This is a genomic window from Aureimonas psammosilenae, from assembly GCF_009176975.1.
GTDB classification, from domain to species: domain Bacteria; phylum Pseudomonadota; class Alphaproteobacteria; order Rhizobiales; family Rhizobiaceae; genus Plantimonas; species Plantimonas psammosilenae.
The window spans coordinates 1-55750 of record NZ_WEZG01000006.1 but is presented as its reverse complement, the minus strand read 5'-3'; the positions used below and the strand labels follow the sequence as shown (position 1 = coordinate 55750).

55 protein-coding genes and 4 pseudogenes (1 of these 59 cut by a window edge) are annotated in these 55750 nt (G+C 64.7%); 35 read left to right on the top strand and 24 right to left on the bottom strand.

Annotation, left to right across the window (positions count from 1 at the left end; genetic code table 11):
- The 5 genes from pheS to F9929_RS12500 form a co-directional block, all read left to right on the top strand.
- Window positions 1-630 carry the 3' portion of a phenylalanine--tRNA ligase subunit alpha gene (gene pheS, locus F9929_RS12520; protein WP_152046924.1) on the top strand. It extends 453 nt beyond the left edge of the window, so only the last 630 of its 1083 coding nucleotides appear in the window; the start codon falls outside the window, past its left edge; its stop codon occupies window positions 628-630.
- A gap of 232 nt (window positions 631-862) precedes the next feature.
- Window positions 863-2695, top strand: a complete 1833-nt coding sequence (locus F9929_RS12515; RefSeq protein WP_235919247.1) for a putative bifunctional diguanylate cyclase/phosphodiesterase — start codon at window positions 863-865, stop codon at window positions 2693-2695.
- A 51-nt stretch (window positions 2696-2746) separates the two neighbouring features.
- Window positions 2747-3166: a hypothetical protein gene (locus tag F9929_RS12510; RefSeq protein ID WP_152046923.1), complete on the top strand. Its 420-nt coding sequence runs from the start codon at window positions 2747-2749 to the stop codon at window positions 3164-3166.
- 98 nt (window positions 3167-3264) lie between these two features.
- Window positions 3265-5679: a phenylalanine--tRNA ligase subunit beta gene (pheT, locus tag F9929_RS12505; protein ID WP_152046922.1), complete on the top strand. Its 2415-nt coding sequence runs from the start codon at window positions 3265-3267 to the stop codon at window positions 5677-5679.
- 98 nt (window positions 5680-5777) lie between these two features.
- Entirely contained in the window at window positions 5778-6563 is a 786-nt protein-coding gene (locus F9929_RS12500) for a substrate-binding domain-containing protein (protein WP_210251337.1), read from the top strand.
- A 9-nt stretch (window positions 6564-6572) separates the two neighbouring features.
- Here F9929_RS12500 and F9929_RS12495 read toward each other — a convergent pair whose 3' ends face one another.
- Window positions 6573-8357 (bottom strand): ABC transporter ATP-binding protein, encoded by a 1785-nt coding sequence (locus tag F9929_RS12495; protein ID WP_152046920.1) that lies wholly within the window; start codon window positions 8355-8357, stop codon window positions 6573-6575.
- Window positions 8358-8550: 193 nt separating this feature from the next.
- Between F9929_RS12495 and F9929_RS12490 the strand changes: the two are divergent.
- The 9 genes and pseudogenes from F9929_RS12490 to F9929_RS12455 all read left to right on the top strand — a co-directional run.
- Window positions 8551-9606: pseudogene (locus F9929_RS12490) on the top strand (glycosyltransferase family 4 protein).
- 64 nt (window positions 9607-9670) lie between these two features.
- Window positions 9671-10771, top strand: a complete 1101-nt coding sequence (gene mepA, locus F9929_RS12485) for a penicillin-insensitive murein endopeptidase (RefSeq protein WP_235919246.1) — start codon at window positions 9671-9673, stop codon at window positions 10769-10771.
- An 85-nt stretch (window positions 10772-10856) separates the two neighbouring features.
- Window positions 10857-11882, top strand: a complete 1026-nt coding sequence (locus F9929_RS12480; protein WP_152046918.1) for a glucokinase — start codon at window positions 10857-10859, stop codon at window positions 11880-11882.
- A 37-nt stretch (window positions 11883-11919) separates the two neighbouring features.
- A complete protein-coding gene (locus tag F9929_RS12475; protein ID WP_235919244.1) occupies window positions 11920-13746 on the top strand; it encodes an ABC transporter ATP-binding protein in 1827 nt (608 codons plus the stop codon).
- A 10-nt stretch (window positions 13747-13756) separates the two neighbouring features.
- Complete coding sequence (gene dapB / locus F9929_RS12470) at window positions 13757-14560, top strand: 4-hydroxy-tetrahydrodipicolinate reductase (RefSeq protein ID WP_152046916.1); 804 nt, start codon at window positions 13757-13759, stop codon at window positions 14558-14560.
- Window positions 14561-14638: 78 nt separating this feature from the next.
- Window positions 14639-15259: a 2,3-bisphosphoglycerate-dependent phosphoglycerate mutase gene (locus F9929_RS12465; protein ID WP_152046915.1), complete on the top strand. Its 621-nt coding sequence runs from the start codon at window positions 14639-14641 to the stop codon at window positions 15257-15259.
- Between the two features lie 173 nt (window positions 15260-15432).
- Entirely contained in the window at window positions 15433-18192 is a 2760-nt protein-coding gene (locus F9929_RS12460; RefSeq protein ID WP_152046914.1) for a PAS domain-containing protein, read from the top strand.
- Window positions 18189-18320, top strand: a complete 132-nt coding sequence (locus tag F9929_RS24690) for a hypothetical protein (RefSeq protein WP_268915652.1) — start codon at window positions 18189-18191, stop codon at window positions 18318-18320. Before F9929_RS12460 ends, F9929_RS24690 begins: the two co-directional genes overlap by 4 nt.
- A gap of 12 nt (window positions 18321-18332) precedes the next feature.
- A pseudogene (locus F9929_RS12455) lies at window positions 18333-18548 on the top strand (tautomerase family protein); the annotation flags it as partial.
- A gap of 142 nt (window positions 18549-18690) precedes the next feature.
- Here F9929_RS12455 and F9929_RS12450 read toward each other — a convergent pair.
- Both F9929_RS12450 and F9929_RS24445 read right to left on the bottom strand, forming a co-directional pair.
- Complete coding sequence (locus tag F9929_RS12450; protein ID WP_152046912.1) at window positions 18691-19647, bottom strand: NAD-dependent epimerase/dehydratase family protein; 957 nt, start codon at window positions 19645-19647, stop codon at window positions 18691-18693.
- Between the two features lie 75 nt (window positions 19648-19722).
- A pseudogene (locus tag F9929_RS24445) lies at window positions 19723-19896 on the bottom strand (TetA family tetracycline resistance MFS efflux pump); the annotation flags it as partial.
- Between the two features lie 240 nt (window positions 19897-20136).
- On the opposite strand from F9929_RS24445, the gene F9929_RS12440 reads away from it, so the two are divergent.
- Both F9929_RS12440 and F9929_RS12435 read left to right on the top strand, forming a co-directional pair.
- Window positions 20137-20520 (top strand): mannose-binding lectin, encoded by a 384-nt coding sequence (locus F9929_RS12440; RefSeq protein ID WP_152046910.1) that lies wholly within the window; start codon window positions 20137-20139, stop codon window positions 20518-20520.
- Between the two features lie 177 nt (window positions 20521-20697).
- The gene (locus tag F9929_RS12435) at window positions 20698-21126 is read left to right on the top strand and encodes a lysozyme inhibitor LprI family protein (protein ID WP_152046909.1); all 429 of its coding nucleotides are present in this window, start codon (window positions 20698-20700) and stop codon (window positions 21124-21126) included.
- Between the two features lie 73 nt (window positions 21127-21199).
- Here F9929_RS12435 and F9929_RS12430 read toward each other — a convergent pair whose 3' ends face one another.
- The gene (locus F9929_RS12430; protein WP_152046908.1) at window positions 21200-22051 is read right to left on the bottom strand and encodes a LysR family transcriptional regulator; all 852 of its coding nucleotides are present in this window, start codon (window positions 22049-22051) and stop codon (window positions 21200-21202) included.
- A gap of 295 nt (window positions 22052-22346) precedes the next feature.
- Between F9929_RS12430 and F9929_RS12425 the strand changes: the two genes are divergently transcribed.
- The 8 genes from F9929_RS12425 (at window position 22347) to F9929_RS12390 (ending at window position 29604) form a co-directional block, all read left to right on the top strand.
- Window positions 22347-22709, top strand: coding sequence for a hypothetical protein (locus F9929_RS12425; RefSeq protein WP_152046907.1), 363 nt, complete (start codon window positions 22347-22349; stop codon window positions 22707-22709).
- Window positions 22684-22923 carry a hypothetical protein gene (locus F9929_RS12420; RefSeq protein WP_152046906.1) on the top strand — a complete coding sequence of 80 codons (240 nt, stop codon included), beginning with the start codon at window positions 22684-22686 and terminating at the stop codon, window positions 22921-22923. Before F9929_RS12425 ends, F9929_RS12420 begins: the two co-directional genes overlap by 26 nt.
- Before the next feature lie 275 nt (window positions 22924-23198).
- Window positions 23199-24110, top strand: a complete 912-nt coding sequence (locus F9929_RS12415; RefSeq protein ID WP_152046905.1) for a LysR substrate-binding domain-containing protein — start codon at window positions 23199-23201, stop codon at window positions 24108-24110.
- 104 nt (window positions 24111-24214) lie between these two features.
- Window positions 24215-25369 carry an ABC transporter substrate-binding protein gene (locus F9929_RS12410; RefSeq protein ID WP_152046904.1) on the top strand — a complete coding sequence of 385 codons (1155 nt, stop codon included), beginning with the start codon at window positions 24215-24217 and terminating at the stop codon, window positions 25367-25369.
- A 45-nt stretch (window positions 25370-25414) separates the two neighbouring features.
- Entirely contained in the window at window positions 25415-26422 is a 1008-nt protein-coding gene (locus F9929_RS12405) for an ABC transporter ATP-binding protein (RefSeq protein ID WP_152046903.1), read from the top strand.
- Entirely contained in the window at window positions 26419-27360 is a 942-nt protein-coding gene (locus tag F9929_RS12400) for an ABC transporter permease (RefSeq protein ID WP_152046902.1), read from the top strand. Before F9929_RS12405 ends, F9929_RS12400 begins: the two co-directional genes overlap by 4 nt.
- Window positions 27350-28156, top strand: a complete 807-nt coding sequence (locus tag F9929_RS12395) for an ABC transporter permease (RefSeq protein WP_152046901.1) — start codon at window positions 27350-27352, stop codon at window positions 28154-28156. Before F9929_RS12400 ends, F9929_RS12395 begins: the two co-directional genes overlap by 11 nt.
- A gap of 20 nt (window positions 28157-28176) precedes the next feature.
- A complete protein-coding gene (locus F9929_RS12390) occupies window positions 28177-29604 on the top strand; it encodes a gamma-aminobutyraldehyde dehydrogenase (RefSeq protein WP_152046900.1) in 1428 nt (475 codons plus the stop codon).
- Here the strand turns inward: F9929_RS12390 and F9929_RS12385 are convergent.
- Entirely contained in the window at window positions 29565-30785 is a 1221-nt protein-coding gene (locus F9929_RS12385; RefSeq protein ID WP_152046899.1) for an adenylate/guanylate cyclase domain-containing protein, read from the bottom strand. The genes F9929_RS12390 and F9929_RS12385 overlap by 40 nt on opposite strands.
- 122 nt (window positions 30786-30907) lie before the next feature.
- Window positions 30908-32383, bottom strand: a complete 1476-nt coding sequence (locus tag F9929_RS12380) for a protein adenylyltransferase SelO (RefSeq protein ID WP_152046898.1) — start codon at window positions 32381-32383, stop codon at window positions 30908-30910.
- A 62-nt stretch (window positions 32384-32445) separates the two neighbouring features.
- Here F9929_RS12380 and F9929_RS12375 point away from each other — a divergent pair, with 62 nt between their 5' ends.
- A complete protein-coding gene (locus F9929_RS12375) occupies window positions 32446-32844 on the top strand; it encodes an alpha/beta fold hydrolase (protein ID WP_210251336.1) in 399 nt (132 codons plus the stop codon).
- A gap of 199 nt (window positions 32845-33043) precedes the next feature.
- Window positions 33044-33154: pseudogene (locus tag F9929_RS24440) on the top strand (SDR family oxidoreductase); the annotation flags it as partial.
- A gap of 141 nt (window positions 33155-33295) precedes the next feature.
- Here the strand turns inward: F9929_RS24440 and F9929_RS12365 are convergent.
- Both F9929_RS12365 and F9929_RS12360 read right to left on the bottom strand, forming a co-directional pair.
- Complete coding sequence (locus F9929_RS12365; RefSeq protein ID WP_152046897.1) at window positions 33296-34231, bottom strand: hypothetical protein; 936 nt, start codon at window positions 34229-34231, stop codon at window positions 33296-33298.
- Between the two features lie 16 nt (window positions 34232-34247).
- Window positions 34248-34502: a hypothetical protein gene (locus tag F9929_RS12360; RefSeq protein ID WP_152046896.1), complete on the bottom strand. Its 255-nt coding sequence runs from the start codon at window positions 34500-34502 to the stop codon at window positions 34248-34250.
- Between the two features lie 139 nt (window positions 34503-34641).
- On the opposite strand from F9929_RS12360, the gene F9929_RS24005 reads away from it, so the two are divergent.
- A complete protein-coding gene (locus tag F9929_RS24005) occupies window positions 34642-34857 on the top strand; it encodes a hypothetical protein (protein ID WP_193227734.1) in 216 nt (71 codons plus the stop codon).
- Between the two features lie 6 nt (window positions 34858-34863).
- On the opposite strand, the gene F9929_RS12355 is transcribed toward F9929_RS24005, so the two are convergent.
- The 3 genes from F9929_RS12355 to F9929_RS12345 form a co-directional block, all read right to left on the bottom strand.
- Window positions 34864-35550 (bottom strand): endonuclease III domain-containing protein, encoded by a 687-nt coding sequence (locus F9929_RS12355; RefSeq protein WP_152046895.1) that lies wholly within the window; start codon window positions 35548-35550, stop codon window positions 34864-34866.
- A 66-nt stretch (window positions 35551-35616) separates the two neighbouring features.
- Window positions 35617-36501, bottom strand: a complete 885-nt coding sequence (locus tag F9929_RS12350; protein ID WP_193227756.1) for a methylated-DNA--[protein]-cysteine S-methyltransferase — start codon at window positions 36499-36501, stop codon at window positions 35617-35619.
- Between the two features lie 120 nt (window positions 36502-36621).
- Window positions 36622-37110, bottom strand: coding sequence for a DUF2244 domain-containing protein (locus F9929_RS12345; RefSeq protein WP_152046893.1), 489 nt, complete (start codon window positions 37108-37110; stop codon window positions 36622-36624).
- A gap of 44 nt (window positions 37111-37154) precedes the next feature.
- On the opposite strand from F9929_RS12345, the gene nth reads away from it, so the two are divergent.
- A complete protein-coding gene (gene nth / locus F9929_RS12340) occupies window positions 37155-38003 on the top strand; it encodes an endonuclease III (RefSeq protein WP_152046892.1) in 849 nt (282 codons plus the stop codon).
- Here the strand turns inward: nth and F9929_RS12335 are convergent.
- From F9929_RS12335 to F9929_RS12310, 6 genes are all read right to left on the bottom strand, one after another.
- Window positions 38000-38728, bottom strand: coding sequence for a sulfate transporter family protein (locus tag F9929_RS12335; protein WP_152046891.1), 729 nt, complete (start codon window positions 38726-38728; stop codon window positions 38000-38002). The two genes, nth and F9929_RS12335, sit on opposite strands and share 4 nt — an antisense overlap.
- Entirely contained in the window at window positions 38728-40020 is a 1293-nt protein-coding gene (locus F9929_RS12330; RefSeq protein ID WP_152046890.1) for an NAD(P)/FAD-dependent oxidoreductase, read from the bottom strand. Before F9929_RS12330 ends, F9929_RS12335 begins: the two co-directional genes overlap by 1 nt.
- A 51-nt stretch (window positions 40021-40071) precedes the next feature.
- Complete coding sequence (locus F9929_RS12325; protein WP_152046889.1) at window positions 40072-40215, bottom strand: DUF3096 domain-containing protein; 144 nt, start codon at window positions 40213-40215, stop codon at window positions 40072-40074.
- A 16-nt stretch (window positions 40216-40231) separates the two neighbouring features.
- Window positions 40232-41014: a 3-hydroxybutyrate dehydrogenase gene (locus tag F9929_RS12320; protein ID WP_152046888.1), complete on the bottom strand. Its 783-nt coding sequence runs from the start codon at window positions 41012-41014 to the stop codon at window positions 40232-40234.
- Window positions 41015-41157: 143 nt separating this feature from the next.
- Window positions 41158-43095, bottom strand: coding sequence for a methyl-accepting chemotaxis protein (locus F9929_RS12315; RefSeq protein ID WP_193227733.1), 1938 nt, complete (start codon window positions 43093-43095; stop codon window positions 41158-41160).
- A gap of 465 nt (window positions 43096-43560) precedes the next feature.
- Window positions 43561-43836: a hypothetical protein gene (locus tag F9929_RS12310; protein WP_152046886.1), complete on the bottom strand. Its 276-nt coding sequence runs from the start codon at window positions 43834-43836 to the stop codon at window positions 43561-43563.
- 169 nt (window positions 43837-44005) lie between these two features.
- Between F9929_RS12310 and F9929_RS12305 the strand changes: the two genes are divergently transcribed.
- The 3 genes from F9929_RS12305 to F9929_RS12295 all read left to right on the top strand — a co-directional run bounded on the left by F9929_RS12305 (window position 44006) and on the right by F9929_RS12295 (window position 45274).
- Entirely contained in the window at window positions 44006-44683 is a 678-nt protein-coding gene (locus tag F9929_RS12305) for a MarC family protein (protein WP_152046885.1), read from the top strand.
- Window positions 44684-44750: 67 nt separating this feature from the next.
- Window positions 44751-45101 carry a hypothetical protein gene (locus tag F9929_RS12300; RefSeq protein WP_152046884.1) on the top strand — a complete coding sequence of 117 codons (351 nt, stop codon included), beginning with the start codon at window positions 44751-44753 and terminating at the stop codon, window positions 45099-45101.
- Entirely contained in the window at window positions 45098-45274 is a 177-nt protein-coding gene (locus tag F9929_RS12295) for a hypothetical protein (protein WP_407922229.1), read from the top strand. Before F9929_RS12300 ends, F9929_RS12295 begins: the two co-directional genes overlap by 4 nt.
- Window positions 45275-45284: 10 nt before the next feature.
- Here F9929_RS12295 and F9929_RS24685 read toward each other — a convergent pair whose 3' ends face one another.
- Complete coding sequence (locus F9929_RS24685; RefSeq protein ID WP_268915651.1) at window positions 45285-45413, bottom strand: hypothetical protein; 129 nt, start codon at window positions 45411-45413, stop codon at window positions 45285-45287.
- A 102-nt stretch (window positions 45414-45515) separates the two neighbouring features.
- Window positions 45516-45794 (bottom strand): hypothetical protein, encoded by a 279-nt coding sequence (locus F9929_RS12290; RefSeq protein ID WP_152046882.1) that lies wholly within the window; start codon window positions 45792-45794, stop codon window positions 45516-45518.
- 403 nt (window positions 45795-46197) lie between these two features.
- Here F9929_RS12290 and F9929_RS12285 point away from each other — a divergent pair, with 403 nt between their 5' ends.
- From F9929_RS12285 to F9929_RS12275, 3 genes are all read left to right on the top strand, one after another.
- Window positions 46198-47214, top strand: a complete 1017-nt coding sequence (locus F9929_RS12285) for an SDR family oxidoreductase (protein ID WP_152046881.1) — start codon at window positions 46198-46200, stop codon at window positions 47212-47214.
- Window positions 47214-48209, top strand: coding sequence for a patatin-like phospholipase family protein (locus F9929_RS12280; RefSeq protein ID WP_193227732.1), 996 nt, complete (start codon window positions 47214-47216; stop codon window positions 48207-48209). Before F9929_RS12285 ends, F9929_RS12280 begins: the two co-directional genes overlap by 1 nt.
- A gap of 268 nt (window positions 48210-48477) precedes the next feature.
- A complete protein-coding gene (locus F9929_RS12275; protein WP_152046879.1) occupies window positions 48478-49704 on the top strand; it encodes a tyrosine-type recombinase/integrase in 1227 nt (408 codons plus the stop codon).
- A gap of 56 nt (window positions 49705-49760) precedes the next feature.
- On the opposite strand, the gene F9929_RS12270 is transcribed toward F9929_RS12275, so the two are convergent.
- The 5 genes from F9929_RS12270 to F9929_RS24435 form a co-directional block, all read right to left on the bottom strand.
- Window positions 49761-50270 carry a hypothetical protein gene (locus tag F9929_RS12270; protein ID WP_152046878.1) on the bottom strand — a complete coding sequence of 170 codons (510 nt, stop codon included), beginning with the start codon at window positions 50268-50270 and terminating at the stop codon, window positions 49761-49763.
- Between the two features lie 58 nt (window positions 50271-50328).
- Window positions 50329-51483 (bottom strand): hypothetical protein, encoded by a 1155-nt coding sequence (locus F9929_RS12265; protein WP_235919242.1) that lies wholly within the window; start codon window positions 51481-51483, stop codon window positions 50329-50331.
- Window positions 51484-51955: 472 nt separating this feature from the next.
- Complete coding sequence (locus F9929_RS12260) at window positions 51956-53881, bottom strand: methyl-accepting chemotaxis protein (RefSeq protein WP_235919241.1); 1926 nt, start codon at window positions 53879-53881, stop codon at window positions 51956-51958.
- Between the two features lie 442 nt (window positions 53882-54323).
- Window positions 54324-54665 (bottom strand): SMR family transporter, encoded by a 342-nt coding sequence (locus F9929_RS12255; RefSeq protein WP_210251335.1) that lies wholly within the window; start codon window positions 54663-54665, stop codon window positions 54324-54326.
- On the bottom strand, window positions 54662-54925 hold the full coding sequence (locus tag F9929_RS24435) for a transcriptional regulator (RefSeq protein ID WP_152046877.1): 264 nt from the start codon (window positions 54923-54925) through the stop codon (window positions 54662-54664). The genes F9929_RS12255 and F9929_RS24435 overlap by 4 nt, the downstream gene beginning before the upstream one ends.
- Before the next feature lie 80 nt (window positions 54926-55005).
- Between F9929_RS24435 and F9929_RS12245 the strand changes: the two genes are divergently transcribed.
- Window positions 55006-55750: hypothetical protein (locus F9929_RS12245; RefSeq protein ID WP_152046876.1), on the top strand; the 745-nt coding region annotated here is incomplete at its 3' end.

Sequence of the window (55750 nt, the reverse complement as noted above, 5' to 3'; positions counted from 1 at the left end):
CCGGCGCGCGAGATGCACGACACCTTCTTCCTGCCGTCGAATGCAGCCGGCGAGCGCAAGGTTCTGCGCACCCACACCTCGCCCGTGCAGATCCGCACCATGGAAGCGCAGAAGCCGCCGATCCGCATCGTCATCCCCGGCAAGACCTACCGGCAGGATTCGGATGCGACCCACACGCCGATGTTCCATCAGGTGGAAGGGCTCGTGATCGACAAGACGGCGACGGTCGCCAACATGAAGTGGGTGCTGACGGAGTTCTGCAAGGCCTTCTTCGAGGTCTCGAACGTCAACATGCGCTTCCGGCCGAGCTTCTTCCCCTTCACCGAGCCCTCGATGGAGGTCGACATCCAGTGCGACCGCTCCGGCGCGGAAGTGCGCTTCGGCGAGGGCACGGACTGGATGGAGATCCTCGGCTGCGGCATGGTGCACCCGAACGTCCTTCGCGGCGTCGGCCTCGATCCGGACGAGTATCAGGGTTTCGCCTGGGGCATGGGCATCGACCGCATCGCCATGCTGAAATACGGCATGCCGGACCTGCGCGACTTCTTCGAAGCGGACCTGCGCTGGATCGAGCATTACGGTTTCCGCCCGCTCGACATGCCGACGCTGTTCGGCGGCTTGAGTTCCTAAGGCCGAGTCGACGTTCTTCGGGTGCGATGGAGCAACTTTCGCTGCCCGTCGACCGAGCAGGTTGCCGATATAATAGACACCTAAAGGAAGCCGTAACCCTCTCGAGGAATAGCGAAAATCCCGGCGAGTCCCAACGCGTCGGGTTCACTGCACTTTAAACGTGTGGCCCGTAATCGTTGGTCGGCTACCCGCAGCGCGGGTGGCTGAATGGTCAATCGACGGGACGATGCGGATGGACTGCATTGACGAACACCGCTCGGAGCGGAAGGCGACGTCTTCGCCGGCCGAGCGTCAGTCGGCTTTCTCGACCGCGGATGCGGCACGCCTCGAGCCCGCGCTGGCCGATGCGACGCTGACCGAACAACTGCGTCGGTTCGAGGCTGCGCTTGAGAACATGAGCCAGGGCCTTTGCATGTTCGACGAGCAGTCCCGTCTCGTCGTCTGCAACAAGCGCTATCACGACCTTTTCCGGCTGCCCCCCGGCACAATCGCGCTTGGGATGAAGCAGAACGAGATCTGCGCCCTTTTGATCGAGCGCGGGACCTATCACGGCACGCTGAGGCTGGAGAACATCGCGGAGGATACGCGGCTCGCGCTTCAAAGCGATAACGGCCTGCCGGTGCTGCGCGAACTTGCCGACGGCCGGGTGATCTCGGTTCTCTACCGGACCATGGAAGGCGGCGGCTGGGTCTCGACCTTCGAGGACATCACGGAGCAGAAGCGGAGCGAGGCTCGTATCCGCCATCTGGCGCGCCATGACGGCCTGACCGATCTCCCCAACGCGCGCACGCTGCGGGCCGAATGCATCGACACCCTGGCGAGGGCGCGGGCGGAAGGCAGCATGTTCGCCATCAGCTATCTCGATCTCGACCGCTTCAAGTTCGTGAACGACACCTATGGCCACGACATCGGCGACGAACTGCTTCGGGCCATGGCGGAGCGTATCCGTCAAACGATCGACGGACACGCGATGATCGGTCGCCTCGGCGGCGACGAATTCGCCGTCGCCGCGATCGTTTCGAACAAGGCGAGCGCCTTGCGGGCGGCGGAAGACCTGAGAAGCCGTTTGTCGTTGCCCTATCGCCTTTCGAGCGGCCGGATCGAGGTGGGCGTCAGTATCGGCGTCGCGATCGATGGAAATGGCGACGAGGATGCGGAGGAACTGCTTCGGGACGCCGATCTCGCCCTCCGGCATGCCAAGGAAGCCGGACGGGGGATGGTTTGCGTCTTCGATCCCGACATGGCCGAAACGGCGCGGATGCGCCGGCTTCTCGAGGCCGATCTCCACGCCGCGTTGGAGAAAGCGCAGTTCGAGCTTCATTATCAGCCGCTCGTCGAAATCGACGCCCATCGCACGGTCGGCGTGGAGGCGCTTCTGCGCTGGCGCCATCCTGAAAAGGGTATCGTGCCGCCGGCGACCTTCATTCCGGTGGCCGAGGAGATCGGGCTGATCGTGCCTTTGGGGCAATGGGTGATGCGACAGGCCTGCCGCGACGCCGCCGGGTGGCCCGAGCACGTCACCGTCGCCGTGAACGTGTCCGGCATCCAGATGCGCCAGAGCGCTTTCACCGACATGGTCTTGGAAGCCCTGAGCGAGGGCGGGCTGCCGGCCGGGCGGCTGGAAATCGAGCTCACCGAAAGCGCGCTTCTCGACGATTGCGAAACGACCCTGCGCAACATCACGGTGTTGCGCGATGCCGGTATCCGTTTCGCCATGGACGATTTCGGCACGGGCTATTCCTCGCTGAGCTATCTCCGCCGTTTCCCGATCGACAAGATCAAGATCGATCGCTCCTTCATGAAGGATGCCGAAACGAGCCCGGACGCGCTCGCCATCATCCGGGCCGTGGCGGGGCTCGGCGTCAGTCTCGGCATCACCACCCTCGTGGAAGGGGTGGAAACGCCCGAACAGCTCGCGGTCGCGAGGATGGAAGGGATCGAACAGGTCCAAGGCTACCTGTTCAGTCGGCCCGAGCCTCGATCCACCATCACCGAACGCTTCGCGCTGGAGACGGAAGCCGATGGTGGCACGAGACACGGCGGGAGCACCCGTCCGGCATCTTGATATCCGCGGGCAGCGCCCTCGTTTCCTTCACGACCGGTCCGAGGAGTTTGCATGTCCGCCCGCCTTGTCTTGATGGAAACCATCGCCGTTCTTTGCGGTGCCGTGATCGGGCTTCTTTTCGTCAATCTCCTTCACTGGCTGTTCGCCGATGGCGACTTCATCGCCTTGACCGTTTCGCTCGGCCGCTTCGCGCTCGCCATCATCACGGTCGCGATCTTCGCGGTCTGGTATCACTACCTGCCGCAAACCCCGGCGGCGCTCGCGTCCTTCTTCACGGGCATCCTCCTGCCGGCGGTGATCGTGATGTTCTCCTACGACGTGCCGCTGACCGCCCCGACGGTGTTCCTGCTTTACACCGGCTTCTCGCTCGTGGCGCTTCTGACCTATCGCTTCGTTCTGGCGAATTCCGCCGTGCGGCAGGCGGCAAGCGAGGTCGCGAGCGGCGGGGAAGGGCGCGACGGCCTACGTTGACGACGGCAGGCCTTCCCTTCGGCCGGTTCGGCTTTTAAGAGCGTTCCCAAACTGGGGAAGGCGCCTGTTGTCCGGGGCGCGGCCGAAGGTCTTTCAACATGAAGTTCACCCTGTCCTGGCTGAAGGACCATCTCGAAACGCAGGCGAGCCTCGCCGAGATCGTCGAGCGCCTCACCGCGATCGGCCTCGAAGTCGAGCAGGTGGACGACGGCGCGGCCATGCGCCCTTTCCGCATCGCGCGCGTTCTGTCCGCCGAAAAGCATCCCGACGCCGACAAGTTGCGCGTTCTGTCCGTGGATGCGGGGCCGGAGGTCAACGGCGGCAAGCCGCTCCAGGTCGTTTGCGGTGCGCCGAATGCGCGGCAAGGCCTCATCGGCGTCCTGGCGCTGCCCGGCACCTATGTTCCCGGCCTCGACACGACGCTCGGCGTCGGCAAGATTCGCGGCGTCGAATCCAACGGCATGATGTGCTCGGAGCGCGAGCTGGAGCTCTCCGACGAGCATAACGGCATCATCGATCTGCCGGAAAACGCGCCCGTCGGCACCGCCTTCGCCGATTATGCCGGCCTCGGCGATCCGGTGATCGAGATCAACCTCACGCCGAACCGCCCGGACGCCACCAGCATCCATGGCATCGCGCGCGATCTCGCCGCGTCCGGCCTCGGCACCCTCAGGGCGTCGCCGATCGAGTCTGTCGCGGGCGAGGGCGAATGCCCGGTCGCGGTAGAGGTGACGAGCGATGTCTGCCACGGCTTCGCGCTGCGTCTCGTCCGCGGTGTCAAGAACGGGCCGTCGCCGCAATGGCTGCAGAAGCGGCTGAAGGCGATCGGCCTTCGCCCGATCAACGCGCTCGTGGACGTCACCAACTACCTGACCTTCGATCGCGGCCGCCCGCTCCACGTCTTCGACGCCGCGAAGGTGGCGGGCCGGCTCGTCGTGCGCGGCGCGCGGACCGGCGAGGAGATCCTGGCGCTCGACGGCAAGACCTACGCCTTGCCGGAAGGCGCTTGCGTCATCGCCGACGACAAGGGCGTCGAATCCATCGCCGGCATCATGGGCGGCGAGCATTCGGGCTGCGACGAGACGACGGTGGACGTTCTGGTCGAATCCGCTCTTTGGGAACCGCTCGCCATCGCCCGCACCGGCCGGGCGCTCGGCATCCGCTCGGATGCCCGTTATCGCTTCGAGCGCGGCGTCGATCCCGCCTTCATGCATCCCGGCCTCGATCTTGCGACCCGCATGATCGTCGAGCTTTGCGGCGGCAGCCCGACGGGCGCGACCGTCGTGGCCGAACGCGCCCAGAAGCCAAGCAAGATCGACTTCCCCTTCACCGAGGTCGAGCGGCTGACGGGGCTGGCCGTCGATGGGAGCAACCAGATCGCCTATCTGGAACGCCTCGGCTTCACGCTGGAGATCGGGGAATATGCGGCCGAAGTCGTGGCTCCTTCCTGGCGGCCGGACATCGAGGGCAAGGCCGATCTGGTGGAAGAGGTCATGCGGCTTGTCGGCGTCGACAACATCGCGCCCCAGCCCCTGCCGCCCAAGGACGGCGTCGGCCACCGTATCCTGACCGTCATGCAGAACCGCGAGCGCGCCGCGCGCCGGGCGCTTGCCTCGCGCGGCATGGCGGAGGCTGTGAGCTATTCCTTCGTGTCGCGCAAGGCGGCGGAAGCCTTCGGCGGCGGATCGGAGGCGCTTCGGCTGGTGAACCCGATCTCGGCCGATCTGTCCGACATGCGCCCGTCGCTTCTGCCAGGCCTCATCGAGGCCGCGACGCGCAATGCCGCGCGCGGGATCAATGATGCGGCCCTGTTCGAGGTGTCCTCGGTCTACCAGTCGGACGAGCCGAACGGGCAGAAGCGCGTCGCGGGCGGCGTCCGCCGGGGCACGGCGACCCTTGCCGGGGCCGGGCGCTTCTGGTCGGGCAACGCGCCGGCCGTATCCGTCTACGACGCCAAGGCCGATGCCCTCGCGGCGCTGGAAGCCGCCGGCGCGCCGGTGGCGAACGCCATTGTGGAAGCGGGCGCGAGCCCCTGGTACCATCCCGGCCGTTCGGGCCGCATCAAGCTCGGGCCCAAAGTGGTGCTGGCCGAGTTCGGCGAATTCCATCCGAGCGTCCTGAAGAAGCTCGACGCGACGGGCGCCTTCTGCGGCTTCGAAGTGTTCCTCACTGAGATCCCCGAGCCTAAGCGCAAAGCGACGCGCACCAAGCCGGTGCTGACGCTGTCGCCCTTCCAGCCGGTGCGGCGCGACTTCGCCTTCGTGGTGGAAGAAGGAGTCGATGCCCTGAAGGTGCTGCGCGCGGTGGAAGGCGCGGACAAGAAGGTCGTGGCGGAAGCGCGCGTCTTCGACGTTTTCCGAGGCGAGGCGATCGGCGCGGGCCGGAAATCCGTGGCGATCGAGGCGACCCTTCGCCCGAGCGAAGCGACCTTCAGCGAGGAAGAGCTGGAGATCGTCACGGGCCGCATCGTCGCCGCCGTGTCCAAGGCCACGGGTGGCACGCTTCGAAGCTGATCGCGGCGCGGCTAAAAAGGGCTCGCGTCCCCGTTCGGCTCTGCCGCGCTATTCTTCCCGTCCAGCGCTTTCGGGCGTTGGAATGGGAGGAATCAATGATGACGAATATCTTCAAGCGCGCTCGCGGCGGCCTCGTGGCCGTCGCCGCCCTTCTGGCCGTATCCGGCGCGAGCCTCGCGGCCGAGGTCGACGTGATGGCGTCGGGCGGGCTGACGGCCGCCTACAAGGAACTCGTGCCCGGCTTCGAGAAGGCGAGCGGCCATAGCGTGAAGAGCGCTTACGGCGCTTCGCAGGGCGGCGCGACGGATTCCATCCCGAGCCGGCTGGATAGAGGCGAGCCGGGCGACGTCGTCATCATGGCGTCGGACGCGATGGACAAGCTGATCGCGGCCGGCAAGGTCGTGCCGGGAAGCCGTGTCGATCTGGCAAGGTCCCCCATCGGCCTGTCGGTCGCCAAGGGCACTCCCAAGCCCGATATCTCCACGACGGAAGCGCTGAAGAAGACGCTTCTCGATGCCAAGTCCATCGCCTATTCGGCAAGCGCCAGCGGCACCTATCTGTCCGAAACCCTGTTTCCGCGCCTTGGCGTTTGGGAGGCCATCGAGCCGAAAGCCAAGCGCGTGGTTTCCGAGCGTGTCGGCACGGTGGTGGCGCGGGGCGACGCCGAACTCGGCTTCCAGCAGGTTTCCGAGCTTCTGCCGATCGAGGGGCTCGATTTCGTCGGAACGTTGCCGGACGACGTGCAGAAGGTGACGATCTTTTCCGCCGGCCTCGTCCAGGGCGCGAAGGACGCTGAGGCGGGCAAGGAACTCATCACCTATCTCGCCTCGCGCGAGGCCGCACCGGCCATCGCGAAAAGCGGAATGGAGCCCATCGCAGAATAAGAGCCGTCATCAGGCGGCCCGGACGGCCACCGGTTCGCCGAGCCGTCCGAGTTCGCGGTTCACGAGGTCGCGATAAGGGCCTTCCTCCTGAAGAAGCACGTCGGGCGGGCCGTCCTGCGCGAGCCGTCCATGGCTGAGAACGAGGATACGGTCGTAGTTGCGTAAGGTCGACAGGCGATGCGCGATGGCGATCACCGTGCCCCCCGCCATCAGCCGCTCCAGAGCCTCGCGGATCGCTTCCTCCGACTGCGTGTCCAGCGCCGAGGTCGCTTCGTCCAGCACCAGGATCGGCGCGTCCTTCAAAAAGGCGCGGGCTATGGCGATGCGCTGGCGCTGGCCGCCCGAAAGCTTGGTGCCCCGGTCGCCGACCAGGGTCTGGAGCCCCTCGGGAAGCCCGTCCACGAAATCCTCGCAACGGGCGGCTGCGAGGGCGAAGCGGATTTCGTCCTCCGTGGCGTCGGGCCGGCCGTAGCGGATGTTCTCCATCAGCGTGCGGTTGAGAAGCGCGGTGTCCTGCGGCACGACGGTGATCGCGCGGCGCAGGCTGTCTTCCGTCGCCTTGACGATGTCGTGGCCGTCGATGGCGATATGGCCGGTTTCGAGGTCGTGGAAACGCTGGAGAAGGGCGACGAGCGTCGACTTGCCGCCGCCCGACTCCCCGACGATGCCGACGCGCTGGCCGGGCTCGATCTCCAGATTGAAGCGGTCGAACACCCGGCGTCCGTCCTTGTAGGCGAAGGAAACCTCGTCGAAGGTGACGCGCGCGCCTTCCGGTTTGAGCGCCGAGGCTTCCGGATGGTCGCGCATCTCATGTGGCGAGAGGAGCGTTTGCAGCGCCTCCGACAAGCGGGCCATATGCTGCGTGACGTCCACGAGAGCGACGGCGAGGTCGCGCGTGGCGCTGAGGATCGAGATGCCGAGCGTCGTGACGAGCACCACGTCGCCCGGCGTCGCCTGCCCCTTCTGCCAAAGCGAGATGGACCAGGCGAGAAGCGCGATCGTCATCACGACGACGATCACCGCATGGGTGAGCCGCAGCCGTTCGAGGTAAAGAAGGCTGGAGCGGCGCGCGCCCATCTCTTCCACCACCTTGGCGTCGAAGCGGCCGTGTTCGCGCACGATGCCGCCGAAGGCCTTTACCAGGGGCATGTTGCCGATGATATCGACCATCTCGCCGTCGACCGCCGCCGCGCGCGCCGCGAATTCATGGTGGAGCGGGCGGCCGGCCGCCGCCATGCGGAACATCAGCAGCATTACGAGCCCAGCGACCACCACCAGCGTCGCAGCCATGGGCACGCTGACGGCGCCAAGGAACAGGATCGCGCCGACGGTCGCCGCGATCGGCGGCAGGACGTTCCAGGACACCATGTTCTCGATCTGGAACACCGCGTTGGAAGTCGCGGTGACGCGGCTCGTCAGAACGCCGGGCAGGCGCTCCGTGAAATAGCTCGGCGCATGGCCGGTGAGGTGGCGGAAAAGATCGGAGCGCAGGTCCCCAGTGACGCCCACGAAAGCGTGGCTGGCGACCCATGTCGCGATCCGCCACAGGAAATTATCGGCGGCGATGAAGAACACGAGGAGCGCGAAGGCGACCCAGGGGCCCGCTCCCGTTCCCGCCGGTGCGGACAGGGCATCCACCAAAAACTTCACGCCATATTGGGTGCTGATCGAGAAGGCGACGGCGCTAAGGACCGCGGCGACGATCACCGCATGGGCCACGGGTCGGCGGCGCGCGTAACAAAGAAGGAAACCGACCGGCCGATCTGCGTAAAGTGAAATGTCGTTACGCGACAATGAGTTGTCCTCCGTAGCGCTGGTTCGTTCCGGAAGATGGGGAAGATGGGTGGCAACCTTGGCGAGAATGGGTGCGCTGCAAAATGACCTTCGCAACCGCACACTGCGAACACATTCTGTTGATCAGTTCGTGAGCGTTCGAACGCTTGCGCTTGAAGCGCCTACCACCCTCTCGAAAGGATGATAGCTGCGAATGAGAATCGCACAGATCGCTCCCCTCACCGAAGCCATTCCGCCGACGCTTTACGGCGGCACGGAACGGGTCGTGTCCTGGCTCACGGAGGAACTGGTCGCGCAGGACCATGAGGTCACCCTTTTCGCCAGCGGCGACTCCGTGACCTCCGCCAATCTAGAAGCGGTTTGGCCGCGCGCTCTTCGTCTGGATGGCACGGTGCGCGATGCCAACGCCCTCCACATGACGATGCTGGAACAGGTGTTTCGCCGGGCGCACGAGTTCGATCTCCTGCATTTTCATCTCGACTATTATCCGTTCTCCTTGTTTCAGCGGCAGTCGACGCCCTTCGTGACGACGCTGCACGGGCGTCTCGATCTGCCGGAGCACCAGCCGACCTTCGCGACCTTCGACGAGCCGCATGTCGTGTCGATTTCGGACGCGTAGCGACGGCCGGTGCCGGACGCCAACTGGATCGACACCGTGCATCACGGCCTGCCCGTTGATCTGCGGAACCCCGTGGAGGCCAAGCGCGATTATCTGGCCTTTATCGGCCGTATCGCGCCGGAAAAGCGGGTCGACCGCGCCATTCGCATCGCGCAGATGAGCGGCATGAAGCTGAAGATCGCAGCCAAGGTCGATGCCGCCGACCGGGACTACTACGAGGAGGAGATCAAGCCGCTTCTGGATGCGGCGCATGTTGAGTTCATCGGCGAGATCAGCGACGCGCAGAAGTCGGAGTTCCTCGGCGGGGCGGCCGGCCTTCTCGTGCCGATCGACTGGCCGGAGCCCTTCGGCCTCGTGATGATCGAGGCCATGGCCTGCGGCACGCCCGTGATCGCGTTCAACCGGGGCTCCGTGCCGGAGATCGTGGATGACGGCGTGACCGGCTTTGTGGTGGAGGACGAGACCAGCGCGGCCGCCAAGGTGCGCGACCTCGGTACACTGTCGCGCGAGAAGGTTCGCCGGAACTTCGAGGAGCGCTTCACCTCCCGAACCATGGCGCGCAACTATCTCAACGTCTACGACCGGCTGGTGAACAAGCAGAAGATGCGTCCGCATCTCGTGAGCGCCTGAAGCTTGGTCGGCGCCTGAAGCTTCGCGTCAGGCCGGGGCAAGCCCCGCGTCATGAAAAGGTCCCATGCTGGGCGCATCGGCTCTCAGCATGGGGCATTCGAGGGGTGGCTGCATGACGGCCTTGGCAAAACGCTTGGGGCGGCTTCTGGCCTTGGCCGGGCTCGCGGCGCTCGCCGCCGGGCCGGCAGGGGCGCAGGAAGCGCCCGCCAAGCAGCTTTTCGGCGCGGTGGACCGGCCTTCCGGCACGGCCACGCAATCCATCGGCTTTTATGCGAAGGGCTGCCTTTCGGGCGGCATCGGCCTTCCGCTCGAAGGACCGAACTGGCAGGTCGTCAATCCCGGCCGCAATCGCCGCTGGGGCCATCCGGTGATGATCGATTTCCTGGAGCGCTTCTCCAAGACGGCGGCTTCGGAAGGCTGGACCGGGCTTCTCGTCGGCGACATCTCGCAGCCGCGCGGCGGGCCGATGGCGTCGGGCCACGCTTCGCACCAGATCGGGCTCGACGCCGACATCTGGTTCACGCCGATGCCCAAGCGCCGTCTCACCATGACTGAGCGCCAGCCGTTCCAGGGGCCGTCGCTCCTGAAGAAGGGCACCTTCACGGTGGACGAGGCGCGCTGGTCGCCGGTCTATGCCCAGATCCTCAAAGATGCGGCGGAGGACCCGAAGGTGCAGCGCATCTTCGTCAATCCCGGCATCAAGCGCAAACTCTGCCAGAGCGTGCGGGGCGACCGCGATTGGCTGAACAAGGTGCGGCCCTTCTACGGCCACGACCAGCATTTCCACATCCGCTTGTTCTGCCAGCCGGGCTCGCCGAACTGCGATGGGCAGGCGGAAACCGGCTCGGGCGATGGTTGCGGCAAGGAACTCGACTACTGGTTCAACGTGGCCTTGCGCCCGCCGCCGCCGCCGAAGCCCGGCGCCAAGCCGTGGAAGCCCAAGCCCCCGATGACGCTCGCCGCCTTGCCGAACGCCTGCCGGACGGTTCTGGCGGCTGCTTCCGCCGCGGGCAGCGCCGCGCCTGCCGTCGCCCGCGAAGAAGCGCCGCCGAGACAGGTCGCGCCGCCTCCCGCCGCGACCGCTCTCCAGCCCGAGCCCAGTGTTTCGGGTTTCCCGCGCCCGAAGGCCGGCATTCCGATGCCCGGTTCCCGGCCTTTGGATTAAGGAGCACTTTGCTTTCCTTGCAGGCCCGCTTTATAGCCGGGATGCATTTTGAGGAGGCCGGCTTGCCGGCGACGAGGCGGCTTTCATGGCGACCACTTCCGCGAGCGACCAAGCCTTCAAGTTCCCGATCCTGATCGGCGATATCGGCGGCACCAACGCGCGTTTCGCCATTCTGGTGGACGCTTTCGCCGAGCCCAAAAGCTTCCCGACGGTGCGCACCGCCGATTACCCGACGATCGAGGAAGCCATCCAGGCTGCGGTTCTCGACAAGACCTCGCTTCAGCCGAAAGCGGCGGTTCTCGCCGTTGCCGGCCCCATCGACGGTGAGGCGATCGAACTCACCAACTGTCCCTGGGTGGTGCGCCCGCGCGACATGATGAAGAGCCTCGAACTCGGCGAAATCATCGTGTTGAACGATTTCGAGGCGCAGGCTCTTGCTGTTTCCGCCCTGCCCGAAACCGGGCGGCGCAAGATCGGCGGCGGGCTGCCGCACGAGGGCGCGAGCCGCGTGGTTCTGGGACCCGGCACGGGCCTCGGCGTCGCCGGTCTGGTGCGGGCGCGGCGCATGTGGATTCCGGTGGCGGGCGAGGGCGGTCATATCGACCTCGGGCCCCGCACGGCGCGCGACTACGCCCTTTGGCCGCATCTGAAGACCATCGAGAACCGCGTTTCGGCTGAGGAGGTCCTGTCGGGTCGCGGCCTCGTCAACCTCTACGAGGCGCTCTGCAGGACGGACGGCACCGAGCCCGTTCACGGGGAAGCCGCCGCCATCACCGCCGCTGCCCTCGCCAAGAACGATGCGCTGGCGAGCGAGGCCGTCGATCTCTTCTGCACCTATCTCGGGCGCGTCGCGGGCGATCTGGCGCTCATCTTCATGGCGCGCGGCGGCGTTTATGTCGGCGGTGGCATCATCCAGCATCTGCTGCCGCTTCTCGATCCGAAGCGCTTCCGCGAGGCCTTCGAGGACAAGGCGCCCCATCGCCACCTTCTGGCGGACATGGCGGTCTTCCTGATCACCGAGCCCCTGGCGGCGCTGGCGGGCCTTGCCACCTTCGCCCGCACGCCGCGCTTCTTCGGCATCGAAACGGCCGGCCGGCGGTGGGTGGCCTGAGGGCCGCCGACAGGCGGTCTTCGGGACAACGATGGGCGTGAAGAAGAACAAGCGCACCCTTTCCCTCGCCGACCGGGGGGAGCGCGGGCTGGTGCTCCGCCTCCTGAAGCGCGTCGTGGCGGAAAACGGGCGCGAATATTTAAGCCAATACGCGATCGCCATCGCCTGCCTCGTCGCGGTCTCGGCCACCACGGCCTTTCTCGCCTGGGTGATGCGGGACGTCATCGACGGTATCTTCGTATCGCAGGACCGCACGCTTCTGGTGACGCTGCCGCTCGCGGTATTCATCACCTTCTTCATTCGCGGTCTCGCCAGCTATTGGCAGGGCGTGATCCTGTCGAAGATCGGCAACAACATCGTGGCGCGCTACCAGCGCCGGCTGTTTCGCCATCTGACCGAGTTGTCCGTCGACTTCTTTTCCGAGAACCGCTCGGCGCATCTGGCCGCGCGCATCAACCAGAACGTGTCGGGCATCCGCGACACGTTGAACCTCACCGTCACTTCCATTGCGCGCGATTTCCTGTCGCTCGTCTTTCTTGTGGGCGTGATGATCTGGCAGGACCCGCTTTTGTCGGGCATCGCGCTGCTCGCCGGCCCGCCGGTCGCGATCATGATTTCGAGTCTGGCCCGCAAGCTGCGCGTCGCCACGCGCCAGTCCATCGACCTCAACGCGCGCGTTCTGGCTTCCATGCAGGAAGCGGCGCAGGGCATCACGGTGGTGAAGGCCTTCACCATGGAGGAGGTGCTGCGCCGGCGGATCGAGGAACTGATTCTCGCGGCCGAGCAGCGCTCCAACCGCATCGCGCGCATCACCGAGCGCTCCGGCCCGGTGACGGAAACCGTCGCCGGCCTCGCGATCGCCGCCGTCATCGGCTATTCGGGCTATCGCGCCATCGCCTACGGTTATTCGCCGGGATCGATGTTCGCCTTCATCACCGCGCTGCTTCTCGCCTACGACCCGGCCCGCCGCCTCGCTAAGCTTCAGGTGCAGTTGGAGCGCGCGCTCGTCAACGCGCAGATGATCTACGAGGTGCTGGACCTCGAACCCCGCCAGTCCGATCCGCCCGGCGCGCCGGACCTCGCGATCGCGGAGGGCGAGATCGCCTTCGACGCCGTGACGTTCGGCTATCATCCGGGCGAGCCGGTGCTGAAATCCTTAAGCTTCACGGCCCCCGCCGGCCAGACGACTGCGCTTATCGGCGCGTCCGGCGGCGGCAAGTCCACCGTGATCGCCCTGATCCAGCGCCTCTACGACGTCGGTGGCGGGCGCATCCTGGTGGACGGGCAGGACATCCGCGAGGTGACCAAGGCCTCGCTTCGCCGCCAGATCGCCTATGTTTCGCAGCAGCCCTACATGTTCGAGGGCACGATCCGCGACAACATCCGCTTCGGGCGGCCCGACGCCACGGACGCCGAGGTGGAAGAAGCGGCGCGCATGGCGCAGGCGCTGGAATTCATCGAGCTTCAGCCGCAGGGCTTCGACACGCCGCTCGGCGAGCATGGCATGACCTTGTCCGGCGGCCAGCGCCAGCGCCTGTCGATCGCGAGAGCCCTCGTGCGCGACGCGCCGATCCTCCTTCTGGACGAAGCGACCTCGGCGCTCGACACGCGCTCCGAGATCCTCGTTCAGGAAGCGCTCGATCAGGCGATGAAGAACCGCACCGTGATCGTCGTCGCCCACCGCCTGTCCACCATCGTCAATGCCGACCAGATCCTCGTGGTGGACGGCGGCGAGATCGTGGAGCGCGGCACGCATGGCGAGTTGATGGGCCAAACGGAAAGCGTTTATTCGCGCTTCCACAACCTTCAGTCCCGCCCGGCGGGAGCTGCCGCCTTGGCGCTCGCCGCCGGTATCGTGAAATAGGGAGCGATCCATGCGCCTCGTCGTCGTCGGAGCCGCCGGCCGCATGGGCCGCACCCTCGTCCGGCTCATTGCCGAGCATCCGGGTCTCCAGCTTCATGCCGCGCTCGACCGGGCAGGGGCGGATGCCATCGGCCGCGATGCCGGCGATTTGGCAAACGTCGGTCCGCTCGGCGTCGCGCTCACCGCCGACCCGGAAGAAGCGCTGGATGGCGCGGAAGGGCTGATCGACTTCTCGACCCCGGAAACGAGCCGCCGCCTTGCAGACCTCGCCGCCGCGCGAGGCCTCGTCCACGTGATCGGCACGACGGGCTTTTCGGCTGAGGACGAGACGGCGATCGCATCAGCAGCGGAAAAGGGCGCGCGGATCGTGAAGTCCGGCAATATGAGCCTCGGCGTCAATCTCTTGGCGCTTCTGGTGGAGCAGGCCGCCCGCGCCCTGCCGGCGCATGCCTTCGACATCGAGATCCTCGAAATGCACCATCGCCACAAGGTGGACGCGCCTTCCGGCACCGCCCTCCTTCTCGGGCACGCCGCCGCCGATGGTCGGGGCGTCGGCTTGGGACAGGCCTCGGTGCGCGTGCGCGACGGCCATACGGGGCCGCGTCCCGAAGGCGCGATCGGTTTTGCGACGCTGCGCGGCGGTTCGGTGGTGGGCGACCATCAGGTGATCCTGGCAGGCGAAGGCGAGCGCATCGAACTCAGCCACCGCGCCGAGGACCGTTCGGTCTTCGCCCGGGGCGCGCTGACGGCCGCCCTTTGGGCGAAGAACCAGCCCCCGAAGCTTTATTCCATGCGCGACGTCCTCGGGCTTTGAGCCATCTGGCCTCTGGCACCGCAGGCCGCTAGAACGGGCGCCGGATCGTTTCCACGCCCATACCGGGAGGTTTGTTGCATGACCCGTACCCTCGTCCTCGTCCGCCACGGACAAAGCGACTGGAACCTGAAGAACCTCTTCACCGGCTGGAAGGACCCGGACCTTTCGGACAAGGGCGTCGATGAAGCGACGCTCGCCGGCAAGCGGCTCAAGGAATACGGCCTCCATTTCGGCTCAGCCTTCACCAGCGAGTTGTCGCGCGCGCAGCGGACCTTGCGCATCATCCTCGACGAACTCGGCCAGCCGCAGGTGCCGACCACCCGCAACATCGCCTTGAACGAGCGCGATTACGGCGACCTCACCGGCCTCAACAAGGACGACGCCCGCGCCAAGTGGGGCGAGGATCAGGTGCATGTCTGGCGCCGCTCCTACGACATCGCACCCCCCGGCGGCGAGAGCTTGCGGGATACGGGCGCGCGCGTTTGGCCTTATTACATCCACCACATCCAGCCCAAGGTCCTGTCGGGCGACAACGTCATCATCGCCGCGCACGGCAACTCGCTCCGCGCCCTGATCATGGCCCTCGACGGCCTGTCGCCGGAAGAGATCGTCGCCCAGGAACTCGCGACCGGCGTGCCGATCATCTACCGCCTCAACGGCGACTCCACCGTGGCGGAAAAGGAAGTCCTGTCGGGCTGAGACTTCACGCCCTGGCGGCGGCGCCGGCACATTCTGCCGGCGCGGTTTGCCGGTCGTGTCGTGGTGATTCGGCGGGTGCGACGAGGCGGAAGATTTCTTCCTATGCCGGCTGACGAGATCGCGGACGCGTGCTTCCACGCTTTGTGCATGATCGCCCGGAAACCGGAGGTGTCGTGCCCGACGATCAAGCATCCGCATGGCCGCAGGGCAATGGCGAAATGGCCGCCCGCATTCGCGCGCACGACTGGGCCACGACACCGCTCGGGCCGATCGAGATTTGGCCGCAGAGCCTGAAAGCCACCATCGACCTGATGCTGGCTTGCGGGCATGCGATGCAGATCGCCTGGGGGTCCGAGCGAACCGTCCTTTACAACGACGCCTATGCTCCGATGCTGGTGGACCGGCATCCGGACGCGCTCGGGATGTCCTTCCGCGACGTTTGGTTCGACGTCTGGGATGAGATCGAACCGTTGGTGGACCGCGTCTTCGCCGGTGAAACGGTGCGCTTTGAGGCCATGCCACTTTTGATGACGCGGCGCGGCTACCCGGAAGACACGTGGTGGACCTTTTCTTATTCTTCGGTGCAGGGCGAGGCGGGAGAGATCGCGGGCCTTCTCAATGTCCCCGTCGATGCAACGGCAAGGGTCCGAGGCGAACAAGCTGAGGCCGCCTTGCGCGAAAGCGAGGCGCGGCACCGCCTCTTGATCGGAAGTTGGGCGCAGGCGGTGTGGGAAAGCGATCCCCACGGCGTCGTCAGCGCGGACAGCCCGAGTTGGCGTGCCTATACCGGCCAAAGCCTGGAAGAATGGCGTGGTTACGGATGGCTGAACGCGATCCATCCCGACGATCGCGCCCATGCCGAGCAACACTGGCGGGAAGCGATCGCGGCCCGAAAGTTTGTCGATGCCGAGTTTCGCCTCCGCGCCCCCGATGGCGGATGGCGCTGGACCAATGTCCGCGCCGCTCCCGTGCTCGATGCGGCAGGCAATATCGAGAAATGGGCCGGGATGAACATCGACATCCACGCCCGCAGAGTGACCGAAGCCAAGCTCAGGGCGAGCGAGGAGACGTATCGCACCGAGCTCGAACGGCGCGTCGAGGAGGCGACGGCCGATTTGAAGGCCAGCCGTGACCTTCTCCAGGCAACCCTGGATGCTTCCACAGACATGATCCAGGTGTTCGAGGCGATTCGGGACGAGGCGGGCGAGATCGCCGATTTTCGCTGGGTGCTGAACAATCACACCTCGGAAAGCCGGTACGGAGAAGTGCGCGGCGAAAGCCTGTTGACCCGAAACCCCGGCGTCGTCGTTGAGGGCATCTTCGACGCCTTCAAGAAGGTGACGGAAACCGGCGTGCCCGAGCAGGCCGAACGCCACTATGCCCATGAGCAATTCGACGGATGGTTCTACCAGTCGGTCATCAAGCTGAACGACGGCGTGGCCACCACGACAAAGGACATCACCGACTGGAAAGCCGCGCAGGTGGAGGTGCTTCGCCTTCGGGACGAGGCGGCGGAACGGACGCTCACCGCGAGCCGGGAACGCCTTCGCGGGTTCGGCGACGCCTCGACGGACGTCTTATGGATTCGCGATGCCGATACGCTCGGCTGGACATATCTGACGCCGGCTTTCGAGACGATCTACGGTCTGCCGCGCGAAGAAGCGCTCATCGGCAACGACTTCAGCAACTGGGTCGATCTCATCGTCGCGGAGGATCGCGAGAACGCGGTCGCGCTGGTCCAGCGGGTGCTTCGAGGTGAGAGCGTCGCCTTCGAGTACCGCATCCGCAGACCGAGCGACGGCGCGATCCGCTGGCTGCGCGACACGGATTTCCCGATCCGCGATGCCGAAGGGCGGATCACCGCGATCGGCGGCGTCGGCCGAGATGTGACGCGCGAAAAGGAAGCAAACCGGATCATCCGCGAAAGCCGCCAGCAGTTGGAAACGCTGGTCGAGGGCATGGCGCAACTCGTGTGGCGCAGCGTGGATTGCGGTCATTGGACATGGTCCAGCACGCAATGGAGCGCGTTCACGGGCTTGTCGCGCGAAGCCAGCAACGGTCGGGGCTGGTTGAACGCGCTGCATCCGGGTGATCGCGAGCACGCGATGGACGCATGGCGGCAAGCCGAGCGGGGGCAAGATCGCCTGGATGTCGAATATCGTGTCCGGCACGCCGAGACAGATGCCTATCGCTGGTTTCAAACCCGTGCGCTTCCGGTGCGGGAAGACGGCAATGGCCGAATCGTGGAATGGCTCGGCACGTCCACCGATATCGACGACCTTCGGCAGATGCAGGAAGCCCAGGGCATCATGGTTGCCGAGCTTCAGCACCGCACGCGCAATCTCATCGCCGTGGTCAGTTCCATCGCGCGTCAGACCATGGCCGAGACCGGGCCGACCGAAGCCTTCCGGGCGGCTTTCGCCGATCGCATGGAAGCGCTGTCGCGCGTGCAGGGGCTCCTGTCGCAGGCCGGCGACGAACGCGTCACCGTCCGCAAAATTCTGGACACCGAATTTGCGGCGCACGGCGCCGACCGTTTGAGCGGAAAGGTCTGGCTCGATGGCCCCGAGGTGCCCTTGCGCAAATCCATCGTTCAGACCTTGGCGCTGGCCTTGCACGAACTCGTCACCAATGCCTGCAAATACGGGGCGCTGGCGGGGGAAGGGGGCAACCTTCTCGTCCATTGGACGACGAGCCGGGCCGAGAACGAGGAACGGCGGCTGTTTCTGGAATGGATCGAGAGCGGTATCGCGATCGAGATGGAGGGCGGGGAAGCGGTGACGCAGGGTGGCGGCTATGGCCGCAGGCTCATCGAGAAGTCGCTGCCCTACACGTTGCGGGCCCGGACGACCTACGACCTTCGGCCCGACGGCCTGCGCTGCACGATCGACCTCCCACTCACCAAGCCCATCCTGAAGGACCCGCGTTCGTGACCGGAGGGGCGGGCAGCGGTGGCCAGCGTATCCCGCTCCTGGTGGAAACCTATGCCGTCCCCGCGGAGGATCGCTTCCAGATCATCGATCAACGTGCGGCGGGCGAGATCATCCACAGCTCCAGCTAACTCGGCGTCGCGCGCACGGACGGCATCGTCATCGTGCATGTCACCGCCAGCAACTGGCGCGACACCGCCCAGAAGCAGGCTTTTTACCGGGCGGTCGTCGACAAGCTGGCCGCCAGCCCCGGCGGTCGCCGCGAGGACGTGCAGATCATCATCAGCCCCAACGAGAAACCGGGCTGGTCGTTCGGAAACGGCATCGCGCCCTATGTGACAACGCCCGCGGACATCTGACCGCCGGCGGAACGGTCGCAACATTCGGCCATCGCAGTATCCCGAACATCGGTCGCCGTTATCGGGCCCATGAGGCGCGTCGCAACCGCGCCGGCCCACCGGACCACGCCGTGCCCGAGGGCGATGATCTGGCGGATGCTTCCTACCCGACGGACACCTTGCCTTCCGCGATCAAGGCCTGGACGCTTTCGTGGACGGCCTCGAGGCTCGTGTAGCGAGGTTCGTAGCCAAGGCACCGACGGCTTTTCTCGATGGAGTGGCACGAACTGCGGATCACATGGCCGCGGGTGCTCTCGGCCCAGTCCCCGAGATCGGCGATCCACTCCTCGAACGGCCTGTAGGAGATGCGAGGCTCCTTTCCGAACCAACGGTAGACGGCCTCCGCGTAACCGCGCAGCGTCAGGGCCTGACCGGACACCGTGTTGAAGACTTCGCCGATCGAAGCCGCCCGGTTCTGGATCGCGCAGACGATCCACTGCGCGATGTCGTCGGCATGGACATGGTGGACCATCTCCAGCCCGAGGTTCGGCAGGACCAGTTCCTCCCCTCGGGCGATCGAGGAGAACGTTTCCGGGTTGTTGTTGCCCTGGGGCGTGATCGGGTCCCAGCCTTCCCCGACGATATGTCCTGGCCTGAAGCAGGTTGCGGGAAAGCCCGACAACCGCGCTTCCCGCATGAGCCATGCCTCGCTTTCGGCCTTTCCGCGTCCGTATTCGTCGATGGGGTTCGTCGCGTCCGCTTCCGTGGAGGGGATCGCGGCAAGGCGCCCGTAGACCCAGATCGAGCTGCAGAAAAGGTAATGCCCGACCTTTCCGCGCAGCGCCTCGACGACCTGCCGCGTGCTCGCCAAATCGAAGGCGATCATGTCCACCACGATATCGGGCCGCAATGCCGCGATCTTCTCTCCGAATTGCCCGGTTTTCTCCTCCGCCTGACGGTCGAGCGTGACGTTCTGGATCTCGTTCCAGGCGTAATGCGGGCGGTAGGGCTTGGCCGTGCCACGGCTGACATTCACGACCTCATGGCCGAGTTCCACGAGCCGGGGCACGAGATAGCTCCCCACATGGCCGCTTCCGCCGATCACCACGATGCGCGCCATGATGCCCTCCCATTCGTTGCTGCCGTCATCTGCACGGATCTATCCGGTGCCTCGTGCGCGGCAAGCCATCCTGGCGCGCCCGATCAGCAGTTCCCGGAGGCTCGGCGCGACGGCCGGGACGATGTGGTCGCCCGTCGCCCCCGCCAGGGCGACGAGAAGCATGGGCCGCCGCCCGAATCTGTCGCTCACCGCGCCGAGCACCGGAGCGCAAACGAACCGCATCATCGCATAAAGGGCCGTCACGACGCCGACATCGCCGCCACTCCCGCTCACCTCGTGCGGTGACCCATTCTGACAGCATTCCTTCAAGGTCTATCGTTGCGTCAACCGTAAGAAGTGAGCGTGCCGTCCTGAATCGGATGACAAAATCTCATGTTTCCCCGCCGCTTTTCATGCATCCCCGTGAGAAAGCAATGTTATCCATACGGAAGGGACAGGAAGTAATTTTCGAAGTAACGATTCGATCTGTGTTTTGGCGGAGGATAGGATATGAAGCTTTTATTGGCGTTTGGCCTCGCTTTCGGAATTGCCGGTTCGGCATCGGCCGCGGAAAGCACGTTCCAGAACAGTTGCAGCGATATCAAGTTGGCTGCGGACGGGATGACGATCACTGCGCAGTGCAAGAAAAACGACGGTACCCCAGTTCCTGCTTCCTATGCTCTTCAGGGCGTCCATAACGTCGACGGCAAGTTGTCCATGGGCGAGGGAGCGTCCACGTATCAGCAGACCTGCGACACGGTGCGGCTGCAGCACAACGCGAAGATGGCGCGTTTGACGGCGATCTGTAAAACCAAGAACGGCCGGCCTTCGAACACGCAACTGCCGCTTACCGACATCAACAACATCGACGGGGTGCTGAAGCAGGGGACTTGATCGTCGCGGATGGCTCGTTGCCGAGATGACGGCCCCGGTTGAGCCGGGGCCGTTTGCGTATCCCGTATTCCGCTGCCGTCAGCGACCACGAACAGGTCGAGCGCCGGACCGGCTTGTCTTCAAGCACCGTCATCTCTTGCGCCTTCGAAGACGGCGCGCCACACGGCAGAGCAAGGAATGAAACCGACGAGACCGTTCTTGCCGACACTATGGCTTGCGTCGATTGCGGTCGTCCATCTTTCGACAACCGCCGGTGCGGAACAACCTTCCTCCGCCGAGCATCGCCGTTGTATCGCCGAAAGTGGCGGCGTCACCGTGCAGATGCTCGACTGCCTCGGGGCCGAACTCGAGCGGAAAGAGGCGGAACTGAACGATCTCTGGGCGAAGATGCCCGCTGCCATCGGCTCGGATGCGATGACATCGGTTCGCAAGGCACAACGGGCCTGGATCGTTTTTCGAGACGCGCAGTGCGAAGCGGCCTCGGCACTGACCGGCGATGGATCGCTGTCTGCGATTGCCTATTCGAGCTGCGTTCTGGAGATGACGGAGGATCGCGTGTCGGAACTTCGCCGGATGCTGGAACCGGCGGGCGAGGCGTCGAACTAAGCCGTCGCGCCGCGATCTCGCTTGCCACAGGCCGCCGGACCAGAGTGGAGCGGAGGAAGCGACTGAAAACCCCTCAGACTTCGTTGGAACGGCTGGCGAGCGCGCCTTGAAGCCAGGCGACGAAGCTGTTGATGTCCGGTTCCTTGCGGCGTTCGTACTTGAACTGGATTTGATAGATCTGGCCGGTCGGGAGCGGTTTTCCGAGAAGCCGACGCAGCTTGCCGCATCGAATGTATGGATCAGCCAGAAAGTCCGGGATCAAGGACGCGCCCATTCCGGCAAGCACCATCTCCAGGCTGAAGATGTAGTGAGAGCAACAAAGCAGCGGGACGGCCGGAAGCGGAGTTTCGTTGAGAACGCAGAACGCCTCCCAGTCGCGTCCGGCAAGAGAGGCTTCCACTTCCGACGTGATCAACGTGCTCGGGACGACTTCCCCGGCGTCGGTCGTCGCTCGGATCACCGGAACCAGCTTTTCCGGGAAAAGGCGGATGGCACGGTAGCCGCGCTCGATCGGTTCCGAGGTGACGAAAATGTCCGCTATGCGCCCAGATATTTCGTGCGGGTCGTAAAGCATCGTCAACCGCAGATCGACTTCTGGATGCTTCTCGTGGAACGAGGGCATCAGCGGGATCAGCCAGCCGATGGCGAAGGACGAGTAGACGCCGACGCGCAGCATCGGTCGATTGGCGCCGCTCACCAGTGCTGTCGAATGTTCGAGCATGTCGAACGCGCTGCCGAGAGAAGCCGCGAGCCGCTCGCCGGCCACCGTTAGCCCGAAGTCGCGGCCATGCCGCTCGACCAGTTTCTCGCCCAAATGGTCCTGAAGACGGCGCAACTGATGGCTGACCGCGCTTTGGCTGATCCCCAATTCCTCGGCTGTCGGCGTCACGGAAAGGTGTCGGACGAACGCGTCGAAGACCTGCAACCCGCGAAGATGAATGTTCCTTCGTTGTTTTCGGGGAGCGCTCAAATCGCTGGCAGCGGGCTCATAGAGAAAAGGGCTGGCTTTCCATGGAGGAGGCCCTTGCGAGCCGATGTCGTCAAGGTGTCCTCATGTAAAGACTCGGCATTTCGTCCGCCGATGAAGAGATTTTGATCTCCAGATCGTCGTTGACGTTGGGTGCGCCGATCAGCGCTAATCGCTGCGGGCTTCTTGCCCGTCGTCGGCGTCGGTCACCAAACCCGGCGATCCCCATTCCGTCCTTCCCGAAGTCTCTGCCATGGCGACGCGCGCTTCCAAACCGGAGGAAGCGGAGCGGTCGAAAAAACTGCGCAGCGTGCCCGCTTCGCGACCCGGTGCGATCGCCAGATTATCCGCCTGCACGGCTGCGCTCTCCTGCGGCATCGAAGGCGTGGAAAGCCTGAAGGCCGATCGATCCTTGAAGGAGCGTCTCGTCGCGACCAGCCTGGAGGCCGATCAGCGCCTGAAGGAGGCTCATAGCCGTCAGGACGCCGAGCGCGAGCGACCAGTTGCCGGCGAGATCGTCCAGCAGGCCGAACGCGATGGGGCCGAAGGCCGCCAGTCGACTGCACCATCATCGACAGCGACGCGGCCTGATGGTGATCGGCCGCGCGCAGGCTGATGAAGGCGAGCGCCAAAGGCAGCGAAGCGCCGCTGCCGATACCGAGAACGATCATCCAGAGATGGGCGAAATCCGGCAGCAGAAGGAGACCGGCCCCGGCGGGGGAAGCGCCCAGATCGCCAAGGCCGTCTGCACGGCCTTGCCCGAAAGAACAAAGGCCGTGCAAGGCGGATCTGAGGAACGCTTCAAACGACCCAAGTCTGCCGAACCGTAGATGACGGAGACCGCGCCGGCGTCGGAGCGGCCGGGGTCGCTGCCATAAACGCCGAGGATGAGGTCGGCATAACCATCCTCGTGACGTCGCCTGCCGCCGAGCCGACACTGCCCGCCCGGCGAAAACGGAGCGCCATCCGTTCGTCGCGCTTGAAGTTCGTTTCCGCGTGGATCGCTCCCGGCCGGAACAACCGGGCCACTGCATTGCCGTGTCCCAACGCCATGCGCTAGCACGTATCCGACGCCCGACGAGGTCGAACGGATGCAGCGCTTCCCATGAGTTTCACCTTGCGCCAGCTCCGCTACTTCATCGCCGTCGCCGAAGGGGGAACGGTGTCCGGCGCGGCGCAGGGCCTTTCCGTGTCCCAGTCGGGCGTGACGGAAGCGATCAAGGATCTGGAATACGATCTCGGCGTCCAGCTTTTCGAGCGGCACCGGCGCGGGCTCGTCCTCACCTACAAGGGCCAGCAGTTCTACCGCCATGCCTTGAAGGTGCTGGATGCCGTCTCGGACGCGCGCCAGAGCTTCGCCGAGGAAGCGCGGGCGCAGCCGGGCTCGCTAAATTTCGGCGTCACCTCGCTCGTCGCCGGTTATGTCCTGTCCGACATCCTGGCGCGCTACCGCCGGGCCTTTCCGCATGTCGAAACGCGCGCCATCGAGGACAACGGCGATTATCTCGAGCATCTCCTCGTCGGGGGCGAGCTGGACGTCGCGGTGATGGTGATCTCGAACCTGCGCAACCGCGTCGCCCTCCAGGCCCAGGTCTTCGAGCGCTCGCGCTATCGCTTGTGGATGCCGAGCGGCCACCCCTTGGCCGAAGCGGAGATCGTCGATGTCGCCCGGATCGGGCGCGAGCCGCTGATCATGCTGACCGTCGACGAGATCGAGGAGAATACGGGCCGCCTCCTGTCGGCGCTCGGCGCCAAGCCCAATGTCGCCTTCCGCACCCGCTCGGTGGAAGCGGTGCGCTCGCTGGTCGCGACGGGGGCGGGGCTCGCTCTCCTGCCCGACCTCGTCTACCGGCGCTGGTCGCTGGAAGGCGACCGGATCGAAAGCCGCGCGGTGTCGGGCGACCTGCCGATGGTCGAGGTCGGCATCGTCTGGCGGCGCGGCTCGCAGCTCGGCCGGGCGGCGAAGGATTTCGTGGCGGTGGCGGGTGCGAACGAGGCCCGCGCGCGCGGCGGCTGAGCTATCGGTTTTTCCGAATTCATCTATCGGACGAATGCGTTTGCGCGATATCGGACTGCGGATAATCTCCTGGCCGATCGAACACCGGCAAACGGAGAGCCAGCATGAAGCAGACGCTGAAGACCTGCACGGCCCTCGGCCTTTCCGTCGTCCTGTCGGGCCATGCCCTCGCCCAGAGCGCCATGACGAGCGTCGGCGAAGGGGAGGGCCAGGTGAACATCGTCGCCTGGCCGGGCTATGTCGAGCGCGGCGAAACGGACAAGGGCTACGACTGGGTGACGGGCTTCGAGAAGGAAACCGGCTGCAAGGTCAACGTGAAGACCGCCGCCACCTCCGACGAAATGGTGACCCTGATGAATGGTGGCGGCTTCGACCTCGTCACCGCCTCCGGCGACGCCTCGCTTCGCCTCATCGCCGGCAAAAAGGTCCAGCCGATCAACACCGATCTCGTGCCGAGCTGGGGCAAGGTCGATCCGCGCCTCCAGAACGGGCCGTGGTTCACGGTCAGCGGCCAGCACTACGGCACGCCCTATCAATGGGGGCCGAACGTCCTTCTTTATTCCACGGAGGTCTTCAAGGAAGCGCCGAGAAGCTGGTCGGTGATCCTGGAGCCGCAGGACCTGCCGGATGGCAAGCCGAACAAGGGCCGCGTCCAGGCCTATGACGGGCCGATCTACGTGGCGGATGCCGCGAACTACCTGATGCACAAGAAGCCTGAACTCGGCATCAAGGACCCCTTCGAACTGAACGAGGAGCAGTATGCCGCCGTTCTGGAACTCCTGAAGGGGCAGCGCCAGCTCGTCGGCCGTTATTGGCACGACGCCGCCGTGCAGGTGGACGACTTCAAGACCGAAGGTGTCGTCGCTTCCTCCTCCTGGCCGTTCCAGGTCAACACGCTGAAAGCCGACAAGCGCCCCGTCGCTTCCACCGTGCCGGAAGAAGGCGCGACGGGCTGGGCCGATACGACCATGCTGGCGGCCGATGTCCAGCATCCCAACTGCGCCTACAAGTGGATGGAGCATTCGCTCTCGCCGAAGGTGCAAGGCGATGTCGCGGCCTGGTTCGGCTCGGTGCCGGCGGTGCCGGAGGCCTGCAAGGCGAGCGAGCTTTTGGGCGCGGAAGGCTGCGACACCAACGGCTTCGACAATTTCGAGAAGATCCGCTTCTGGCGGACACCGACGGCCAAGTGCTCGGACGGCAGCGCCTGCGTGCCCTATTCGCGCTGGGTCTCCGACTACATCGCCGTGATGGGCGGGTAGGGCGCCCGCGCGCGCCCTCGACCTCAATCGCCTGAAAGCATCGCCGTGACGACCTCGCCCATCGCCGTTTCCTTGTCCAAGGTCAGCCGCGTCTTCGGAGCGGTGACGGCGCTGGGCGAAGTGGATCTCGACATCCGCGCGGGCGAGTTCTTCGCTATGCTCGGGCCCTCCGGGTCCGGCAAGACCACCTGCCTCCGGCTCGTGGCGGGCTTCGAGCAGCCCTCGACCGGCCGGATCGCGATCTTCGGCGAGGACGTGACGGGCGTGCCGCCCTATCGCCGGCAGGTCAACACGGTGTTTCAGGACTACGCCCTGTTCCCGCATCTCGATGTCGCCGCCAACGTCGCTTATCCCTTGATGATCGGCAAGGTCGGGAAGGCCGAGCGCCTGAGCGCGGCGGAAGCGGCGCTGGAAAAGGTGCGTCTTGGCGGCTACGGCCGCCGCCGGCCGGGTGAGCTTTCGGGCGGCCAGCGCCAGCGCGTGGCGCTCGCGAGAGCCATCGTGGCAAGGCCGAAGGTGCTGCTTCTCGACGAACCGCTCGGCGCGCTCGATCTGAAGCTGCGCGAAAACATGCAGGAGGAGTTGAGGGAACTCCAGCGCTCGCTCGGGATCACCTTCGTCTTCGTCACCCACGACCAGGGCGAGGCCTTGTCCATGGCGGACCGCGTCGCCGTCTTCTCACAAGGCCGGATCGAGCAGATCGGCACGCCGGAAGAGATCTACGCGCGCCCGAAGAACCGCTTCGTCGCCGATTTCGTCGGCTCCTCCAACATCCTGCCCCCCGATCTCGTGGGCGAACTCACCGGCGAGCGGCGCTGGGCGAGCCTTCGCCCCGAAGCCATCTGTCTCGTTTCGCCGGAAGGCGCCGATCCCCGGCTCGTCGGGCGTCTCCTCACGAAAAGCTATCTCGGCGCGTCGGTGCGCCTTCGGCTCGATCTCGGCGGTCTTCATCTCCACGCCGTGCGCCCCGCCGGTGAGACGCTGCCGGCGACCGAAAACGTTGCTCTCGCCTTCGACCGGCGAGCGCTGCACCTGATGGAGCGCGAAGCGTGAGCGCGCTCGCCCTCGATCCGCCGCGCCGGGGGCCGGTGGGCTCGCTGGCGGACGCTTTATGGCGGCGTCCGGCGCTTCTCGCCCTGCTTCTCCTGGCGCTGCCGGTCCTCTGGCTGGTGGTGGTTTATCTCGGCTCGCTTGCGGCGCTTCTCGTCCAGAGCTTCTATTCGCTGGACGATTTTTCCGGCCTCGTGGTGGAGGAATGGACGCTCGCCACCTACAGCCAGCTCCTCAGCCCCGCCAACCTCGCGATCATCCAGCGCACGGTCCTGATGGCGGCGGCGGTGACAGCGGCGAGCGTCGTCGTGGCCTTTCCGGTCGCCTACATGGCCGCGCGCTATGCGAGGGGCTGGAACAAGGCCGCCTTTTATCTGGCGGTGATGCTGCCCCTTTGGTCTAGCTATCTCGTCAAGGTCTATGCCTGGAAGCTGATCCTCGCCAAGGAAGGCATCCTCACTTGGGCTTTCGCCAAGCTCGGCCTGACGCCGGTGTTGGAGGCCATCCTGGCGCTGCCGGGCATCGGCGGCAATTCCTTGTCGGTCAGCTATATCGGCACCTTCCTTGTCTTCCTGTACCTTTGGCTTCCCTACATGATCCTGCCGATGCAGGCGGCCCTGGAGCGCGTGCCGGCGAACCTTCTCGACGCCTCCGCCGATCTCGGCGCGGCCCCACGGCAGACCTTCGCCCATGTGATCCTGCCGCTCGCCTTGCCGGGCGTCGTGGCGGGCTCGATCTTCACCTTTTCCTTGACGCTCGGCGACTACATCGTGCCGCAGATCGTCGGCTCCTCGCGGCTTTTCATCGGGCAGGCCGTCTACACCCAGCAAGGGACGGCGGGAAACATCCCACTGGCTGCGGCCTTCACGATGGTGCCGATCGTCATCATGGGCTTCTACCTTTGGGGCGCCAAAAGGGCCGGAGCCTTCGATGCGCTCTGACACCGCCCCCTGGTCCCTCAAGATCGCCGCTGGCGCCGGGCTCCTTTTCCTGATCGGACCGCTTCTCCTGATCTTCGTTTATGCCTTCACGACAGAGGAGCGCTCGTTCGTCTGGCCGCCGCCCGGCCTGACGCTGCGCTGGTTCGCTGTCACCTGGGAGCGCCCGGACGTCTGGGCGGCGCTTGTCCTGTCGGTAAAGGTCGCGAGCGTCTCGACGCTTCTTGCCCTCGTTCTCGGCACGCTTTGCGCGGCGGCCGTCTCGCGCACGCGCTTCTTCGGGCGCGAGGCCGTCTCGCTTCTCGTGATCCTGCCCATCGCGCTGCCGGGCATCGTCACCGGCATCGCGCTGCGCTCGGCTTTCGGCATGGCGGAAATCCCCTTTTCCTTCTGGACCATCGTCCTCGGCCACGCGACCTTCTGCATCGTCGTCGTCTACAACAACGCCGTGGCGCGCTTCCGCCGCCTGTCCGGCGCGCTGATCGAGGCCTCGATGGATCTCGGCGCCAACGGCTTCCAGACCTTTCGCCACGTGATCCTGCCCAATATCGGCTCGGCGCTTCTGGCCGGCGGCATGCTCGCCTTCGCCCTGTCCTTCGACGAGGTGATCGTCACCACCTTCACCGCCGGTCAGCAACAGACCCTGCCGCTCTGGATGCTGGAAGAGCTGATCCGCCCGCGCCAACGCCCCGTCACCAACGTGGTGGCCATGGTGGTGGTGCTCGTCACCTTCCTGCCGATCCTCGGTGCCTTCCTTCTCACCCGCGACGGCGACACCACCGCCGGCGCCGGCAAATAAGCGATACAGGGAGTTCCGCGATGGACACGCAGATGCTGATCGGCGCCACCTTCGAGGCGGGATCGGAAACCGAGGAGGCGATCCTCGACCCGAAGACCGGCGAGACGATCCTGCGGCTCCCCGAAGCCTCCCCGGCGCAGATCGACCGCGCAGTGGCGGCGGCCGAAGCGGCGTTCCGCACCTGGTCGCGCACGACGCCCGCGCAGCGCTCCAACTATCTTCTGAAGATCGCCGACGCCATCGAGCGCGACGCGGAGGGTTTCGCCCGGCTGGAGGCTCTCAACTGCGGCAAGCCGATCGGGGCCGTCCTCAACGACGAGATCCCGGCGATCGTCGACTGCTACCGCTTCTTCGCGGGTGCCGTGCGCGCCATGCCGGGGCAGGTCGCGGGCGAATATCTGCCCGGCCACACCTCGATGATCCGGCGCGACCCGATCGGCATCGTCGGCTCCATCGCGCCCTGGAACTATCCCCTGATGATGATGGCCTGGAAGCTCGCCCCCGCCATCGCCGGCGGCAACACGGTGGTTTTCAAGCCCTCCGAGCAGACGCCGCTGACGGCGCTGAAGCTCGCCCGGCTCCTGGCCGACATCCTGCCCGAGGGCGTCGTGAACGTCGTCCTCGGCCAGGGTGGCAGCGTCGGCAACGCGCTGATCAACCACCCGAAGATCGACATGGTCTCGATCACCGGCGACATCGCGACGGGCAAGAAGGTGCTCCAGGCGGCGGCGAAATCGGTGAAGCGCACCCATCTGGAGCTTGGCGGCAAGGCCCCGGTGATCGTCTACGACGACGCCGATCTCGACGCCGTGGTGAACGGCCTTCGCGCCTTCGGCTTCTATAATGCCGGCCAGGACTGCACGGCCGCCTGCCGCATCTATGCCGGACCAAAGATCCACGACCGGCTCGTCGCCGACCTGTCGGCGGCCGTCTCCACCATCCGCTTCAACGAGGCCGACGACACGGTGAACGAGATCGGGCCGCTCATCTCGCGCCGCCAGCGCGACCGCGTGTCGAGCTTCGTGGAGCGCGCTTCCGAGTTGTCCCATATCGAGGTGACGACGGGCGGCAAGACCTCCGGCGACAAGGGCTTCTTCTTCCAGCCGACGGTGATCGCGGGCGCGCTCCAAGACGACGAGATCGTGCGCCGCGAGGTCTTCGGCCCCGTCGTGTCGGTGACGCGTTTCACCGAGCCCGAGGACGCGGTCGCCTGGGCAAACGATTCCGACTACGGCCTCGCTTCCTCCGTTTGGACGAAGGACGTGTCGAAGGCGATGGAAACGGCGGCACGCCTTCGCTACGGCTGCACCTGGATCAACACGCATTTCATGCTGGTCAACGAGATGCCGCATGGCGGGTTGAAGCAGTCCGGCTACGGCAAGGATCTTTCGACCTACGCGCTGGAGGACTATACGGCCGTGCGCCACGTCATGGTGGCCCACGGCTGACGGGCCCGGCCGCTCTTCGGCTTTTCGGTCGCGTTCCGAGCACCCAAGCAAGCCGTCGCGCCTTCACCGGCGGCACGGCGGCGTCGGGGTTCCCCACTTCCCCCGGCCAAGTCCAATTCCGTCACGGGCTGCAGAGGCGGCGCGCCTTTCGCGGCGATCTCGAGGGGCTGCGACTCTGACAGTGCATGCACGAACATCGGTCCACTTCGGCCCCGCAGATGATGTTGGCCGAGCGCCTCCGACGAGATGCCGTCGGGAAGGGTCGGGATGCGGTCGAGGATGACGTCCGAGATCAGCACCGGCCGCCCCGTTTCGCGGCAAAGCCCTTCCAATCTCGCGGTGGCGTTCATGACATCGCCGAAATAGGCGATCTTGTGCCGGTCGACGCCAACTTCCGCAATCACGACGCTGCCGCCGTGCAGCGCGGCCCGCAGTTCGGGAACCAGCCCGAAACGCGACATCCACCGCTCGCGATCCAGCCGCAGAGTTTGGCGAACCGCAAAGATGCAGTTGACGCACCGCGCCCTTTCCAAGCCGCGAGCGAGCGGCCAGGAGATGATGATCTGATCGCCGACATAATCGTCGACCTGACCGCGATGCCGGCGAACCGGCTCCGCGATCGCCGCGAAGACCGCCTTCAGAAGCTCCTGGGCCGCAAGGTCCCCGTGCTTCTCGGCGTAAGCCGTCGATCCCACGAGATCGAGAAACAGAAAGGCGCGTTCTTCGCTGACCGGGCGGTGGTAGCGTCCAAGCAGCAGGTTGACGAAGGTCTCGGCCCCGATCAGGTCGCGGATGCGCAGAACGAAGACGAACAGCGCACACACGGCCATCGAGTAGAGTAGGGGGATGGGCCTGGGCGCGACGGCGTCGAGCAACTCCCTGTCCAGGAGGCCCAGCGACCACGTCAATGCACCGGCCAGCGCCATGGCGCAGACCACCACCACGAGCAAGCTCGCTTCCGCCGCCGCGAGGTAGGCAAGGGTCGGCATGCGGCGCAAACGCGCATTGTATTCGGCCAGAAAGACGCCGCGCTCGTAGGCGACCGTGATCACGCCGATGCAGGTGCCATAGATGACCCCCACCCCCGAGAAGCCGTCGTCCAGCAGGATCTCGTAGAGCGCGCCGAACAAGGCGCTGACGGCGGGGATCGCGATCCAGAAGGTCGGATTGCGCTTTGACATGATGTTCCCTCGCCGCCCCGGCCCCGGAATATAGAGCCGATCGCGACAACACCACGACGGCCCGGCCGGTATCGGCTCGATGAGCATGGTGACGGCGTTGCTCGGCTCGCGGTTTCGGGTCGTCAGGTTCCGCAAAAAGTCCGATAGGGCATCTCGTGCTTCGGCGGCAGGCCGGCATACTCGGCGAAATCCGGTCGATCCTCGAACGGCCTTGCCAATGCTTCGTTCAAGCGTTCGAAGGGCGCAAGATCGCCCGCCATCGCAGCCGCCAGCGCTTTCTCCACGCGATGGTTGCGTGGAATGACGGCCGGATTGACCGCATCCATCGCGCGGCGGCGCTCGGCCGGGCTTCTCGACTCGAATTTCAGGCGGGCGCGCCATCGTATCGCCCACTGGTCGAACCGGATCGGATCATCGAAGAGGGCCCGCACGACCGCCTCGGCCTCCTCGCTCTCGGCAGCCTTGCCGAGGCCGCGGAACGTCGACGTGAAGTCGGCCTTTTCCCGCGCCATGAGCGCAAGGAGATCGTGGATCAGCGCCCCGTCCTCCGTCCGCGAGGTTTCCAGACCGATCTTTGCCCGAAAACCGTCGAGATGGGCTGCCTCGAAAGCCTCCATGAAACTTGCGAGGGTGGCTTCCGCGGTCTCTACGGCCTTCTTCTCGTCCGGATCAAGCAGCGGAAGCAGGCATTCGGCCAGGCGTGCCAGATTCCAGCGCGCGACCACCGGCTGGTTCGCGTAGGCATAGCGGCCCGTCCGGTCGATCGAAGAGAAGACCGTCGCGGGATCGTATGTGTCGAGAAAGGCGCAGGGGCCATAATCGATCGTTTCCCCGGCGATCGACATGTTGTCCGTGTTCATCACCCCGTGCACGAAGCCGACCTGCATCCAACGCGCCACCAGCACGGCCTGACGCTCGCAGACGCATTCGAAAAGGGTACGGTAGGGGTTGGGCGCGGTTGCCGCTTCGCGATAATGCCGTTCGATCACATGATCGGCGAGGCGGGCGATCGCCGCGTCGTTGCCTCGCGCCGCGAAGAACTGGAATGTGCCGACCCGCACATGACTGGAGGCGACGCGGGCAAGAACCGCTCCGGGCAGAAGCTTCTCACGATAAACCGGTTCGCCGGTCGCGACCGCCGCCAGCGCTCGCGTCGTGGGAAGCCCGAGCGATGCCATGGCCTCGCTGACGAGGTATTCGCGCAGCACCGGCCCGAGCGCGGCTCGCCCGTCTCCGTTGCGCGAGAAGGCGGTCGGACCAGATCCCTTCAACTGGATGTCGCGGCGGCGGTCCTGGCGGTCGATCACCTCGCCGAGGAGAATCGCCCGTCCGTCGCCGAGCTGCGGTACGAAATGCCCGAACTGGTGCCCGGCATAGGCCGCCGCGATCGGCTCGGCCCCCGGCGGAACATGATTGCCCGCCAGGATTTCGGCCCCCTCGGCGCTGTTCAGATCATCCGGGTCGAGGCCGAGCTCGAGAGCTAGGGGCCGGTTCAGTTTCAAGAGCAGCGGAGCGGCAACCGGCGTCGGCGTCGTGGGGCGGGAGAAGGCAGCGCCGAGCCGCGCATAACTGTTGTCGAAAGGGAAATGCACCGTCACCTCGTTTCATATGTCACGCGTCGCGCCACCGCCGAATTGCGCCGCCATGCGAAGAAGTGGCGTTGCCGGAAGCGGATTGCGAGCGCGATACCATCCGCAACTGGCAGTACGGCACCGGGGCCGACTCGAGCCGCCTTTCGCACGACGGCTACGAACTCGACATCGCCTATATGGCGCGGCCCGGAGCCGAAGAGATCCAGCTCGACCTCATCGGCGACTACGAAAGCAACGTAGCGCTCTACCCGGACTTCCAGCACTATTTCCGCCAGCATCAACCGCCGCTGCTCGCCGTCTGGGGCCACCACGATCCGGCTTTTCTGCCAGCCGGGCCGGAAGCCTACCGGCGCGATCTGCCCCATGCCGAGGTTCACCCCCTCGACGCCGGCCACTTCGCGCTGGAAACGCATGCGGCGGAGGTCGCCGCACTGATGGGCGACTTCCTGGCGCGCCACCAGGATTGACGCATCGGGTGAGACTTCTCGGCCGCGTCCGCCCGGCTATGCGGTCAGGCGGCGGTGTCGGAGCCGCCAATAGCTTGTCGGTCAGCCGGGCGAAGGCTGGCCCGCTCGTCCGGGTCGAGCACGTTCAGCGCCCCGGTCAGCCCGAGGCTGAAGATTTCGGGCGACTTTGGACGGCGCTCGTCCCTTCGCCTTTTTATTGATCCCGCTCGGCCGCATGGCACGTCCCGACGAGGTGGCCGCCGCGACGCTGTTTCTCTTCGGCAATGAGGCGAGCTTCATCATTGGAGCAGAACTCTGCGTCGATGGCGGCAGGTCTGAAGCTATCGCTTCGCAGCATTCAGGGGGCGAGGGACCCTCGCCGGTCGCCTGCCGGAAGTCGTTCGGCATGCGATCTTCGGTGCCCATCCCGTCTGCGCCTTCAGCGGTGCCGCGACACCCGGCGCTCGGAGGGTCAGTCTGAGCCGGCGCCCCGCCGGCGCAGCGCCTTTCGAGCCGCCGTCGCCGCCCATGGCTCCTCCGGATCGCCGTCCGCGACCTCGTCCTCCGCGACCGGCGTTGCCCGCAGAAGCGCGGCGGAGCCGAAGGGAAGCCCGTCGATGGCGCGCCCATCAAGGCTGAGGATCATCCGCGTCATCGGAAGGCATTCGGGGCCGAGCCGGCAGAACAGGATCGCGCCGTGCGTTTCGACGTCCCGGCGGACGCGATAGCCGTCCGCCACGAGATCGCCGATGCCGATCAGCACCCCGGCCCAAAGGTCGACCGCTTCCGGCGAGGGATCGCCGTCGCCCCAGTCCGAGAAGACCAGTTCGCATTCGACCCCGTTTTCGCGCTCGGTGATCCCGGCCCAGGGCGTCGACAAGCCGTCGGTCGCGAGAAGCGTCCCGCCCGGCTGGCGGACGATGAGCGCGCGGCGGTGCGGCCCGAACCACGTCGTCTGCCCGTATCCGTTCGCTTGCCCACGGTCGGCGACGATCCGGACATCGGTTGCGCCGCGATCCGTCCAGAAGCGCCGACGCGCCGTTGCAGCCGCCTCGAAGATCGGGTCATCCGGGCCGCGCGGCACGAGCGCGGCGTCGAACCGCGTTTCCACGGCGACGGTGCCGCGTCCGAACGGCAGCCGTGCCTTCGTCCACGTGATGCTGACGGCGTTGAACGGCTCTCCGCCGCCCTCCGCCAGCCGCTCGATGACGTCGTCGATGATGTCGAGGTCGCGGATCGAGGCTTCCTCGACATGCTGGCCCTGCCGATCCCGGTAGCCTCCGGTCCGGCTGGAATGGCCCGCCTGCAGGGTCGTCGCGTGCCAGTCTCCGCCGATGGCGCCCTTTGGCGCGCGGTCGAGAATCACCAGGAGATCGCGGGCGGCATCGTCGGGGGAATAGGCAGACATGCGAATTCGAACTCCCTCAAAGTTTCCAGACGTTTCCGGGCTGCAATCCCAGCCGTTGGATCGTTTCGGATCGCAGCGGGCCGATCAGCACGCAACGGTGGATAAGAGGTGCCCTGCCGCCCAAAAGGATGCGGGGCGCCACGACTTCGGGCGCATTCTGCGCCGCCGTCATGGCATCGCGGTGGTCGTTTAACGCCACGGTATAAAGCAAAGGCTCGAGTTCGCCCCGTCCGGCCTCAACCTCGACCTCGACCAGCCATCCCGCAGCCATCTCAACCGGTCCTCGCGCCTCGGTGGCAGGCCTGCTCACTCAGAAATAAACTCGGCCCTGCCGCCGGACCCGGAAATCTCAGCGCACGCACCGAGCGTCCATCCAAGCTCCACCCTCGTCCAGGCAGGCGTCCCGTTCGATGAACGGCACGATCCAGACGGTCGCGGCCAGCACCGCGGCGAATGCGATGGCCGTTGCAGCCGCAAACCGTTTCCATCGCCTGCGCACGGCTTGGCGTACCGCGTCCGGCCGCCATTGTGAACTCGCGCCGTGGTTTCCAGGAGGCGAGGGTTCCGGTTTTGCGGTCGCCGATGAAGCCCGTTCCGCTCGTGCTTCGCGGAACCCCATTTACTGAGACGCGTCAGGCCATCACCGTCTTCTGGGCGGTGAAATAAAGGCAGAGGTCGTTCAGGAAGCAGGTTTCGCAAAGGGGTCGCTGCGAGCGGCACACGGCCTTGCCGAACTGGATCAGCCAGAAATGCCCGTCGCGCTGCGCCCATGGCGGGGCGCGGTGGACGAGGGCGGCGGCGGTGCGGTCGGCGGTGGGCTCGTCCGTGATGCCGATGCGGTTCGACACGCGGTTGACGTGCGTATCCACCGCGATCACGTCGGCGTCGAAGGTGAAGCTCAGGACGATGTCGGCGCATTTGCGCCCGACGCCGGGCAGCGCCATCAGTTCCTCGCGCGTTTGCGGCACGGTGCGCCCGTGCTCCTCGATCAGCGCCGCACAGAGCCGCTTCAGGTTGCGGGTCTTCATGTTGTAGAGGCCGCAGGGGCGGATCGCGGCGGCCATCTCCTCGTCCGTCAAAGCCAGCATCTCGTCCGGCGTCTTCGCCAGGGCAAAGAGATTGTCGGTCGCGGCGGCCGTGTTGCGGTCGAGGCTTTGGGCCGAAAGGATGCAGGACACGACGGAGCGAAACGCGTCCGGCTGGTCCTTCGGCCCCTTGGCGGTGAGGGTGCGGCCGGGCATCTCGTGTTTCAAACGCCGGAAAGCTTCCTCCACTTCTACCTCGGGAAGAAGCCGCTCTCCGCGCGCGTGCCTGGCCATGCCCGTCTCCCTTCCACAGACGGGCATGGAATTTCTGGGAAACGCCGAGGTTCCCTCGCGCGGCGATCAGGCGCGGGCGAGAACGCCGGCTTCCCAGCCGAGCATGGCGCGCTTCCTCGACAGGCCCCAATGGTAGCCCGTCAACGCGCCGCTTTTGCCGATGACGCGGTGACACGGCACGACGAAGGAAATCGGGTTTCGCCCGACCGCCGCGCCGACCGCGCGTGCCGCTTTGGGCGCGCCGATGGATTCGGCGATGCGGGAATAGGTCGTCGCGCCGCCGACCGGGATCGACAAAAGCGTCTGCCAGACGCGGATTTCGAAATCACTTCCGATCATCACGACGCGAAGCGGTCGCTCGCGCGCCCATTCGGCCGGGTCGAAGGCGCGGGCGGCATAAGGGGCGACCGCCGCCTCGTCCTGCCGGAAGCGCGCTCTCGGCCAGCGTCGGCGCATGTCTTCCAGCGCCAGGGCATCGCCCGCCTCGCCGCCTTCCGAGAAACCGATATAGGCGAGGCCCCGGTCGGAGGCGACGACGAGGGCCCGGCCGAAGGGCGAGTCCACGAAGCCGTGGGCGAGATCGATGCCTTCACCCTTGGCTTTATAGAGACCGGGCGACATCGCCTCGTGGCGTACGAAGAGATCGTGGAGGCGGGACGGCCCGGACAGGCCGACATCAAAGGCGGCATCCAAGAGCGACGCTCCCTGGCCGAGAAGCTCGCGCGCCTTGTCGATGGTTACGGCCTGGAGGAAAGCCTTCGGCGTCAGGCCCGACCAGCGCCGGAACAGAGCCTCCAAGTCGGCCGGTGACAGGCTTACCGCTTCTGCCACTTCGCTGAGCGAGGGCTGGCTGCGATAGGTGTTGGAAATGAACTCGATCGCACGCCGCACCGTCTCGTAGTCGGTACATTCCGGCCGGGGCAGGGGATCGCAGGCAGCGAGCACCTTCATGGCTGGAACATGGGAGGGCTCTGTGTCTTCTCTGGCGTGAAACATGGCGGACTCCTCGTTCGTTCGCACCACCAGATCACGCGCATGAGCATCCCGCCACCCGATTTCCTGAAGGGCTCGTCATCCCCGCTTGGCAGCCGAAAGGGCGCGGGAAAAGGCGTTGGCGAAGCTTTCGCGGTCGTCAGGGTTGAGGAATGTGCCGATCGGCGTTTCCCGGCCCTCGCCGCAAACGCGCATTCCGGTGATGCCGATCTCCTCGTGGCGCGACACGGAAAACCGCGTCCAGAACGGATTGTAATGCGCTTCGCGCACCCGGCCCGCCGGCGAAACCTGCCGGATGTCGAGACTGGTGCGGCTGACGCGCACCTCCTCGCTCGCCCGGCCCGAACGGTAGCTCGCCCGGAAGGCGAGCCATAGGAGAAGAACGTCGAGCCCGAAGAAGCCGACCACCGGCCATGCGCCATTCGCCACGAAAAGCACGCCCGAACCGAGGCTGACGGCACCGAGCGTGAGCATCATGATTCGAAAGCCGCGCGCCCCGAGCGATCGATAGGGGGTCAGAAGCGCCTGGAAGATCGGCGTGTCCGGGTCGCTGGTGTCATGCGCCATCTCGCGGCCTCGCATTCCATCAGGGAAGAGAGATATAGGCGAGCATGGCAGAAAAACCTCCAACCGCGAAGCGCAAGGCGGCTCCGAAGGCCGGCGGCAGATCGTCTCGTGTCGCGCCCGCGAAGAAGAGACCCCAGCCGGTGCCCATCCCTTATTCGCCCGCCGAGGTGGAGGAAATCTTCCGGCGTTTGGCATTCCAGCGTCCGGAGCCGACCTCGGAACTCGAACACCACGACGCCTTCACCCTGCTTTGCGCGGTGGTGATGTCGGCGCAGATGACGGATGTCGGCGTCAATCGCGCGACGCGCCAGCTTTTTCCGCTGGCCGACACGCCGCAAGCCATGGCCGCCATGGACGAAACGGAACTGGCCGGGATCATTCGCAACGTCACCTTCGCGCCGACGAAATCGCGCAATCTCGTGAAGCTCTCTCGGATGCTGATCGAAAAGCACGGTGCCCAAGTGCCGCAGGATCGCGCCGCCCTGGAAGCGCTGCCGGGCGTCGGGCCGAAAACCGCGCGCGTCGTTCTCAATACGGCTTTCGGCGAAGAACACTTGGGCGTCGACACGCATATCTTCCGCATAGGCAACCGACTGAAGATCGCGCCCGGCAAAACGCCGGACGAGGTGGAGCGCGCTTTCGTGCCCATCATCCCGCCGCGATACCTGCGCGACGCGCACCATCTTCTGCTGCTGCACGGCCGCTATGTCTGCAAGGCGCGAAAGCCTGATTGCGCGGCCTGCATCATCGCCGATCTTTGCCGGGCGGACGAGAAGTGGAACGACGTTCCCGCGCCGCTCGTGCAACTGCCGGTCCATGGCCCCGGCCTTCAGGGCACGCCGCAAGGCGGCGGCGCGGTATCGGAGGCTGCGGCGGAAAAAACGGCCTCCTAAGCTGTTGGTCTGGGAAGGGCGAGACCTCCCTCGCGCTGTGAGACGAGATGGTGGAGGTTCACCATCAGCGCAGCGGCGAAAAGCGGCGTCAGGAGATTGAGGATCGGCACCGCCAGAAAGAGCGCGATGGCCGCGCCGCCGGCGAAGACGGTCGCCCTGTTGCGGCGGCGCATGGCCTTGGCTTCTTCCTCCGGCCGATAGCGCATGGCCGCGAACTCGAAATATTCGCGCCCGAGAAGATAGCCGTTGACCGCGAAGAAGGCGACGAGGTTGATCCCCGGCACGAGGAGGAGCGCGAAGGCGAGGAGATTGCCGAGCACCACCACGCCGAAGAATTTCACCGACAGCCAAAGCGCCGGCAGGAGAGGCATCTCGCGGCCGGGCGGGGCGCCGGGATAGCGCTCGCGTTCCACCACCGCCGCGACGTCGTCGAGGAAAAGCCCGGCGATCGCGGCGCTGACGGGCCCGATCAGGAACAGGAGGCCGATGGCGAGCGCCAAACCCGCCGCCCATCCGGCAAGCGTTTCGGCTCCGCTCGCCCAGGCCGGCGGTTCGGGCAGGAACTGCCCGAGCCAGGGCGCGATCGCGGAAGCGAAGACGGTCTCCACCGCGAACCAGAGCGCGACGAGAACGAGCGCCGTGAGGCCGAGCGACTTCCAAAGGGCGGCACGGAAAGGGTGTGAAGGAAGATCGGCGAGCGCGCGCCGGACGGCTGAGAGAAGCATCAGCCGTGGAGCTTCAAGGCCGGGCCGCTCGTCGGCATGATCATGTCGGCGAGGATCGCGACGGAGCCGCGCAACGGCCCCAGCACGGTCCATTGGTGGTCGCGCTCCAGGGCATTGTAGGCCGCCATGGCGAACTGGCCGTGGATCAGGAAATCCTCCTTCTTCTTGCGGCCGCCCAGAACGCCCACCGCGCCCGCATTGCCGAAGGAGATGAGCTGACCCTTGTTCTTGTAGTGGAAGGGTGCCGGTTCTTCGCCGGCCACGATCTTCGGAAGCGCCTTGGCGAGATAAGCGGCTTCCTGGCTCGCGACCTGCGCGGTCGGGGGAAGCGGCCGCTCGGCACCCTTTGGCGTCAGGCTCGCGGCGTCGCCGATCACGTGGATCAGCGGATCGACCGTCGAGCGCAGACGGTCGTCCACGAGGATGCGGCCCTTCTTGTCGATCGCGAAATCGGCGAGCCTGGAGAGAACCGGAATGCCGATCAGGCCCGCCGCCCACATGGTGGCGTCGGATGGATAGCTCGCGCCGGACGCCGTTTTCACCGCGCCCGCCTCGACTTCCGAGACCTTGGCGTTGGTCACGACATCGATGCCGAGCGCGTCGAGCCGCTCCAGAACGCGGGCGCGCAGCTTCGTTTCGGACCCCGGCATGATCTCGGGCGCCGCTTCCAGAATGGTGATGCGCAGGAGCCGGTCCCGGTCTTCCGGGTGGCCATCGCGCTCGAAGAAGCTGTCCTCGGCCTGACGGAGATTGGCGGCGAGCTCGGTGCCCGTCGCGCCCGAGCCGATGATGACGATGCGCGCCGGTCGCTTGGTTTCCCGCGCCCCGATCATCAGGGCGACGAAGGTCTGGCGGAAGGCATCGGCATCGTCGCGCGTGTCGAGCGCATAGGCGTGTTCCTTCACGCCGGGCGTGCCGAAATCGGCGGTGATGCCGCCGAGCGCCACGACGCAGCGATCGAAGGGAATGGAGCGCTCCGGCGCGACGGTTTCCTGGCGCGCATCCTCGAACCGCTTCAGGACGACGTGGCGCGTCGCGCGGTCGATGGCGGAAACCTCGCCCTGCTCGAAGCGAAAGCCGCGCATTCCGGCCAGCATGTAGAAGCTGATCTCGGTGAGCGACGTATCCACCGTGCCGGCGGCGAATTCGTGCAACCTCGGCTTCCAGAGATGGGCGCCGACCCGGTCCACCAGCGTCACGTCGAAGGTGCTGCGGGAGGCGAGGGCGCAGGCGAGTTCCAGGCCACCGGACCCGCCGCCGAGGATGGCGACTCTCGTTTTGGCGCTCGTCATCCTCGTTTCACGCTCCTTCTCGGGGCTTGGATGCAGGGGGCGGGAAGGCGTTCAAAGCCCGAGCTGCGGGCCGAACAGGCCGGTGACGCCGACAACGATGAGATAGATCGCGACGATGAAGTTCAGGAGGCGCGGCATCACGAGGATCAAGATCCCGGCGATGAGCGCGATCAGCGGCTGAATGGTGATGACCATGGTTCGGAAGGCTCCTTCAGCCCATATGCCAGCCGTGGCTGACGGTGATCGACTGGCCGGTAAAGGCGTTGGAGCGGAAGCCCGCGAGAAACACGGCGGTGTCGGCGACGTCTTCGGGCGTGGTGAACTCGGCATCCACCGTGTCCTTCAGCATCACCTTGGCGATCACGTCCGCCTCGCTGATCCCGAGTTTCTCGGCCTGTTCGGGAATCTGCTTGTCGACGAGAGGCGTTCGCACGAAACCGGGGCAAATGACGTTGGAGCGAACGTTATGCTTGGCGCCCTCGATGGCCATGGTGCGCGACAGGCCGAGAATGCCGTGCTTGGCGGCGACATAGGCGCTCTTCAACGGCGAAGCGCGATGGCTGTGGACCGAGCCCATATAGATCAGGGAACCAGACCTTTGCGGGTACATGTGCCGGACGCAGGCCTTGGTGAGAAGAAAAGCGCCGCCGAGATGGATGTCGATCATCCGGCGAAATTCGGCGTAGGGGAACTCCTCGATCGGGTGGACGATCTGGATGCCGGCATTCGACACCATCGTGTCGATCCGGCCGAAACGGGCCGCGACCGCTTCCGTGCCACGCTCCACTGCTGCTTCGTCGGCGACGTCCATGGAAACGGCGATGGCCTCGGCGCCGATCTCCTCGATCTGGGACACTGTCGCCGCCGCGCCCGCCTCGTTGATGTCGCAGATGCCGAGCCTTGCGCCTTGGCGCGCGAAGGCGAGCGCGATCGCCCGGCCGATGCCCGATCCCGCGCCCGTGACGAGCGCGACATTGCCCCGAAGTTCGCTCATGCCTCATCGACCTCCGCGTTCCGGAAAACCGTTTTCCGGCCGCCCACGGTTGCCAGAATGGGGCGAGGATCGAGACCGGCAAGATCAAACCGGTCTCGATGGAGAGCGAAGACGAGGATGGGGGCCGAAACTCCTCGGCCCGATCAGAACTCTTCCCAGTCGTCCTGCCGGGACTGGGCCTGGGCGAGGGGCTTCATCTGCGGTGCGGATGCGCGAGGGGCGGGAGCCCGGCGCATCGGAGCGGGCGCGGCGGGAGCGCGCCTTGCCGCCGCCACGCTGCCGGCATTGGCCGCCGAGCCGGTGCGGAAGCGCTCCATGCCGGCCGCCAGATCCTCCGTTTCGCGCGACAGGCTCTGCGCGGCCGCCGTGGTTTGTTCCACCATGGCCGCGTTCTGCTGCGTGACCTTGTCCATCTGGTCGGCCGCCACCGACACCTCGCGAAGCGCCACCGCCTGCTCGCGCGCGCCGCCCGCGATCTGCGACACGAGGCGGCCCATGGCGCCCACCGTGTCCACGATCTCCTCCAGGCTCTTGCCCGAAGCCGTCACCAGATCCACGCCCTCGCGAACCTGACCCGACGAGGTCGAAATGAGGTCCTTGATCTCCTTGGCGGCTTCCGCCGAACGCTGCGCCAACCCGCGCACTTCCTGCGCCACCACCGCGAAGCCCCGGCCGGCTTCCCCGGCGCGCGCCGCCTCGACCCCGGCATTGAGGGCGAGAAGGTTCGTTTGGAACGCGATCTCGTCGATCACGCCGATGATCTTGCCGATCTGGTCCGACGAGCGCTCGATGCCGTCCATGGCCGCCACCGCCCGCTCCACGATGGCGCGGCCCTTGTCGGCCGAGCGCTGCGCCGAGCCGGCCGTTCCCTGCGCTTCGCTCGCCGCTTCCGCCGTGCCGTTGACGCCGCGCATCACCTCGGCCAGCGCCGCCACGGTTTCCTCCAGGCTCGCGGCCTGCTGTTCGGTGCGCTGCGACAGGTCGCCCGCCGCCACCGTGATCTCGCTCAAGCCCCCGCGGATGGAGCCGACCGAGCCCGTCACCGAGCCGATGGCCCCTTCCAGTTGTGCGACGGAGGCGTTGAACTGCTGGCGGATCGGCTCGAACTCGGGCGCCACCGCCCCGTCCATGCGCACCGTCAGGTCGCCCGCCGCCAGCCGCTCGAAGCCCGCCTCGACGCCGTGCACGAAGGCGCGAAGGTCCTCGGCCTTGGCATTGTCGATCACGGCCTGGCGCTCGGCGCTCGTGGCCTGCGCTTCGCGCGAAGCCCGCGCTTCCTCCTCCAGCCGCGTCCGCTCCAACCCTGCATCCTTGAACACCTGAACCGCCCGCGCCATCGACCCGATCTCGTCGCGACGCTCGACGGCCGGAACGGCGACGGTGCCGTCTCCGCCGGACAGCTTCGCCATCGTGTCGCGCAAGGCCTTGATCGGACGCGCGATCGAGCGGTCCAGAGCGAATGCCAGAACCACGGCGACGGCGAAAAGCGAGCCGAAGCCGGCGACCAGAACGAGAAGCATCGTCTGGTTGCTGGATTTCAGGTCCGCTGCCGCGCCCACGAAGGCGTCCTTCTCGGACCCACGAAGATTGTCGACGATCGCTTCGGACGGATCGAGATAGGTGCCCGCCTTGTCGGAGGTGACGAGCGCGACGGCTTCGGCGGTTCGCGCCGGGTCGGCGCCGAGCGCGAGCGCCGGCTTGGCGATGTCGTTCAGCCAGCCGTTCATGTGGGTTTCGAGTTCGGCGAGCTTGGGGAGGATTTCGGGACGCCCGGCCGCTGCCTTCCGCGCTTCGTCGAGGAAGCCGAGAAAGGTCTTGTTATGTTTCAGGACGCGCTCCGAATAATAGGTGTCGCGCGTCAGAAGGTAACCGCGCAGCGAATTCTCCTGGCGGGTCATGGAGAAACGCAGATCGGCCGCCACAAGCTGCATTTCGGCATGGGCGATCCCGCTTTCGCTTTCCCGGTTCACCGACAGGGCGTTGGCATAGATGGCACCCCCCATCGCGAGGACGACGGCAAGAAGAAGAACGAAGGATAGTCCGATCTTGCGCGCAAGGCTCAGTCGATTCAGCAAGCTCACCTGTGCCGTCCCTTGAAGGCTCGCAAAAACCGGTCCCATGCCGCCTCGAGCGGTTCAAGACTAGACGGGCTTCTCTTAACGTTGAGTGAGTCCGCCTTTAGCTAGCTGAATCGGAAGGCTTTTCCGTCGCAGGGATTGCAACTGAAGCGGGCGGTTCGGGATGGCTCGGAGAGCGGGAAGAAAAGGCCGGAAGAGCGTTTCGCGCCGACGAGATGGACGGCACTCGTCACCGGTGAGCATCTGCGTGATGCTTGCCTGCAGGGCGTCATGACGGGAGTGGGCAATCGGTCCGGTGCGTCGCAGGACGGGTCGGACGTCGGGCATCGCCCGGACCAGAATGCCTGGTGACCTTATGGCGGTGAACCATGACAGGTCTATGAAGGATGGACGGAATATACTTCGCGAGCGAAGCATCTCCGTCGGTCTTCCACGTCTCGACCGGGCTGGAAACGGCGCGTCGCCACGTCAATCCGTGTTGGCCGCATCCACGAAGGCGCGCAGCGGATAAAGAGTGCCGGTTCGACCGAAGCCGGCAGGCCGCGCTTGATCGGGATAGGCGTAGCAAGGCGAGCGGGCCTCGGCGGTGGGGTCCTTGCGGGTTCCGCGCTCGTGGATCGGGGTGAACTGGCGGATCGAGGCGCAACGCGCTTCCTCCGGGCCATAGGCCTCGTAGGGAACCACGGTGCTCGTGCATCCCGCAAGAAGAAGGGCGGCGCCAGCGAGCCCTAGACAACGGACCATCGTGAAAATCCTTTGGATACCCTGCCGCGAAACGATGGGCCGGACTTGCGGCAAAGCCGTCGGCAGGCCCGTAATCGCCTGGGAAGCGCAAGGGTTGCATGGAGCCGCGTTTCCATCCGATACGTCACCCAAGGTCATGACGGGTTTTCACGTTCGCGGGGATGATGGCATGTCGCTGTGGCTGGATTTTTCCCAGTTCTTTCTTCTGGCCTTCTCGGCGCTCTTCTCCATCATCAATCCCTTGAGCGGCGCTCTGATCTTCGGCCAGTTGACGGCCGGGCGAAGCCATGGCGAGCGCGTGGTTCTGGCCAAGCGCATCGCCGTTTATTCCGCCGCCTTGATCCTCGGCTCGCTTTGGTTCGGCGTTTATGTCCTGAACTTCTTCGGCATCACGGTCGCGGCCCTGCGCATCGGCGGCGGCATCGTCGTGGCCGCCGCCGCCTGGCAGATGCTCTACGCCCCAGAAGCGCGGGAAGAGCGCAAGGAAAGCCAAGCCGGCGAGGCGATGGATGCGCAGGACCCCGCCTTCTTTCCCCTCACCATGCCGATGACCACGGGACCCGGCACCATCTCCGTCGCCATTGCGCTGAGTTCGAATCGTCCGGGTCTCGGGGGGCAGTTCCCGGTCTTCTTGGCCGCGACATCCGCCGCCGCGCTCGCGGTCGCCCTGACGATCTGGATCAGCTACCGCTTCGCCGACAGGATCACCGACCTTCTCGGCCGGGCGAGGGCGCAGATCGTCAGCCGCCTCGCGGCCTTCATGCTGCTTTGCGTGGGCGTCCAGATCACGCTGAACGGGGTTATGGAAACGCTGCGCTCCGCCGGTATCGGTTCCGCGCCGTCCTGATCATGCGAAAGCCTCGTCGGAACGCGCACCGTCCTTCCCGGCTTATGCAGCCAAAGAGGAGACGCGAATGGCGATCGAACAAGGCAAGGGCGAATTGAAGGGAACGGATGCGCCGGGCTTCGGCGACGAGAACACGCGCCGCGCGGCCCCGCCGCAGGCCGCCGCCCAATCGGCCGACGCCGAAACGGTGGCCGAGGAATTCGACGGAATGGACAACGACCTCATCGACATGGGCAGCTTCGGCGCGCCCGGAACCGGACGGGGCACGCAGACCGGGGGAGCCGGCGAAAGACTGCGCCCCACGCCGTCTTCGACCGCGGAGGGCGAAGACGAGGGAGAGGATCTGGACGAAACGAGCGCCGGCGGGCTGCAATATCCCGACGATGTTCCGACCAGCCACCCGGAGGAGAAATCGTGAGCACCGAGAGTCAGATTCGCGAGGCCATCGTCGAGGAACTGAAGCGACAAGCCGCCAACAAGCCTTCGGAACTGAAGGTGCAGGCGAGCGACGAGATCGTCACCGTGAACGGCGCGATCGATCTCGACGATCTGGTGATGGTGGTGCTCGGATCGGTCGCGGGCGGACCTTGAACGTCGAGCCTCAGCGCCCTTCGTCGAAGCAGGTCGGCCAAAGGCTGGCGTCCCAGTAACGCTTGGCCAAGCGCAGAAGGCCTGCGCCCGCAACGAGGGAAAGTGCGGACGCGGGAATCAGGAAAAGCGCGACGCTCATCAAGGAGGCTTTCAGCCGGCGGGAGGACGGCTGCACCATAATCGCAAAGGTTTATTATCGCAATAAACAATTGCGCGGCATCTTCATCAATTCCCCGAAACGCTAGGGCTGCGCTTCGTCCTGCCGGGGGGTGTCCTCCACGCTCGACACCGTCGCGGCGGAAGAGCGCTCGGCACCGTTTTCCGCTTTGGATTCGAGCGAACCGGCGCGTCCGGCTTCGGTGACCTCAATCTCCCCGGTTGTGGGGACCCGCACGGCCAAGCCGCGGGACACGAGTTCCTCGGCGGCGGCCCTGTCGAAGGCACCAAGGCAAGGTGCGCTCCGCAACTGTTTCAGGAGAACCATCGCTTCCTGCGACAGGACATCGTTTGACATCATCATGATTCCCGAACATTCCGACCGCCTGCGGAAGCACGCGAAAGGCGGATCGGCTGGATGCGCCATTGGCCCTATCGGCCTCGATCTTTGGGAGAAATGATCGGGCAGGCCGGAGTGTTCCCGATCGAAGGCCTTTGCGGGAACCCCGGAAAAAGATGCTGCCGGCTCTTCTAACCGTTGTTTTTGAACGAGTTGTTTCGGCGTTCCGCCCTTTTTATCGTTGAATCCAGAGCCTCGACAATTCTTCAGCGGCTAACGAATACTCCGCGTCAACTGCGGCGAGGGCCAGGAAGGGTTCGCCGTCGCTCCGGTCGCCTCGCCCGGAGTGAAAGGATCGAAGACGCGCCGCATCCGTTGTTCGCCCGCCGCCCGGCTTCGGGCCGGACGGAAGCCCGAGCGAGAACTCATGAAACTGAAACCCCTTCGCGACCAGGTCCTGGTTCTCACCGGAGCGACCAGCGGAAACGGGCTCGAGATCGCGGAGGAAGCGGTGCGGCGCGGCGCGGCCGTTTTTCTCGTCGCCCGAAACGCGGCGGCGCTCACCGAACTCAAGGCGCGTCTCGAAAGGAGGGGAGGCCGCGTCGCGATCCTGGCCGCGGACGTCGCCGAGGAAGGATCGGCCGAGCGAATCGCGGAGGCAGCCGCTCTCGCCTTCGGTGGTTTCGACAGTTGGATCAACAATGCTGCGACAGGCGCCTATGGCACGCTGGAACAGGTGCCGGTCGCCGATCACCGCCGCATCTTCGACGTGAACTATTTCGGCGTCCTTCACGGCTCGCTCGCCGCCGCGCGGCACCTGCGGGCACGGGGCGGCGGCGCCATCGTCAATCTCGGCTCCATGCTGTCGGATCGCGCGATCCTGCAGCAGGGGCCTTATTGCGCCACCAAGCACGCCGTGCAGGCGCTCACCGACACGCTCCGCATGGAACTCGAACGGGAAGGGGCCAATATCTCGGTGACGCTGGTGAAGCCCGCCGCGATCGACACGCTCTTTCCCGAGCATGCGCGCAACTACATGGACACGCCGCCGCGCCTGCCGCCGCCGCTTTATCATCCGAGCGTCGTCGCCGACGCGGTGCTTTTCGCCTGCGCCCATCCGCGCCGCCAGCTTTATGCCGGCGGCTTCGGCCCGTTCGGATCGCTCGGGTCCCTTCTCGCGCCGCGCCTTACCGATCTCATGATGGAACTCGTCGGAACGCGAATGCAGCAGAAGCGAAACGACCCCGGCGACCCGGCAAGGCGCGACAACCTCTACGAGCCGCGCGCCGACGGCAGCGTCCGGGGAAGCCAGAACGTCCTCGCCCGCCGCTCCAGTTTGGCTTTGCAGATCCAGAAACTGCCCGTTTCCGCATGGGCGCTGCCCCTTGCGGCTGCAGCCACGCTTCTCGCCCGCGCCGCTCTGCGCCGCGCGCGGCGCCGGTGATGCGAGGAGAGGGGCTGGAAGCGGGCCGCGACTTCGACCTCGTCCTGATCCTCAGCGGCGGCAACGCGCTCGGCGCTTTCCAAGCAGGCGTTTACGAAGCGCTTCACGAGGCGGGGCTCGAACCGGACTGGATCGTCGGCACCTCGATCGGAGCGATCAACGGTGCGCTGATCGCCGGAACCGAGCCCGCCCGCCGCGTGGAAGCGCTGCGCGCATTCTGGCGCTCGCCCTTCGATGGCGGGTTCGGGTGGACTTTCGCGTCGGATACCTTCCGCCGGACGGCTGCGGCGAACTGGACGGTGGCAGTGGGGCGCTCGGGCCTGTTCGGTCCGGTCCTGTCCGGCACCGCCGGGCCGGCGATCTATGAAACCCAGCAGCTTCGGCGAACGCTTCTTGCGAGCGTGGATTTCGACCGCCTCAACACGGGAGGCTGCCGCTACACGGCAACGGCGGTGGATCTCGAATCGGGCGAGGATGTCGCGTTCGACAGCGCCGAGCGGCGGGTTGAGGCCGATCATGTGCGGGCCAGCGCCGCGCTTCCCGTTCTGTTTCCACCCGTGGAGATCGACGGGCGATGGATGGTGGATGGCGGAGTTTCCGCCAACCTCGCCCTCGACCCGTTCTTCGTCACCCCTCCGGTGCGAGCGACATTCTGCATCGCGGTGGATCTCCTGCCGCTGGCGCAGCGCCGACCCCGCACGATCGGCGAAGCGGGAAGCCGTATGCAGGACCTCCTTTTCGCGGCGCAGTCCCGCCATGCGCTGGCCCGTTGGCGCGATGCCTACGCTTCCCATGGGGAGCCCGGCATCACCTTCGCCAAGCTGACCTATGCGCGGCAGGAAGACGAGATCGTCGGCAAGGCCCTCGACTATTCGGCCACCACGCTCGAAACGCGCTGGCAAAGGGGCCGCGACGAAGCCGAAAGCCTGTTGCAGGCGATTCGTGACGGCAAACTCCCGCTGCGCGGACCGGGCCTGCGCATCCATGAAGGATGACGGTATCGACGAACGGCGATCAGGTCGCGTTGGAGTGCGATGGTCCGAGAAAACATTCCAGAAGGAGGAATGCTTCGGGAGTTATGCGAGATGGAGGAGATTATGAAGGAGTGGTGGAGCTAAGCACCACCGAACCGATGTATTCCGGCGTTCGCTGATGTGTCTGAATGCCCTGTCGCGTATGGTATGACATTCTCTGGGTGTGCGCCGTTGTTCCTCATGATATCCGGTCATCCCCACTTCAAAGTGGGGAAGGAAGTGGGGAAGGATGGCGCGCAGCTCTAGCAAGCTCACCGATACCGGCATCAAGTCGAGCAGCCTGAAGCCCGGCCGGCATTCGGACGGGGCAGGGCTCTACCTCAACGTTTCGCCTGCCGGCTCGAAGTCCTGGCTGTTCATGTGGACGCGGGACGGCAAGCGGCGCGAGATGGGCATGGGCGCCTATCCCGGCATCGGGCTCGCCAAAGCCCGCAAGATGGCCGCCGAATGCCGCGAACTCGTTGCCGAAGGCAGAGACCCGATCGCCGAGCGCGAGAAGGATGCCGAGCCGACCTTCGGCGAATGCGCGGACATGGTGATCGCCTCGATGGAAGGATCGTGGCGCAACGAGAAGCACCGCTACCAGTGGAACCAGACGCTCGGGCCGTCCTACTGCAAGGCCATCCGCGATCGGCGCATCTCGCTCGTGAGCACGGATGACGTTCTGAAGGTTTTGAAGCCGATCTGGAAGACGAAGACCGAAACAGCTTCCCGCCTGCGCGGCCGGATCGAACGTGTTCTCGACTTCGCCAAGGCGAAAGGCTGGCGAACAGGTGAGAACCCGGCCCTTTGGCGCGGGCATCTATCGAACATCCTGCCGTCGCCAAAGCAGCCGGACGCGCATTTCGCGGCCATGGCTTACGAGGACGTGCCGGCTTTCCTCATTCGTGTTCGGGAAGCAGAGGCGTTGGCAGCACGAGCTCTTGAGTTCACCATCCTAACGGCTGCGCGCTCGGGTGAGACATTGGGTGCCCGATGGAGCGAGATTGACCTGAAAAAGGCTGTGTGGACGATCCCGGCCAACCGCATGAAAGCCGGAAAGGAGCACCGCGTCCCGCTGTCAGGGCGCGTCGTGGATATCCTGCGCGCACTCCACGAGGCGCGAACCGAGGAGTTTGTCTTCCCCAGCCTCCAGCGTCGCGATCCGCTGAAGCCCTGCAAGCCGCTTTCCAACATGGCGATGATGATGTTTCTCCGCCGGCTTAAGGTGGACGTGACAGTGCACGGCTTTCGCTCGGCTTTCCGTGACTGGTGTGGGAACGAGACGAGCTATCCACGGGAGGTCGCCGAACAGGCGCTCGCACATCACGTGGGCGATGCTGTCGAGCGGGCCTATCGCCGTGGTGATGCGCTGGAGAAGCGCCGGCAGCTAATGGAGGCTTGGGCAGCGTACCTGACGCCATCAGATGTAGGTAACATCACCGAGTTGCGGCCAGCGGACACCCGGACGGCATAACTCCGAATGGTGCCATATAACCCAAAGGTGTAGTAAAAATATGGGCAGGCCGTCACTCAGCCCTTCACGAGCGACACGCCGATCTGACGTTCAATCACCGGTTTAGCGGAAGCGAATGCACGCTCGGTGTCTGCAAAACGGCTAGCAAGGTATTGCAGGTCATCTATCTTCTTCGTCTTCAGTATCTCCGTTTTCAAATTGGTCAGGGCTGCCTGATACGATGAAATCTTCTCAATGCTGTCCGGATCAAGTCCGAGCTTGAACGTCTCGAGCGCTCCGTACATTTTGACAAGTTCTCCGCTCAGGTCTCTTCGCAGCGCGTCGTCTGTTTTCTTTCCCGTCGATAACTGGTATGAAAGTTTGTCCAGATTGATCGCTACTGCCTGTGCGGAACCTGACACGTTCCCATAAGCGGTAAGCATGCGCTCTTCGAAGCGAGCAATACGCGCTTGTTCGAGCCCATAGAAAGCGGCCCACACAGTGCCACCCCCTGATACGAATACCGTTAAGAGTGTTTTGATGAAATTTTGACGTGCCCAATCCGCGAAGCGAGTGAAGACAGACATAACTAGCGCACTCCCTCCTTAGAATTGATGCCGGCTTCTTAAATATGGTACTAATTGATCAATTTTCGATGTCGGCTGGCGGCAGTTGTTGCTTGCCGTCTACGTCTTCCGCAAGGTGGGCCTTCGTTTTAAGGCCAACAGCATCATTCACCCTCATCTGCTTTTTACAGACCTTTTGCCACCAAAGGTCGGCGTTCAGAACCATTCGCATACTCTGCTGAATGTCGCGTTCCAATCCATCGTCACAGATCGAGCGTGTCGCGTTTGCCGAGTTCTGGATCCTGACGCCAGCCGCATCGGCTGGGTCTACCGCAGAACTGGCGAAAACAGTCATCGCCGATATGAAGCCAGCGAGCGCAGCATCTCGCAACGGTCTACCGAAAAAGCCGGGCGAATGCACCTCAATGCTGATGTCGCCAAACATTTCATAGTTATAAAACTCGTCTAGGCCATCTTGAGGATCAAGAGCCAGAAATTCGTCTAGCTTGTTCTGTTTCAGGGCTGCATACATCGCCCCATAAAGATTTGTTAGAAAAAGTGCGTCGGTCAGGTCCTTTTGATCTACAACACTTTCCGTAATCTCCATGAAAGTTCCAGAACGATCGCCGTAAACGTAATCCCCATACGCGTGCTCGTAGAATTCATGTCGTGAGGCGTCCTCATGAACACGTATCAACGCCTGTCGGTTTTGCATCAGCTGTATCTGACGCTGACCAAATTCATACTTTGGTTGGTTTCTGTCGAGAAACTTTACCCGACGGGCAGGCACGGGATCAATATAGCGACCAGGACGTACAGTGAACTTGGGGTCAAATTCCTCCGTGAACTCGGCCAGCATTACGTCAGTGTTGTAGCCGGAACCTGGGATAATTATTAGATCCCCTGGCTTTGCGCTTTTATACAGGGTCTCGGCTTCGCGCATAAAACGTGCAGGTTTAGCTGTCGCAGCCTCGTAATCTTTTAGGTCCGTAGAGGGGCGATCTGGCTTGATCCGCTGGCGGTTCCAAGCAGCGAGAGTTCTTGCCAGCCGCAAACGATTTCGTACCTCCGGCGAGGTCAGATCAGGCGCACTCTGTAGGTTGGCGCCGGGAAGATCTAAAAAAACCGCATCGAAATGGCGGAAATCGCTATAAAAACGCTTTCCGTCCCCGGGGTGCAGAACGAAAATTTGGTGATCAGGGTCAATGACCTTTAGTGCTGGATCAAAAATCATTCGTCGGCAACTTCCCTCTGCTTACGCGAGAGGATTGTATTGAATAGGCTGCGTCAACCATGCGTTCTGGTGCTTCCCCACCTCTTTCACCGCAGCCGACAAAGGTTACGAGCGCCACGCTTGCTTGAGCGCCTGATCGAACCACCGCTCTGCATCCTCCTGCGGTCCAATTCTAGATTGGAACTGGAGAAGAGATCCTAAGCCTCCGGCCTCAAGCCATGATGCAGAGGTCGAAAAGCTGGGATGGCTATCCGGTATCGCCGAAGCATTCGTTTCCTTCGCCCATTGATGGTATAGGTTGCGGATTAGCGGTTCAGCTTCGGTTTTCGTCGTAATGTCTGCTGCTCATCATCGGCACCACCCCGCTCTGCCAATCTAGCAGGGAAGCGCGCCAGCCGAAGCCGACGCGCCCCATGTCATATGCGCCAGTTGCGCTCCAAGTGGTTCTCGAACGTCACTGCTCGCGGTGGGCTCAGAACTCCGCCCATTCGTCTCGGGCGGTCCGCGTCTGCTCGGTTTGGCGCATTTGTCGGACGGGAACGGAAGCGTTGCGCACAGTAGAGCGCGGCGATGCGGATGCTCTGGCACCCCTGGCGGCGGAGGCCCCGTTCGCTCCGGCGGCTGTCTGAAAGCGCTCGGTTAGTTGCGCTAACTCTTCCGTTTCGCTGGAAAGCGATTGCGCGGCGGCCGTCGTCTCTTCCACCATTGCCGCGTTCTGTTGCGTGACCTTATCCATCTGGTCGGCAGCAGTGGAGACTTCGCGGAGGCTGACCGACTGTTCGCGCGCGGAGTGCGCCATCTCGGCGACGACGGTCGCAACACCTCCGACCTGCGCCACGATCTGCTCGAGCGAGCGGCCCGAGGCGGATACCAGCTCTACGCCTGCTGCAACTTGCGCTGACGAAGTCGAGATGAGGTCCTTGATCTCTTTCGCCGCTTCCGCCGAACGCTGCGCCAGTCCGCGCACTTCCTGTGCTACCACCGCAAAACCCCGGCCAGCCTCACCGGCGCGCGCCGCCTCCACGCCCGCATTGAGTGCAAGGAGGTTCGTCTGGAAGGCGATCTCGTCAATGACCGAAATGATGTTGCCGATCTTGTTAGAAGACGTTTCGATCTGAGCCATTGCCGCTACCGTCTGTGCGACCACCGCGCCGCCCTTTTCGGCTTCCCTTTGTGCCAAGGTTGCGGCCGCGCGAGCGTCGTCCGCGCTTTGCGCCGTACCGTTCACGCCACGGGCAACTTCGGACAACGCGGCCACTGTCTCCTCAAGGCTCGCAGCCTGCTGCTCCGTGCGCTGAGACAAATCGCTTGCGGCCACAGTGATCTGGTTGAGGCCAACGCGCATTGATCCAACGGCCCCTACTACCGAGCCGATCGTGTCTTCGAGCTGCTCAACAGAGGCATTGAACTTGGCGCGGATCGGCTCGAACTCGGAGGCGACGGCTTCGTTCATTCGGACCGTCAGATCGCCGGAGGAGAGCCTGTCAAAGCCGGCCTCGACGGCGTGGACGAACACACGAAGATCTTCCGCCTTCGCGTTGTCGATCGCTGCCTGCCGTTCCCGGCTCGTTGCCTGCGCGTCACGAGCGGTAGCCGCTTCCAGCTCCAACTGCTTATTTTGGTGCGCCGCGTCTTTGAATACCTGCACAGCCTTCGCCATCGCGCCTACTTCGTCACGGCGGTCTGTGCCTTCAACGGCGACGTCTAGATGACCTTCTGCAAGGTCTTTCATTCTGCTGGAAAGCAGGGATAGAGGTTTTGTAATGCCCTTCGAAGCGACAGTGATCGCTCCAAAGATGCCGAAGATCATGCCCAAAAGCGTACCGGCCACCAGGATATAGATCGTGGACCAGGTGCTAGATGTCAGGCGATCCGCCTCTGACTGTGTTTCCTTGAGGAACCGATCCCGGAGTTCGCGGTAGTCTGAGGCAAATTGTAAGCTGGCGAGATCGAGCTCGCCCAAAATGGGCTTCGCTACCGCGTCCTGATTGGTCAACCCGGCTGCAACGACCTGCTTTGATAGATCGATGATTTCGTTGAATTCAGATCTGATCTTGGCGACAGCTTCTTCGCTGTCTGGAAAAGCCTTCGAAACATCGTCTAATAGTGCACCCGTAGCGTTGATGGCTTCAACGCGCATGTTGGCTGCAACCTTCGCTTCGTTGCTTGCGCCGTCGTAGGCGAAAACCTTGTATGATGCGTAGGCAATTTCGCTTGCGTTTCGACCAGCTCGTACAAGATCCACGACAGCTGTGTCTTGGTCAGTCACCAGTCGGGAATACTCCCGGTCGATCCTGGCAATCTGAAGGGCGGCGAGGCTGGACAACGCCAGGCCAATAAAGCTCACCCCAACAACGGTTGCGATGATCTTCGTAGAGATCCGGAAGTTCTTCAGCATGGCGACACAGCGCCTTTCCGCCAGCATGCATCGGCTGGCTTTGCAGGTGCGGTCGGTATCGTACCGATATTATGGACAGATGATTAAGTTCACTGCACTCTGCCACATGGTCTAGTGCCGTAGGCAGCGGTCTTTAGCGGGGAGCCGGACTACTCAGACGTCAACTGATTGCAAGGCCTACCTGATATCGACAAACGCAGTTGTTGACGATCAATAGGTTATTATTCGCACCTATAATTCCTCGCTCGTCAGGCGCGCAATTTTATCGTCCCTAGGTTCTATAGCTATCTACTCAGATAGCATGTTTCACAATGCTGGAATTTAGTCTGCTCGGGGGGCCTCTCCATGGCGCCCGGTAACTCTCGGTCCTGATGTGCTCAAGCCTTCCACAACCTCGTTCTACGCCGGTATCGTCCGAGTTTGACCTCGACATCAATAGTCATCAATGCGGCATGGATTTCGAGAACAGATTGATGACGAGCACGCCGGCCATAATAAGGCCAAGCCCAACAATGGCTGGAGCGTCCAGCGTCTGCTTAAACCAAAACCAAGCTACCATCGTGATCAGGACAATGCCTAGTCCCGACCATATCGCATAGACCACGCCTGTCGGCATTGCGCGAAGCGGGAAGGATAAAAACCAGAACGCTGCGGTGTAGCCAACAACGGCGATCAAACTCGGTGCGAGCCGTGAGAAGCTGTCAGAGCGGGCGAGGGCCGTCGTAGCGATTACCTCGGCAACGATCGCGGCAATGAGAAACAAGTAGGCCTTCGCCGAACTCACGATGCCGCAGGATCTTTCCGCAGCCTCACCCCCGGCCCGTCTCCGTTCTCCGCTATGAAGATGACGCCTGCGGCTTCGAGGGCCCGCATGACGGCGGCTACGTTATTCGCCATTCCGTTTGCAGGACCTTCGCTAGCTTCCATTCGACGTAGGGTCGGTACTGAAATGCTCGCGCTTAACGCCAACTCAGCTTGAGCAATCCCAGCCAATGTACGTCCTGCTGCAATCTGACGACCAGTTGCGTGATATTTATCGCTCATTATGATCGCTAGTGATTGACACGCGCTCGATATGAGCGATATAGATCACATTAGTCGAAATCATTGAGTAGAGCAAGAGTATGCAAAACGCCTCCATCCAGGCGACCGGCGAAGCTTTGCCCGTCGTCACCCGCCGCTCCTTCCTCAGCACGACTGCCGGTGTCGGGGCTGCTGCGATCGCGTCCGGTGGTATCGCCGTTGCCGCCCAGGCGATCCCCGACGACAAGTCGAGCGCCATCAACGCTCTTTTCGAGGACTATCTTGCCGAGAAACGGCGATACTGGGCTCTTTCCTCGGAACGTAAGCAAGCCGATGCGCGCCTTCCTGCCTGGGCGAAGCCTGGTCCGAGAGAGATGAACCCGGACGGCAGCAGAGGGGGCATTATCGTCGGTTGGCCCGAATTGGCCGAGCCTTTGGTGCCAAATCCTGAACAGTCGGGCATCAAGGTCTTGATCCGCCCCTCGCTGCATGATGCCTGGAAAGCCGCGCGCGAGACCATCTACGACGGGCCGTTCGTCGTCCGGAATGAGGACGGCACCATGACGGTGCTGAAACCCGCGCCCGTGTTCGGAGAGAAGCGCCGCGCCGCTCGCCTGCGTGGCTATCAGACGGTCCGCGAGGTCATAGGCCGCGTTCGCCAGCAGCGTGAAGAGCAAAGGAAGGTCGGCTTGCCGCACCTCGATGCTGAGATGGATGCTTCATGCGATCGAAGCGACGCAATCGAACGCAGCATTCGTGAACTCGCAACCGGTTTCAGTTCCGCTGAGATCGCCGCCGTCTCTCTGTTCGAATTCATGTACGGCGCGGAAGACTTCCCGCTCTCGC

Coding starts and splice junctions, on each gene's coding strand:
- F9929_RS12515 (WP_235919247.1), top strand. CDS start 863: ATGGACTGCATTGACGAACACCGCTCGGAGCGGAAGGCGACGTCTTCG.
- F9929_RS12510 (WP_152046923.1), top strand. CDS start 2,747: ATGTCCGCCCGCCTTGTCTTGATGGAAACCATCGCCGTTCTTTGCGGT.
- pheT (WP_152046922.1), top strand. CDS start 3,265: ATGAAGTTCACCCTGTCCTGGCTGAAGGACCATCTCGAAACGCAGGCG.
- F9929_RS12500 (WP_210251337.1), top strand. CDS start 5,778: ATGACGAATATCTTCAAGCGCGCTCGCGGCGGCCTCGTGGCCGTCGCC.
- mepA (WP_235919246.1), top strand. CDS start 9,671: ATGCTGGGCGCATCGGCTCTCAGCATGGGGCATTCGAGGGGTGGCTGC.
- F9929_RS12480 (WP_152046918.1), top strand. CDS start 10,857: ATGGCGACCACTTCCGCGAGCGACCAAGCCTTCAAGTTCCCGATCCTG.
- dapB (WP_152046916.1), top strand. CDS start 13,757: ATGCGCCTCGTCGTCGTCGGAGCCGCCGGCCGCATGGGCCGCACCCTC.
- F9929_RS12465 (WP_152046915.1), top strand. CDS start 14,639: ATGACCCGTACCCTCGTCCTCGTCCGCCACGGACAAAGCGACTGGAAC.
- F9929_RS12450 (WP_152046912.1), bottom strand. CDS start 19,647: ATGGCGCGCATCGTGGTGATCGGCGGAAGCGGCCATGTGGGGAGCTAT.
- F9929_RS12440 (WP_152046910.1), top strand. CDS start 20,137: ATGAAGCTTTTATTGGCGTTTGGCCTCGCTTTCGGAATTGCCGGTTCG.
- F9929_RS12435 (WP_152046909.1), top strand. CDS start 20,698: ATGAAACCGACGAGACCGTTCTTGCCGACACTATGGCTTGCGTCGATT.
- F9929_RS12425 (WP_152046907.1), top strand. CDS start 22,347: ATGGCGACGCGCGCTTCCAAACCGGAGGAAGCGGAGCGGTCGAAAAAA.
- F9929_RS12420 (WP_152046906.1), top strand. CDS start 22,684: ATGGTGATCGGCCGCGCGCAGGCTGATGAAGGCGAGCGCCAAAGGCAG.
- F9929_RS12415 (WP_152046905.1), top strand. CDS start 23,199: ATGAGTTTCACCTTGCGCCAGCTCCGCTACTTCATCGCCGTCGCCGAA.
- F9929_RS12410 (WP_152046904.1), top strand. CDS start 24,215: ATGAAGCAGACGCTGAAGACCTGCACGGCCCTCGGCCTTTCCGTCGTC.
- F9929_RS12395 (WP_152046901.1), top strand. CDS start 27,350: ATGCGCTCTGACACCGCCCCCTGGTCCCTCAAGATCGCCGCTGGCGCC.
- F9929_RS12390 (WP_152046900.1), top strand. CDS start 28,177: ATGGACACGCAGATGCTGATCGGCGCCACCTTCGAGGCGGGATCGGAA.
- F9929_RS12385 (WP_152046899.1), bottom strand. CDS start 30,785: ATGTCAAAGCGCAATCCGACCTTCTGGATCGCGATCCCCGCCGTCAGC.
- F9929_RS12365 (WP_152046897.1), bottom strand. CDS start 34,231: ATGTCTGCCTATTCCCCCGACGATGCCGCCCGCGATCTCCTGGTGATT.
- F9929_RS12360 (WP_152046896.1), bottom strand. CDS start 34,502: ATGGCTGCGGGATGGCTGGTCGAGGTCGAGGTTGAGGCCGGACGGGGC.
- F9929_RS24005 (WP_193227734.1), top strand. CDS start 34,642: ATGAACGGCACGATCCAGACGGTCGCGGCCAGCACCGCGGCGAATGCG.
- F9929_RS12355 (WP_152046895.1), bottom strand. CDS start 35,550: ATGGCCAGGCACGCGCGCGGAGAGCGGCTTCTTCCCGAGGTAGAAGTG.
- F9929_RS12350 (WP_193227756.1), bottom strand. CDS start 36,501: ATGAAGGTGCTCGCTGCCTGCGATCCCCTGCCCCGGCCGGAATGTACC.
- F9929_RS12345 (WP_152046893.1), bottom strand. CDS start 37,110: ATGGCGCATGACACCAGCGACCCGGACACGCCGATCTTCCAGGCGCTT.
- nth (WP_152046892.1), top strand. CDS start 37,155: ATGGCAGAAAAACCTCCAACCGCGAAGCGCAAGGCGGCTCCGAAGGCC.
- F9929_RS12335 (WP_152046891.1), bottom strand. CDS start 38,728: ATGCTTCTCTCAGCCGTCCGGCGCGCGCTCGCCGATCTTCCTTCACAC.
- F9929_RS12330 (WP_152046890.1), bottom strand. CDS start 40,020: ATGACGAGCGCCAAAACGAGAGTCGCCATCCTCGGCGGCGGGTCCGGT.
- F9929_RS12325 (WP_152046889.1), bottom strand. CDS start 40,215: ATGGTCATCACCATTCAGCCGCTGATCGCGCTCATCGCCGGGATCTTG.
- F9929_RS12320 (WP_152046888.1), bottom strand. CDS start 41,014: ATGAGCGAACTTCGGGGCAATGTCGCGCTCGTCACGGGCGCGGGATCG.
- F9929_RS12310 (WP_152046886.1), bottom strand. CDS start 43,836: ATGGTCCGTTGTCTAGGGCTCGCTGGCGCCGCCCTTCTTCTTGCGGGA.
- F9929_RS12305 (WP_152046885.1), top strand. CDS start 44,006: ATGTCGCTGTGGCTGGATTTTTCCCAGTTCTTTCTTCTGGCCTTCTCG.
- F9929_RS12300 (WP_152046884.1), top strand. CDS start 44,751: ATGGCGATCGAACAAGGCAAGGGCGAATTGAAGGGAACGGATGCGCCG.
- F9929_RS24685 (WP_268915651.1), bottom strand. CDS start 45,413: ATGAGCGTCGCGCTTTTCCTGATTCCCGCGTCCGCACTTTCCCTCGTT.
- F9929_RS12290 (WP_152046882.1), bottom strand. CDS start 45,794: ATGATGATGTCAAACGATGTCCTGTCGCAGGAAGCGATGGTTCTCCTG.
- F9929_RS12285 (WP_152046881.1), top strand. CDS start 46,198: ATGAAACTGAAACCCCTTCGCGACCAGGTCCTGGTTCTCACCGGAGCG.
- F9929_RS12280 (WP_193227732.1), top strand. CDS start 47,214: ATGCGAGGAGAGGGGCTGGAAGCGGGCCGCGACTTCGACCTCGTCCTG.
- F9929_RS12275 (WP_152046879.1), top strand. CDS start 48,478: ATGGCGCGCAGCTCTAGCAAGCTCACCGATACCGGCATCAAGTCGAGC.
- F9929_RS12270 (WP_152046878.1), bottom strand. CDS start 50,270: ATGTCTGTCTTCACTCGCTTCGCGGATTGGGCACGTCAAAATTTCATC.
- F9929_RS12265 (WP_235919242.1), bottom strand. CDS start 51,483: ATGATTTTTGATCCAGCACTAAAGGTCATTGACCCTGATCACCAAATT.
- F9929_RS12260 (WP_235919241.1), bottom strand. CDS start 53,881: ATGCTGAAGAACTTCCGGATCTCTACGAAGATCATCGCAACCGTTGTT.
- F9929_RS24435 (WP_152046877.1), bottom strand. CDS start 54,925: ATGAGCGATAAATATCACGCAACTGGTCGTCAGATTGCAGCAGGACGT.